Below are 46,808 nucleotides of genomic sequence, written 5' to 3'. Positions count from 1 at the left end.
AAATATCGGCTTCGCCCGCCAGGAACAGCCGCATGCCCGCAAGAGGATCGTCGACCGGTTTCCAGATCACGCTGCCGATCGGGGCGCGGCCGCCATGCCAGTTCGGATTGCGCTCGAGCACCAGCCGGTCGTTCAACCGCCAATCGCGGGTGCGATAGGGGCCGGAGGTGACCAGCGGACGCTCGGCGGTCCAGTCCGCCGCGCCCTGTCCCGCGCGATGCAGCGGCAGCGCCGCCATCGCCGTGTGTGCGAGCAAAGCGGGTAGCTGCGGGAAGGGGGCGGCGAGTGTCACGACCACTGTGGCATCACCCTCGGCCTCGACCGACCGGATCGCCGCGAACAGCGCGGTGTGCGGCGAGCCGGTGGCCTTGTCGTTCAGCCGTTGCCAGCCGCGCGCGAACACCGCCGCGGTGATCGGCGTGCCATCGGAGAAGCGCAGGCCGGGGCGCAGCGTGAAGCGCCAGACCAGGCCATCGGGCGAGACCTGCCAGCTGCTCGCGAGTCCCGGAACCGCTTGCGCCGCGCCGTCGAACCGGGTCAGCCCCTCGAACTGGTCTGCCGCGATGCGCAGCGAGGCGAGGTCCGAATAGACCTGCGGGTCGAGCCCGCGAATGTCGGCATCGGCGAGCCGGACCAGGCGGTCCGGCCCGGGTGCGGCGGCCTGCGGAGCCCTGGCATCCGAACAGGCGGCGAGCAGGGCAGACAGCAGCAGGATGAGGAGCACGCGCATTCCCGCCTGTTTGCCGCCTAAGCGCGCCAGGGGGAAGCGCGAATGCACTGGATCATGCGCTGGCGTCCGCTCGGCTCGCCGCATGGGCGGGAACGGATCGCTGCCCTGAGGCGTCCCCTGTTCATTCACGTCACAAGGGAAATCATGACCATGCTGAACAGGAAGAGCCTGTCGCTGGGCGCCGCGCTGATCGCGGCGACCGTGGTGAGCGGCTGTGCCGGGACCGGCTATAATGATCGCGGCTTTGGATCGTATCGTCAGTACGACTGGAACCGGCCCGATCCGAGCTACGGTGGCTATGACGCGGGACGCTATTATCGCGACGACCGCCGCTATCGCGAGCGCCGCCTCGGGCGCAACGATCGCATCTATCGCGGGCAGGATGGACGCTATTATTGCCGCCGACCGGACGGGACGACCGGATTGATCGTCGGCGGCATCGCGGGCGGCATTCTCGGCAACATCATCGCACCGGGCGATTCGCGCACGCTGGGAACGATCCTGGGCGCGGCGGGCGGTGCTGCCGCTGGCCGGGCGATCGACCGCAACGGCGCGCGCTGCCGCTGATTGCAGTAAAGCAAAAGGCGCCCCGGGTGATCCCGGAGCGCCTTTCGTGGCTCTGACAGCTACGCGAACTTAGTAGCTGTAATACATGTCGAATTCGACCGGGCTGGGGGTCGTTTCCCAGCGGATCACATCGTCCCACTTCAGCTCGATATAGGCTTCGATCTGGTCCTTCAGGAACACGTCGCCCTTGAGCAGGAAGTCGTGATCGGCGGCCAGCGCGTCGAGTGCTTCGCGCAAGCTTCCGCAGACGGTCGGCACTTCCTTCAGCTCTTCGGGCGGCAGGTCGTACAGGTTCTTGTCCATGGCTTCGCCCGGATGGATCTTGTTCTGGATGCCGTCCAGACCCGCCATCAGCAGCGCCGAATAGCACAGATAGGGGTTTGCCATCGCGTCGGGGAAGCGGAATTCCACGCGCTTGGCCTTTTCGCCTGTGCCGTACGGAATGCGGCACGAGGCCGAGCGGTTGCGGCTCGAATAGGCGAGCAGCACCGGTGCTTCGAAGCCCGGCACCAGGCGCTTGTAGCTGTTGGTGGTCGGGTTGGTGAAGGCGTTCAGTGCCTTGGCGTGCTTGATAACGCCGCCGATGAAGTACAGGCACATTTCCGACAGGCCGGCATAGCCATTGCCCGCGAACAGCGGCTTGCCTTCCTTCCAGATCGAGATGTGCGTGTGCATGCCCGATCCGTTGTCGTTCTTGATCGGCTTGGGCATGAAGGTCGCGGTCTTGCCATAGGCCTGCGCGACCATGTGCACGACGTACTTGTAGATCTGCATGCGGTCGGCGGTCTGGGTCAGCGTGCCGAAGGTCAGGCCCAGTTCGTGCTGCGCGGCGGCCACTTCATGGTGGTGCTTGTCGCAGGGCAGGCCCATTTCGAGCATGGTGCTGACCATCTCGGCGCGCACATCGGTCATGCTGTCGACCGGCGCGACCGGGAAATAGCCGCCCTTGGCGCGTGGACGGTGGCCCAGATTGCCGCTGTCATAGCTGCGGCCGGTGTTGGTCGGCAGTTCGATATCGTCAATCGCGAACATCGAGCCGTTATAGCCGTCCGAGAAGCGCACATCGTCGAACATGAAGAATTCGGCTTCGGGACCGACATAGACGGTGTCGCCGATGCCGGTGGACTTGAGATACGCCTCGGCGCGCTTGGCGGTGCTGCGCGGGTCGCGCGAATACAGTTCGCCCGTGCCCGGCTCGACAATGTCGCAGAACAGGATCAGCATCGGGTCGGCCGAGAACGGATCGATATAGGCGGCGTCCAGATCGGGACGCAGGATCATGTCGGATTCGTTGATCGCCTTCCAGCCCTCGATCGACGAGCCGTCGAACATCAGGCCGTCTTCCAGCTCGTCCTCACCGATGACGCCGGCGCACATCGTCAGGTGCTGCCACTTGCCCTTCGGATCGGTGAAGCGGACATCGACCCACTCGATCTCGTTTTCCTTGATCATTGCCAGAATATCTGCGGCGGTTTTTGCCATTGTTGCTTTCCCTCTTCGTCTATCTGCGATCCGGGCCTTGCGACCCCCCTCGGGTGGAACTGATCTGATTGTTGCGGCCTTGCCGGGGCAGGCCTCTCCTGGAGTTGCGCGCGTTCTGTTGATCAGACCGCGTCGTTATCCCGTTCACCCGTGCGGATGCGCAGTGCGGTTTCCACAGGGATCACGAAAATCTTGCCGTCGCCGATCCGGCCGGTCTGCGCGGCGGCGGCGATCGCCTCGACCACGCGCTCGGCCAGCGCATCGTCGACCACGACCTCAAGCTTCACCTTGGGGAGGAAATCGACGATATATTCGGCGCCCCGGTAAAGCTCGGTATGGCCTTTCTGGCGGCCGAAGCCCTTGGCCTCGGTCACGGTGATGCCCGAAACGCCGACTTCGTGCAGCGCCTCCTTCACCTCATCGAGCTTGAACGGTTTGATGATCGCCTCGATCTTCTTCATAAGTCCCTGATCATCCTGTCGTCTTCCGCCTGACCCGCAAGGGCAGGGCGGTTGTGGGAAGCAACACAGCGGCGAACCGCTGCATCATGATATGGCTGTATGAGGCTTTGAGAACCTGCACGCGGCGCGGTCCCCCGAGTCCCCCATTGACTGCTACCAAACAATTAACGTGCCAAGACGCATTCCGCCACAAAAGCTTGTGTGCGGTGCAATATTATTGCGGACCGTGATGGAATTGCGGGCAGGCGGGCTTGGCGATGCCCAAATTTTGGGCATGCGCTTGGGAATGAGTGTGGCTTGCCTCCGGCCGCGCTGGTAGGATATAATCGTACCAAAGCGAAAGGACTGTCATGGAAAAGGCCAGTATCACCCTGACCGATGCGCATCACAAGCTGCTGCATGCAGCGGTCGAAGCAGGCGAATACGCGAGTATCAGCGAAGCGATCCGCGATGCCCTGCGCGGCTGGGAACTCGCACGCCAGATGCAGCAGGCCGAGCTGGAGCATCTGCGCCGCGAAATCCAGAAGGGTATCGACGATATTGAGGCGGGGCGTGTCCTCGAGTGGGACCCTGAGGCCGTGAAAGCGCGGGGGCGTGCTCGCCTGGAAGCCAAGAGGAGCGAGCTATCCCAACGCGCCTGAACATCGTCATTTCCGAAGCAGCCAGCCAGGATATCGACGACGCCTACGACTAAGTGGCGGAGTTCAATCCTGACGCGGCGGACCGGCAAACAGACCGCTTTCAATCGTTGTTCGCCAAGCTAGCAGAAATGCCCGGGATTGGAGCGCCACGCTATGATCTGGTCGAAGGCATGCGTAGTCGGGGAGTTGGTAGGTATCTGATCTATTACCAAGTCAGTGCCGACGACCTGATTATCGTTCGCGTTGCGCATGGCGCGCGCGATCAAGCATCCCTATTTGCCGAGCCGGACACGATCCCCGATCAATAAGGCGGCCGGTCCAGCCCCTTCGCGCTCTTGGTGAAGATCTCGCAGCCGGTCTCGGTGATGCCGATCGAATGTTCGAACTGCGCCGAGAGCGAGCGATCGCGGGTGACGGCGGTCCAACCGTCTTCCAGCATCTTCACCGCGTGCTTGCCGATATTGATCATCGGCTCGATGGTGAAGAACATGCCGGGCTTGAGCTCGGGCCCGGTGCCGGGACGGCCCACATGCACCACTTCGGGCGCATCGTGGAACAGCTTGCCCAGGCCATGGCCGCAGAAATCGCGGACCACGCCATAACGGTGCTTTTCGGCATAGGACTGGATCGCGTGCGCGACATCGCCCATCGTGTTGCCGGGGCGCGCCTGCTCAATGCCCAGCATCAGGCACTCATAGGTCACATCGACCAGCCGCCGCGCCTTCACGCCGACATCGCCGATCAGGAACATGCGGCTGGTATCGCCATGCCAGCCATCGACGATCGGGGTGACGTCGATATTGACGATATCGCCTTCCTTGAGCTTGCGGTCACCCGGAATGCCGTGACACACGACATGGTTGATTGAGGTGCAGCAGCTGTGGGTGAAACCGCGATAGCCGAGTGTCGCCGGAATGCCGCCACCGGCGAGCATCAGCTCGCGTGCCTTGGCGTCGATCTCTTCGGTCGTCACTCCTTCGGTGACGAAGCTCGTCAGCTCGTCGAGCACATGCGCGGCGAGCTGGCCCGCCTTGCGCATCCCCTCGAAGCCCTTGGGGCCGTGCAGCTTGATCGTGCCATCGCGCATCGGCGTGTCGGCATTGGTAACGTGGACATACTGGTTCATGGTGGTTCCATATAGGGCAGGGGCGGCGATTTGGCGACCCCTTGCGCGTTCCTGCGGGTTGGGCCTGGGCTTAGTCCATTGACTTAGTCCGGTCAATGGACTAACCGTCTGTCATGACCAGCATCGTCAACGTCCATGACGCGAAAACGCATTTCTCCAAGCTGCTCGACCGTGCACATGCCGGCGAGGAGATCATCCTTGCCAAGGCGGGCAAACCCTATGCCCGGCTGGTGCCGCTCGAAAAGGTGAAGGTGGAGCGGCGGCCGGGGCGGCTGAAGCTGTCACAGCCGATCCCGGACAGCTTTTTCTTCGATCCTCTGCCCGAAGAAGAGCTCCGGGCTTGGGAATGACCGATTATCTGTTCGACACCCATGCTCTGGTCTGGTGGTGGGTTGGGGATAAGGCGTTGCCACACCCGGTGGCCGAGGAAATCGGGGACGAACGCAACACCATTTTCGTGAGCGCTGTGTCTGCTTGGGAAGTTGCGACCAAATGCCGCATCGGCAAATGGGATGCCGCCATTCCGGTATACGAGAAATTCGAGTATCTGGCGCGAGCAGACGGCTTTCTTGAACTTGGCGTCAGCGTGTCGAATGGCCTGCTCGCCGGATCGCTTCCGGGCGAACATCGCGATCCGTTCGACCGGATGATCGCGGCGCAGGCGATCCACGATGATCTGACCGTCATCACCCGCGATCCGGCGCTCGCGGCGCTCGGCTGCCGCACCTTCTGGAGCGAATGACGGCGCCGCGCACGAACCGCTTGCGCCGGTTTGCGCACGCGCTAAACACCGGCGCATGACAGCTGACGCCACCGCTACCACCCCCCGCATCTGGACCGCCGCGCTGATCGTGATCGGCGATGAAATCCTTTCCGGCCGCACCCAGGACAAGAATGTCGCGCAGGTCGCGACCTGGCTGAACGTGCAGGGCATAAGGCTGAAGGAGGTGCGCGTCGTCGCCGACGACATGGAGGCGATCATCGAGGCGGTGAACATCCTGCGCAGCCGCAACGACTATCTGTTCACCACCGGCGGCATCGGCCCCACGCATGACGACATCACCGTCGATGCCATCGCCCGGGCGCTGGGCGTCGAGGTGGTGATCCATCCGGTCGCGCGGGCGGTGCTGGAGCGCTATTACGAAACCCGCGGCGGTCTTACCGAAGGTCGTCTGCGCATGGCGCGCGTGCCCGATGGCGCCGAGCTGATCGAGAACCGCATGTCGGGCGCGCCGGGTATCCGCATCGGCAATCTGTTCCTGATGGCAGGCGTGCCGCACATCACCGCCGGCATGCTCGATGCGCTCACCGGCACGCTCGAAGGCGGTCTGCCGGTGCTGTCGGCGACATTGGGCTGCTGGGTCGCCGAAAGCGAGGTCGCGGACATGCTGGGCGCGACCGAACGCGCGCACGATCAGTGCCAGATCGGCAGCTATCCGTTCTTCCGCGAAGGCCGGGTCGGCGCGAACTTCGTCATCCGCTCGGTCGATCAGGCGGCGCTCGATGCCTGCGCGGCGGAGCTGACCGCCTCACTGGAAGCGGCCGGGCGCGAGGTCACGCCCGGCGGCATCTGATCAATTCGCCCGGATCAATCTTCCGGAGCGATCGCGACCTTCAGGCCGTCGAGCGCGTCGGTCAGCTGGATCTGGCACGACAGGCGCGAGGTCTCGTTGCGGTGGTCCGAGCTGTCGAGCAGGTCGTCCTCGTCGGCGCTGATCGCGGGCAGCTTGTCGACCCAGGCGGCATCGACATGGACATGGCAGGTCGCGCACGAGCAGCAGCCGCCGCACAGCGCCAGAAGTTCGTCAAAGCCGTTGTCGCGGATCGCTTCCATCACCGACAGGCCGGTATCGGCATCGATGGTGCTCTCTTCGCCCGCGCGATTGATGACGGTCAGCTTTGGCATGGAAACTCCCCAATAGAGTGAAAACGGGCATTGGCCCCCCGAACGCGGTTGCTATGATCAACGCCAAGCGCGATTGCAAGCGGCAGAATGGATGAGGATGCAGTTATGGGATTGACCGCAGAGCAGCTGACCGGAGGGTTGGATGCCGTTGCCGCGCGCGAACCGGCGATCGCCCGCGCGCTCCAAATCGCCGGCTATCCTGAAACCCGCATCCGCGATCGCGGCTATGCGACGCTGCTGCGTACCATCGTCGGCCAGCAGGTCAGCGTCGCGGCGGCGGCCTCGGTGTGGAACAAGCTCGAAGCCGCGCTGGGTGCCGGCTGCGCGCCCGATGCGCTGATCGCGGCGGATTTCGAGTCCTTACGCGCCTGCGGCCTGTCGCGGCAGAAACAGGGCTATGCCCGCTCGCTTGCCGAGCTGGTGGTGAGCGGCGGGCTCGATCTCGACAACCTGCCGGAGGACGACGAGGCGGCGATTGCCGATCTGGTGAAGATCAAGGGCATCGGCCGCTGGTCGGCGGAAATCTATCTGCTGTTCGCCGAAGGCCGCCCCGATATCTGGCCCGCAGGCGATCTGGCGGTGCAGGCGGGCATCGGCCGCATCCTGGGTCTGGAAACGCGCCCGTCCGAAAAGGAAACCCGGCTGCTCGCCGACCCCTGGTCACCGCATCGCGGGGCGGTCGCGATCCTCACCTGGCATTGCTACAACAACGCCGCGCTGTAGCGCTCACCCCTTGTAAAGGATGCGTCCGCTCGCCAGGCGGCCACGGCTGAGCGCGGTCACCTCCTTGAGGAAGCTGGTCGGCTTCTTGAAGAACTTGCTGCTCGGATTGATCTTGAGGCCCGCCGCCGTGGCGATCTCGCCGATGAAATGTACGCAATTGGCCTTGTTGAGATTGTAGTTCTTCTGCGGCTTCTTGCGCCATTTGTCGGCAACGGCCATCACCGCGCGATATTCGGCATCGGTGAGCTCATAGCTGAAATGCGGCGCGCTGCTCTCGATATATTTGGGCTTCACCACGCTCACCCGGCCCTCGACCCAGCCGAACAGGATGCTGGGGCCGGTGCTGGTCGCGGTAAAGCCGACATTGGTGTCGACCACCTCTCCGGTCGAATCCACCTTGCCCTTGAGCGTCGCAAAGGCGTGCGGGAACTGGCTGCCCAGTTCGTGGCTGTAGAAGGTGATGGTCACCGCAGCATGCGCCGCATTCGCGCACATCAGCATCGGCGCGATGAAAAGAGTCAGCAGCAGGCGCTTGATCATCATGGATTTTGGTCCTCGGTCTTCGCGGAAATGGCTCGGTCGAGCCAGGCAGCCGAATCGGCGGGGCTTTGCTTGTTCTTGTCCCTGTCGACGCGATAATTGGCCTCACGCATTTTTTCCACCGGGATTGCGCCGACCAGAGGCCGGAGCGCCGCGATGAGGCGCGGATCGGCAGCGGCGGAGCGGCTGGCGAGCAGGATCGCGTCATAGCTCGGCACCGCGCCCTTGGGGTCCTTGAGGATCAAGAAGCCGTTCGCGGCGATGCGCCCGTCCGAGCTGAACGCCGAGATGATGTCCGCCTCGCCGAGCGAGAGCGCGCGGTACATGAAGGTGGGCTCGAACGCGCGGCGGCCCTTGAAGCGCAGCGGATAGGCTCTTTGCACCATCTGCCATTCGGGGCGTTCGAGAAACTCGACATCGGTGCCGAAAACGAAATCGGGCGCGACGCGGACGACATCGTCGAGGCTTTCCAGATTCAGGCGCTTTGCATCCTCGGGGCGAACCGCAAACGCATAAGTATTCTCGAAACCCAGCGGCCCGACCAGTTGCACGCCGTGCTGGGCCTTCGCCCAGCGCGCGATCTCGGCGATCATCGCTGCGCGCGGCTCGGGGTCCTGGCGCTGCATCTCGTTGGTCCAGATCGTGCCGGCATAATCGACATAGACTTGCACCTCGTCGCTCGCCAGCGCCCGGTAGACCACTGCGCTGCCCAGCCCCTCGCGGTACCGCACGTCATACCCGGCCGCCTCGAGCCGCCGCCCGATCAGCCGCGCGAGAATATACTGCTCCGAGAAGCGCTTGGCGCCGATAGTTACCACCGGCTTGTCGCTTTGCGGCGCGGGCCAGAGCGCGAGCGCCAGGCCGAGCGCGAGCGCGATACCGGCGCCCCAGATGCGCGCATGGCGGCGGTGCGCGATGCCGCTCTCGATCAGCCCGAGCAGCAGGTCGACTGCGATCGCGAGCCCCGCAGCGGCGAGGCATCCTTCGAGCACCAGCGACCAGTTCTGCGTCTGCAACCCGGCAAAGATCAGGTCGCCCAGGCTCGGCTGGCCGACCGTGGTGGAGAGCGTCGCCGCGCCGATCGTCCACACCGCGGCGGTGCGCACCCCCGCCATGATCGTGGTCGAGGCGAGCGGAGCCTCGACCAGCCACAACTTCTGCAGGCTCGTCATGCCCACGCCATCGGCGGCCTCGATCATCGCGGGATCGACCGAGCGCAGCCCGGTCACCGCATTGCGCAGGATCGGCAACAGCGCATAGAGGGTGAGCGCGAGCAGCGAGGGCAGAAAACCGAGCGGCGAGACCGCATCGCCGAACAATGTGGAGAGCGCGAGCAGCAGCGGAAAGAACAGCGCCAGCAGGGCCAGCGCGGGGATGGTCTGGACGAGGCTGGCAAAACCCAGGGTGATGCTCGCGACCGTGCGGTTGCGCACCGACCAGATGGCGAGGGGGAGAGCGATCAGCAGCGCAAGGCCCAGCGCGGCAAAGCTGAGCTGCACGTGCTGCGCCAGCAGGTCGATCAGGCGGGGCCAGTCTAGCGGCATGGGATCAGCTCGCTACCGTGTGGCGCATAGGTCCCTCGACCTTGGTCCACCCTGAGCGGCTGGCTTGCCAGCCAGCCGAAGGGCTCGGGAACTCGGAAAAGTTTGTGCGCCAGCTTTGAAAGCAAGGCCGATCTACCTCTCTCCGTTTGTCCCGAGCGAAGTCGAGGGACGTGATCGCTAACCCGAGCCCCACGCTCAAACCCCGTCCCGCATCGCGGTGATCCGCTCCGCCTGCAGGCGCGGCACCGCGACCAGCGCTTCGGCCTCCGCGCCGCACCCGCCCGCGATCAGCTGCGCCGGGCTCGCATCCGCCACGATCCGGCCGCTCGCCATCACCCACACCCGATCGGCGAACAGCAGCGCCTCGGCCATGTCGTGGGTGACCATGATCGTTGTGAGCCCCAGCCGGTCGTGCAGCGCGCGATATTGTTCGCCCAGCGCCTCGCGCGTCACCGGGTCGAGCGCGCCGAACGGTTCGTCCATCAGCATCAGCCCCGGCTCGCCTGCCAGCGCCCGGGCGACGCCGACGCGCTGCTTCTGCCCGCCGGAAAGCTGCTCGGGCAGGCGCGAGGCGAAATCGCGGGGCAGGTCGACCAGATCGAGCAGTTCGGCGACACGCGCGGCTGGGAGCCGTCTTCGTGTCGCCAGCCGCGATCCGATGCCGATATTCTGCGCAACGGTCATGTGCGGGAACAGGCCGATATTCTGGAAGACATAGCCGATCGAGCGGCGCAGCTGGTGCGGCTCGTGCGTCCCGACGTCCAGGCCATCGATACACACCTTGCCCGAATCGGGTTCGATCAGCCGGTTGACGGTTTTCAGCAGTGTCGACTTGCCCGATCCGGAGCTTCCGACGATCGCCACGAACGTGCCGGAAGAAATGCTAGCATCGACAGTGTCGATGGCGATCGTGGCGCCATAAGCCTTGCCTACCCCCTCGAACGCTACGGCAGGGCCGCGCGCGCCTTGCGGCCGGGAGGGGAGGGGTGAGGTCGCCATGCGGAAACGCTTATAGGCGGGCACGAACAGCGCTGGCTAGCCACTTGCGCGGGGTTGGCCGCGCGCTTAGCGTCTCGTCCAATCTACCCACCGTTTGTCCCGAGCGAAGTCGAGGGACGCATGCGCCAACGGTCGCGCATACGTCCCTCGACTTCGCTCGGGAACTCGGAAAAGTGGGAGCGAGGGGAGCCTGAATTACATGACCGACACCAAGTACATCTTCATCACCGGCGGAGCTTCGGGCATCGGGCGCGAGGTGGCGCGGTATTTTGCGGCGCGTGGCTGGTTCGTCGGGCTGGCCGATGTCAACGTGAAGGGCATGGAAGAGACTGCGGCGATGCTGCCTGCGGGCATGGCGTCGATCCACAGCCTCGACGTGCGCAGCCGCGAGCAATGGACCCAGGCGCTCGAGGCGTTCACCGAGAAGGGCGGCGGCAAGCTGCACGTGCTGTTCAACAATGCCGGGGTGGGCATTGGCGGGCTGCTCGAGGAGCATAGCGAGGATGACATCGAGAAGCTGGTCGACATCAACTTCAAGGGCGTCGTCTATGGCGCGCATATCGGGCACAAGTACCTGAAAGCGACGCCCGGATCGTGCCTGCTCAACACCTCTTCGGCGTCCGGCATCTACGGCTCGGCGGGGCTTTCGGTCTATTCGGCGACCAAGTTCGCGGTGCGCGGGCTTTCCGAAGCGCTCGACATCGAATGGGGGCCGGACAATATCCGCGTCCGCGCGCTGCTGCCGAGCTTCATCGACACGCCGCTACTCGATGGGCCGGTCGCGCGCACCAACCAGTCGAGCCGTGACAGCGTGACGGCGGCAGGGCTGGAGATCGCGCCGGTCTCGATCGTCGCCGAAGCCGCGTGGAACGCGGTGCACGATCCCAAGCACGTGCACAGCTATGTCGGCCCGACCGCCAAGCGCCTGGCCTTTGCCGCGAAATGGATGCCCGGATCGATCCGCAAGCGCGGCGGCATCATGACCCGTCAGCGCCGCGGCGAATGAGAGGAGCGCCGTCGCTGCTAGGCGTTCGGCCTTGACCCGCACCGCCCCGGTGTAGCAAAGGCGCGCACATCACCTTTTTCCCGGGACGGAAGCAAGAAAATGGCCGCACGAATCTATCAGCGCCCCAAGAATGCCATGCAATCGGGCCGCGCGCTGACCGATCTTTGGGTGCTCGAATTCGAGCCCGCCGAAGCCAAGAAGCCCGATCCGCTGACCGGATGGGCGGGCTCTGGCGATACGCAGCAGCAGGTCGTGCTGAAATTTCCCGATCTGGAGGCGGCGAAAGCCTATGCCGACAAATACGGCATCACCGCGCGGATCGAGCCGACGCCGCCACGCCGCCTGAAGATCCAGGCCTATGCCGACAATTTCCGCTGATCGTGGCTGACCGACGCGTGGCCGCGTTCAGCCGGCCATCGCGTCGATCGCACCCTGCAGAATGAACGCGGCCGCAGCGCTGTCAACGCGCTCGGCGCGCTTGGCGCGGCTCATGTCCGCATCGATCATTGCGCGCTCGACGGCTTGCGTCGACCAGCGCTCGTCCCAGAGCAGCACCGGCAGTCCCAGCACCGCGATGTTGCGGGCAAAGGCGCGGGTGCTCTGGGTGCGCGGACTGTCGGTCCCATCCATGTTGAGCGGCAGGCCGATAACGATCCCGCGAATTTCCTGCTCGCGCACCAGTTGCTCGATCGCCGCCTTGTCCGCGCCGAACTTGGTGCGCTTGATCGTCTTGGCAGCGGTGGCAAAGCTCCAACCGGCATCGCAGAACGCGGTGCCGATGGTCTTGGTGCCGACATCGAGCCCGATCAGCCGTCCGCCTGCGGGCAGAGCGGCGCGGAAATCCGCCGCGTGCGTGGTGATCACTTGGCCAGAAATGCGGCTACCCTCCGTTCCGCGTCGGCGCGAAGGTTCGCCCAGAACAGCGGATAATCATAGACGTGATAGTTGTTACCCGGCAGCACATAGGGGCCAAGCTGCGGTTCGCCGCCGAGCAGCAGCAGCCCGCGATCGTCGCATTTCGCGCCGACCAGTGCAGGGGTGATGACGCCGTCGGTCAGTTCCTCGTTGGGCACCAGCGTGCCGAGGTTGCGGTCGGCCGGGGCCTCGTCGCCGAGCACCCCGGTGATCGGATTGACGCACAGCATCGGGCTCTGGCCACGCAGCTCTCCGTCGAAGCCGACGCTTGCGGCATAGGCATCGAGCAGCAGCTGCGGCTCGGCGGGTTCGCCGAAGCTCTGGAAGCCGATCATGCAGTTCGCCTGGTCGGGGTCGGTGCAGGGCGGCAGGCCCAGCGCGAGCAGATCCGTGGTCAGCGAGACGGGCCAGCCGATGACATAAGCCGCGACGATCCGGTCGGCGAGCGGCCGGGTGACGACGCGCTGGCGCATCAGCGTGGTCAGGTGCAGCCCGCCCTGGCTGTGCCCGGCGATGATGATCGGCATGTCCTTGGGGATTTCGGCGACGAACTCGTCGAACGCGGCGAGAATGTCCGAATAGGCGGCGTCGAATGCCATTTGCGCTTCGGGCCGGGTGGTCAGGAACGCGCCGATTGCGGCCTGGCGATAGCGCGGCGCCCAGATTTCGCCAACGCCATTGAACACGCTCGCCTGGCTGCGCAGGAAGATGCGCGCGCGATCCTGTGATTCCTTGTCGTTCAGCGGTGCGTTCCACAGCGCGCGCTTCATGTACGATGTCGGGTGGATGTAGAAGATCGCGACCTTGGGTGTCTTGGTTGCCTCGACGCCTTCCGGGGTCCAGAGCGCCGGATTGGCATCGCCGGTGATGCCAGGGCGCGAGAACCACATCTTCGGATCGGCATAGGCGCTGGTCTCGACCGCCTCGGGCTTCACGAACTCAGCCGAGGGCACGAAGGCTGCGGCAAAAATCTGCTGCGGAAACAGGCGGTAGGCAGCGAAAGCTGCGACAATCAGGAAGATGATCGTCGCGATCAGGTACAGGAACTTGCGGGCCAAGACAGTCTCCGGGGCGGGGCAGGCGCGCGGGCACACGCGGGCCTTCGGGGCGCATATAGAAACCGATTACGGTTACTGCCAGCAAAGTGTTGCCCGCGCCCGGATTGCGCAAATGCAGCATTTGCCCGCTTGATGGCCGCGCGGGCCGGTGCTAGCCGCTGGGGCATGTCTGTAGATAGCAAAACCGTCAAGAAGATCGCCAGCCTGGCGCGGATCGCGATGACCGATGCCGAGGTCGAAGCCATGGTGCCGGAATTCAACGGCATATTGGGCTGGGTAGAGCAATTGGGCGAAGTCGATGTCACCGGCGTCGAGCCGATGACCGCCGTCATTCCCAACACCCTGCGCCTGCGCGAGGATGTCGTCACCGACGGCAACATCCGCGACAAGGTGCTGGCCAATGCGCCTGCAGCCGAACACGGCTTTTTCGGCGTTCCGAAGGTGATCGAATAACCATGACCGACCTTACCGATCTCGGCGTTGCCGATATCCGCAACGGCGTGCGCGCCGGCACCTTCAGCGCGCGCGAAGTCGCGACCGCGTTCAATGCCAATGTCGCCGAGGCCAAGGCGCTCAACGCCTTTCTGATCGACACGCCCGAACATGCGCTCGCGGCCGCCGACGCGATCGACGCGAAGCGCGCGGCAGGCGAGGAACTGCCGATCATGGCCGGCGTGCCGATCGGCATGAAGGACCTTTTCTGCACCGTCGGCGTCGAGGCGCGCGCGGCGAGCGAGATCCTGAACGGGTTCAAGCCGACTTATGAATCGACCGTCAGCCAGAAGCTGTGGGACGCGGGCGCGGGCATGCTGGGCAAGCTCAACATGGACCAGTTCGCGATGGGATCGTCGAACGAGACGAGCGCGTTCGGCAATGTCATCTCGCCCTGGCGGCGCAACGATGGCGGCAATGCACCGCTGGCTCCCGGTGGTTCATCCGGCGGCAGCTCTGCGGCGATTTCCGCGCGGCTGTGCCCGGCGGCGACCGGAACCGATACCGGTGGCTCGATCCGCCAGCCCGCTGCATTCACCGGCATCAGTGGCATCAAGCCGACTTACGGCCGCTGCTCGCGCTGGGGCGTGATCGCCTTTGCCTCGTCGCTCGACCAGGCCGGCCCGATGGCGCGCGACGTGCGCGACTGCGCGATCATGCTCGAGGCGATGAGCGGCTTCGATCCCAAGGATTCGACCTCGCTCGACCTGCCGGTGCCGCAATGGGAAGCCGCATTGTCGAGCAATCTCAAGGGCAAGCGCGTCGGTATTCCGAGGGAATATCGCATGGACGGCATGAATGCCGAGATCGCCGCCATCTGGGATCAGGGCGCCGAATGGCTGCGCGACGCCGGGGCGGAGATCGTCGAAGTGTCGCTGCCGCATACGCGCTATGCGCTGCCCGCTTATTATATCATCGCCCCGGCCGAAGCCTCGTCCAACCTCGCGCGCTATGACGGCGTGCGCTACGGCCAGCGCAACCTGCCCGATGGCGCAGGCCTGCAGGACATGTATGCCGCGACCCGCGCCGCCGGTTTCGGCCCCGAGGTCAAGCGCCGCATCATGATTGGCACCTATGTGCTGTCGGCCGGTTTCTATGACGCCTATTATACCCAGGCGCAAAAGGTGCGCGCGCTGATCGCCCGCGATTTCGCGCAGGTCTGGGAGCATTGCGACGTGCTGCTCGCGCCGACCGCGCCGAGCGCCGCGTTCGGCCTGGGCGAAAACAGCGACGATCCGATCGCCATGTACCTGAACGATGTGTTTGCGGTGCCGGCCTCGCTGGCGGGGCTGCCCGCGATGTCGGTGCCCGGCGGTCTCGACAGCCAGGGACTGCCGCTGGGCCTTCAGATCATCGGCAAGCCGCTCGACGAGCAGGGCGTGCTCAATGCCGGGCTGGCGATCGAGGAACGCGCCGGGTTCACCGCGCGGCCCGAGCGCTGGTGGTGATGACCCGGCAGGATTGATGATGGTCATGCGAGGTGTTACCTTGGTAACACTGGAGGCAGGCGATGAACGCACAGACCAAGATTGAAACGGGCACGATGACCAGCAAGGGGCAGGTCCTGATTCCCAAGGCAATGCGCGACGCTGTGGGACTCGTCCCCGGTCAGCCCTATAAAGTTGCCATGAACGAGGCAGGTCAGGTCATCGTCTCGCCACTTGGTTTTGGCCCCGAGGACGCTGCAGAACGGCGTCGCCGGATGCGCGAAGGCTTGCGAGCGATTGCAGGCAAATACCCCAATCCGGACGGATTGAGTACAGACGAGTATATGCGCGAGCTGCGAGGTGACTACGAGCCGTGATCCTGATCGACTCCAATGTTCTGATCGATATCCTGGATCATGATCCCCACTGGTTCGACTGGTCTTTTGCCCAACTTGAGCGAGCAGCCAGCGTTGGAAAGGTGGTCGTCAATCCGGTAGTGGTAGCCGAGGTGGCTCCGCAATTCGGTTCACTGGAGGCGTTTCTGGAAGCGCTGATTGCGATGGTGGTTGGAGTGGAAATGCTGGACGCACAAGCCGCCTTCATCGCCGGACAAGCGTTCCAGGCCCATCGCAGGGCTCGCCCGGCGGATATGCCCAAGGCCATCGTCGCCGATTTCCTTATCGGTGGTCACGCGCAAGCCATCGGCGCGACCATCCTGACGCGTGACCCGCGCTTCTATCGCAGCTATTTCCCTACAGTTCCTCTCATTACGCCTGAAACGGACACAGAATGACTGAATCAACCTATCGTATCCAGGGTGCCACCGGTGAATGGGAGGTCGTGATCGGCCTTGAGGTGCACGCGCAGGTCACCAGCAATGCCAAGCTCTTTTCGGGCGCAGCGACCGCATTCGGCGCCGAGCCCAATGCGCAGGTCAGCCTTGTAGATGCCGCAATGCCCGGCATGCTGCCCGTCCCCAACAAGGAGTGCATCCGCCAGGCGGTGCGCACCGGCATGGCGATCGGCGCGCAGATCAACCGCTGGTCGCGCTTCGACCGCAAGAACTATTTCTATGCCGATCTGCCGCAGGGCTATCAGATCAGCCAGCTCTATCACCCGCTGGTGGGCGAGGGCGCGGTCGAGATCAGCCTCGACGAGAAGAACCCCGATGCCGCGACCAAGACGATCGGCATCGAGCGCATCCATGTCGAGCAGGATGCGGGCAAGCTGATGCACGATCAGCACCCGACCATGTCTTATGTCGACCTCAACCGTTCGGGCGTCGCGCTGATGGAAATCGTCTCGCGCCCCGACATGCGTTCGCCGGCAGAGGCAGGTGCGTATCTCAAGAAGCTGCGCACGATCCTGCGCTATGTCGGCAGCTGCGACGGCAATATGGAAGAAGGCTCGATGCGCGCCGACGTCAACGTCTCGGTGCGCAAGCCCGGCGACGAATTCGGCACGCGGACCGAGACCAAGAACGTCAACTCGGTGCGCTATGTGATGGCGGCGATCGAGCATGAGGCGAATCGCCAGGTCGACGTGCTCGAAAGCGGAGGGACGATCGTGCAGGAAACCCGGCTCTACGATCCGGACAAGAACGAGACCCGCTCGATGCGATCGAAGGAAGACGCGCACGACTATCGCTATTTCCCCGATCCCGATCTGCTACCGCTCGAACTCGACGATGCGTTTCTCGACGAGTGCAAGGCTTCGCTACCCGAGCTGCCCGACGCCAAGCGCAAGCGTTACGAGAGCGAACTTGGCCTCTCGGCCTATAACGCTGCGGTGCTGACTGCCGAGGCGGAGACCGCGCGCTGGTTCGAAGGGCTGCTCGCCGAATGCGCCAAGGCGCAGGGCAAGCCCGAGGCAGACGTCGCCAAGGCAGCGGCGAACTGGCTGCTGTCCGAACTGTACGGCGCGCTCAACCGGCTGGGCAAGACGATCGAGGACAGTCCGGTCAGCCAGGCGGCGGGGGCAGAACTGCTCGCGCTGGTCGCCAGCGGCACGATATCGGGCACCATCGCCAAGCAGGTGTTCGAGATCATGCTCGAGACCGGCGATCCGGCGGGCAAGATCGTCGAGGAGCGCGGGCTCAAGCAGACCTCGGATACCGGCGCGATCGATGCTGCGATTGCCAAGGTGCTCGCCGACAATGCCGACAAGGTCGATCAGTACAAGGGCGGCAAGGAAGCGCTGTTCGGCTTCTTCGTCGGCCAGACGATGAAGGCGATGCAGGGCAAGGGCAACCCGCAGCTGGTCAACGAGCAGCTGAAAAAGGCACTGGGCGCGTGACGCGCTGGCTGGCGCTGATCGCGGCGGCGCTAGCGCTGTTGGCGCCTGCGTTCGCGCAGGATGCGCCCGCCGCCGATGCCGCGCCGCAGCCTCCGCTGCCACTGGTCGAGATCGCCACCGATGTCGGTACGCTGACGGTGGAGGTGGACACGCGCCGCGCGCCGATCACGGGCAGGAACTTCCTCGCCTATGTCGACAAGAAGATGCTCGACGGCGTGGTCTTCTATCGCGTGGTCAAGGCGGCTGACGATTTCGGCTTCGTCCAGTTCGGCGGTCTTGGCGATCCCAAGCGCATGCTGCCGCCGATCGCGCACGAGCCGACCAGCCAGACCGGGCTGAGCCATACCGATGGCGTCCTGTCGGTCGCGCGGTTTGAGCCAGGATCGGCGCGCGGCGAGTTCACGATCATGCTGGGCGCCCAGACCGGACTCGATGCCAATCCGTCCGCGACGGGCGACAATCTCGGCTATGCAGCCTTTGCCAAGGTGGTGAAGGGGCGCGAGGTGCTGACGCGCATTCTCGATACGCCGATCGATCCGGCCAAGACGGTCGGCGGCGTGTTCGCCGGCGAGATGCCGGGCAACCCAGTACGCATCTCCAGCGCCCGCCGCATCACCGCTCCATAATGGAACACCCCAAAAACCGGGGAGTGTAAAATCACGCCGAGCTGTCCGCCTATTACTCTCGGTTAATGTTTTTCCGCCAAGACACCTGATGAAATCTTTGCAACTCGGCTTGCCCGGCCTGTTGCACGGGGGGCTGTCACAGGGGCGGATGGGCGGATGCTTCAGCATATCAAGCCAGATCGGGTAGAATTGGGAATGTTCGTCCACGGCTTTGTCGGCTCGTGGTTCGATCACCCGTTCTGGCGCAAGAAGTTCCTGCTCGAAGACGAGGACGACCTGCTCAAGATCCGTCAGAGCAAGGTCGAGGCCGTGATCGTCGACGACGAGCGTGGCGCGGCCCCGAAGATCGATCGCCCCAGCCTGACACCGGTGGAACCCGAGCCGGTCCGTCGTCTGGCGACCCAGCCCAATCCCATGACCGCGCGGTACACCCCGCCTTCGGTCGCGGCCAAGAGCACCGGCTTCAAGCAGGAGGCCAAGCGCGCTGCCAGGATCGTCGAGAAGTCGAAGAAGCAGGTCGGCGCGATGTTCGAGGCCGCGCGCATGGGGCAGGCGATCAAGATCAAGGATGTCGCGCCGCTGATCGACGAGATCCGCGAGTCGGTGGAACGCAACAACAAGGCGTTGACCAATCTCGTCCGGCTGAAGTCGAAGGACGAATATACCTATATGCATTCGGTCGCGGTATGCGCGCTGATGATCAACATGGCGCGGAAGCTGGACCTGGACGACACCACGATCCGCCATATGGGCATGTCGGGGCTGCTCCACGATCTGGGCAAGATGGCGGTGCCGCAGATGATCCTCGACAAGACGGGGCGGCTGACCGACGAGGAATTCTCGACCATCCGCACGCATCCCGAACGCGGCCATGCGCTGATCGGCGACAATCCCGAAGTGCCCGACATGGCGCGCGACGTGTGCCTGCATCATCACGAAAAGATCGATGGTACCGGCTATCCGTTCGGGCTGGCGGGCGACGAGATCAGCATGGCCGCGCGCATGGGCGCGATCTGCGATGTCTATGATGCGGTGACCTCTAACCGCCCCTACAAGGACCCGTGGACCCCGGCGATGGCGCTGGGCCGGATGGGCCAGTGGCAGGGCCATTTCGACGAGCGGCTGATGGGCGTGTTCATCAATTCGCTGGGGCTCTATCCCGCTGGCGGGCTGGTCAGGCTCAACGACCATCGCCTGGCGCTGATCGTCGACAATTGCCCCGAGGAACTGATGGCGATCCGCGTGCTGCCCTTCTATTGCACGTCGAGGCTGCAGGAGATCAAGCCGCAGGAGCTGATCGTCCGGCCCGACCAGGGGCCGCAGATTCTGGGCATCGAACGCCCCGATTTCTGGCATTTCGAGGATTGGGCAGCCTTGCGCTCCTCGGTGCTCGCCAAGGCGCAGGGCCTTTCCGCAGCGGCTTGACCGCGCGGCCAAACACCGCTAAGGGCCGCGCTTCGATCGCCGGGGCCTTCAGGGCCGCATCGACCGAAACCAAGCAGAACACTGGCGCAAGGTGCGGGTGGGCAACAGGCGGAGCCTCCACCATATCGGCGTGCGACACCATCGCATGACGGTCACGTATCGGGCGGCAGAGTAACCTCATACTCTACCAACCAGGTGAAGAGAAACATGCCAACGATCAACCAGCTGGTCCGCAAGGGCCGGGTGCCCCAGAAGGCGAAGTCCAAGGTGCCCGCAATGGATGCAAACCCGCAGAAGCGTGGCGTTTGCACCCGCGTCTACACGACGACCCCGAAAAAGCCGAACTCGGCACTGCGCAAGGTGGCCAAGGTCCGTCTGACCAACAGCCGCGAAGTCATCACCTACATTCCGGGTGAAGGCCACAACCTGCAGGAGCACTCGGTTGTGCTCATCCGCGGCGGCCGCGTGCGCGACCTTCCCGGTGTGCGCTATCACGTGCTGCGCGGCGTCCTCGATACCCAGGGTGTCAAGGACCGCAAGCAGAGCCGTTCGAAGTACGGCGCCAAGCGTCCCAAGTGATCCTCACGGGGTGAGGATCATCCCGGAAAAATCGCCAAAAGCGATTTTGTCCGGGATCCATTTCTCCCCCGCTTGAAGCTCAGGCTTTTTTCAGGAGTTACCTATGTCTCGTCGTCGTCGCCCGGAAAAGCGCGTCATCCTTCCCGATCCCAAGTTCGGGGATCTGACGCTCTCGAAGTTCATGAACAACCTGATGCTGGACGGCAAGAAGTCCGTCGCCGAACGCATCGTCTATGGTGCGCTGGAAACCATGCAGACCAAGGCCAAGGCCGACCCGCTGCCGATGTTCCACGATGCGCTGAACAACGTGAAGCCCGGCATCGAAGTGCGCAGCCGCCGCGTCGGTGGTGCGACCTACCAGGTCCCCGTCGAAGTGCGTCCCGATCGCGCCCAGGCTCTCGCCATCCGCTGGCTCATCGCCGCTGCGCGCAACCGCAGCGAAACCACGATGGCTGCGCGTCTGTCGGGCGAACTGCTCGATGCCGCCAACAATCGCGGCAATGCGGTCAAGAAGCGTGAAGACACGCACCGCATGGCCGAAGCGAACCGTGCCTTCTCGCACTATCGCTGGTAATATGTGCCCTCTCCCCTGACGGGGGGGAGGTCGCAGCAACCGTGTGTTGCCGAAAAGGGGAGGGCGCACCATATCGGTGTCGTCACCCCCTTTTGACTAAGGAGCAGGTTCGTGTCCGGGCCTGTTCGAGATGCCCTCTTCCGTTGGTGGAGAGGGGAGTGAGCTGCATCCCGTCATGAGCCAATTCGCGCTGGTCAAAGCGCCGGGGCTTCATTATAGGGCGCGGCAAATTACGCCCCCAAATCTTGGAGTTTGAGATCATGGCACGCAGCCATCCCCTGGAGAAGTACCGCAATATCGGCATCATGGCCCATATCGATGCGGGCAAGACCACCACGACCGAGCGGATTCTCTATTATACCGGCAAGTCGTACAAGATCGGTGAAGTGCACGACGGCGCTGCGACCATGGACTGGATGGAGCAGGAGCAGGAGCGCGGCATCACGATCACGTCGGCTGCGACGACCTGTTTCTGGAACGATCACCGCATCAACATCATCGACACCCCGGGCCACGTGGACTTCACCATCGAAGTCGAACGTTCGCTGCGCGTGCTCGACGGTGCGGTCGCCTGTTTCGACGGCGTGGCCGGCGTTGAGCCGCAGTCGGAAACCGTGTGGCGCCAGGCGGAAAAGTACCGCGTGCCGCGCATGTGCTTCGTCAACAAGCTGGACCGCACCGGCGCGAGCTTCGAGCGCTGCGTCGACATGATCCGCGACCGTCTGGGCGCGCGTCCGCTGGTGCTGTATCTCCCGATCGGCATCGAAAGCTCGTTCATCGGCCTGGTCGATCTGGTGCACAACCGCGCGATCATCTGGCAGAACGAAGCGCTGGGCGCGAAGTTTGACTATACCGACATCCCCGATGATCTGAAGGATGCCGCCGAAGCCGCGCGCGCCGAGCTGATCGAGACCGTCGTCGAACAGGACGATGCGGTGATGGAACAGTATCTCGAAGGCAACGAGCCCGACGCCGACACCATCAAGAAGCTGATCCGCAAGGGTACGCTGAACTTCTCGTTCGTGCCCGTGCTGTGCGGTTCGGCGTTCAAGAACAAGGGCGTGCAGCCGCTGCTCGACGCCGTGGTCGACTATCTGCCTTCGCCGCTCGACATTCCCGATGTGGAAGGTGTCAAGCTCGACGGCGAGACCAAGGACACCCGTCCGCCGGCTGACGATGCGCCGTTCAGCGCGCTGGCGTTCAAGATCATGAACGACCCGTTCGTCGGAACCCTGACCTTCGCCCGCATCTATTCGGGCAAGCTGGAAGCCGGTACCTCGGTGACCAACTCGGTCAAGGACAAGAAGGAAAAGGTTGGCCGCATGCTGCTGATGCATGCCAACAGCCGCGAAGACATTTCGGAAGCCTATGCCGGCGACATCGTCGCTCTGGCGGGCCTGAAGGAAACCACCACCGGGGACACGCTGTGCGCTTCGAACGCGCCGATCATCCTCGAGCGGATGGAATTCCCCGAGCCGGTGATCGAACTCTCGGTCGAGCCCAAGACCAAGGCCGACCAGGAGAAGATGGGCGTGGCGCTCAACCGCCTTGCCCGCGAAGACCCGTCGTTCCGCGTGTCGTCGGATGCCGAAAGCGGCCAGACGATCATCAAGGGCATGGGTGAACTTCACCTGGAAATCCTGGTCGACCGCATGAAGCGCGAATTCAAGGTGGAAGCGAACGTGGGTGCGCCGCAGGTGGCGTATCGCGAATATCTCGCCAAGCCCGTGGACATCGACTATACCCACAAGAAGCAGTCGGGTGGTTCGGGTCAGTTCGGCCGCGTCAAGTTCAAGCTGACGCCGGGCGAGCGCGGATCGGGCATTACGTTCGTCGACTCGGTCAAGGGCGGTAACATTCCGAAGGAATATATCCCCGCGGTCGAGAAGGGCATGCGCGAGACGGCGGCTTCGGGCTCGCTGGTCGGCTTCCCGATCATCGACTTCGAGATCGACCTGTATGACGGTGCGTATCATGACGTCGACTCCTCGGCGCTGGCGTTCGAAATCGCAGGCCGTGCCGCCATGCGCGAAGCTGCGCAGAAGGCCGGCATTAAGCTGCTCGAGCCGATCATGAAGGTCGAGGTGGTGACGCCGGAAGATTATCTGGGCGACGTCATCGGCGACTTGAACAGCCGTCGCGGCCAGATCCAGGGCACCGACACGCGTGGCAACGCGCAGGCGGTGGAAGCGATCGTGCCGCTCGCAAACATGTTCGGATACGTGAACCAGCTGCGTTCCTTCACCCAGGGACGTGCGCAGTACACGATGCAGTTCTCTCACTATGACGAGGTCCCGGCGAATGTCGCGGCCGAGGTCAAGGAGAAGCTGGCATAAGCCGGGCATAATCGCTATAGGCGCTCGACCTTAGCCCGCCGAATCGCGCTGACCGGCGCGTCGGGCTTTCATTAGGGTGTTGACAGTTTTGGGCAGTCCGGCCAGAGCGCGGCCCGGACTATCCCACAGATAGTAAAGAACGAAGGTAGGAAAAAATGGCCAAGGCTAAATTTGAGCGGACCAAGCCGCACTGCAATATCGGTACCATCGGTCACGTCGACCATGGCAAGACCACGCTGACCGCAGCCATCACCAAGGTGCTCGCTGAAACCGGCGGCGCAACCTTCACCGATTATGCGAACATCGACAAGGCTCCCGAAGAGCGCGAGCGCGGCATCACCATTTCGACCGCACACGTCGAATATGAAACCGAAGCCCGTCACTATGCGCACGTCGACTGCCCGGGTCACGCTGACTATGTGAAGAACATGATCACCGGTGCCGCCCAGATGGACGGCGCGATCCTGGTGGTGAACGCTGCTGACGGCCCGATGCCGCAGACCCGCGAGCACATCCTGCTTGCCCGTCAGGTCGGCGTGCCCGCTCTGGTCGTGTACATGAACAAGGTCGACCAGGTCGACGACGAGGAAATCCTCGAGCTCGTCGAACTCGAAGTTCGCGAACTGCTCAGCTCGTACGACTTCCCCGGCGACGATATTCCGATCGTCAAGGGTTCGGCTCTGGCCGCTCTGGAAGGTCGCGACGACAATATCGGCAAGGACTCGATCAACGCGCTGATGGCCGCTGTTGACTCGTACATCCCCCAGCCGGCTCGTCCCGTCGACAAGCCGTTCCTGATGCCCGTGGAAGACGTGTTCTCGATCTCGGGTCGTGGTACCGTTGTGACCGGCCGCGTCGAAACCGGCATCGTCAAGGTTGGCGAAGAAGTCGAAATCGTCGGTCTGAAGGACACCCGCAAGACCGTCGTGACCGGCGTCGAAATGTTCCGCAAGCTGCTCGACCAGGGTGAAGCCGGCGACAACATCGGCGCTCTCGTCCGCGGCGTTGCCCGTGAGGAAGTCGAGCGTGGTCAGGTTCTCTGCAAGCCCGGTTCGGTTACGCCGCACACCGAGTTCAACGCAGAAGTCTACGTGCTGTCGAAGGACGAAGGTGGCCGTCATACGCCGTTCTTCGCCAACTATCGTCCGCAGTTCTACTTCCGCACGACCGACGTGACCGGTGAAGTGATCCTGCCCGAGGGCACCGAGATGGTGATGCCCGGCGACAACGTGACGATCGGCGTGAAGCTGATCGCTCCGATCGCGATGGATCCGGGTCTGCGCTTCGCTATCCGCGAAGGTGGCCGTACCGTCGGTTCGGGGGTTGTCAGCACGATCACCAAGTAATATAGGGCCATCTCGCGGACGGAACTGATTCGTCCGGGAGATGGAATTTTTATAGGCCGCCCCGGCGTTCGGTCCCACCAGGGATCAACGGGTTTCTGGGGCGGTTTGTTTTTCGCTCTTTCGCATCGGTAAAGTGGTAATGGAAACGCAGAATATCCGTATTCGCCTCAAGGCATTTGATCATCGCGTGCTCGATCAGGCGACCGGCGACATCGCCGACACCGCCCGCCGCACCGGCGCTCTCATTCGTGGCCCCATTCCGCTGCCGACGCGCATCGAGAAGTTCACCGTGAACCGCGGCCCGCATGTCGACAAGAAGTCGCGCGAGCAGTTCGAGGTGCGCACCTACAAGCGTCTGCTGGATATCGTCCAGCCGACCCCGGCCACTGTCGATGCTCTGATGAAGCTCGAACTGGCCGCTGGCGTCAACGTCGAGATCAAGCTGGCCTGAGGCCAGTCCGCCCGGGCCCAGGTCCGGGCATCTCTGCCCGAAAGGGCAGGGGCCTAAGGGATACCGCGCAGCCATTGCTGCGGCTCTGGTCCCCCGTCTTTTCCCTCCCGCGGCTCGCAGGAGGGGAAAAGCCAACCCGGACGGGGTGATCATCAAAATTCGGGTTGGCCCTCAAGGTTCACGCCTTGGGGGTTTTTCGTTGGATACGCCCGCGAGCAATCACGCAGACGGGCCTCTATTGGGAGAATGATCATGCGCACTGGCGTGATCGCGAAAAAAGTCGGGATGACCCGCCTGTTTCAGGAAGATGGCCGGCACGTGCCCGTCACCGTCCTGTCGCTGGAAGATTGCCAGGTGGTTTCGGTGAAGAACCAGGAGCGTGACGGTTACGTCGCGGTCCAGCTGGGTGCCGGAGCTGCCAAGCCCAAGAACGTCAACAAGCCGCAGCGCGAGCATTTTGCCAAGGCAGAAGTCGCTCCCAAGATGCTGATGGCCGAGTTCCGCGTCGCCGACGATGCGATCCTCGACGTGGGTGCCACCATTTCTGCCAACCACTTCATCCCCGGTCAGCTGGTCGACATTACCGGCCACACCCAGGGTAAGGGCTTTGCCGGCGCCATGAAGCGCTGGGGCTTCGGGGGTATGCGCGCCTCGCACGGCGTGTCGATCTCGCACCGTGCCCATGGTTCGACCGGTCAGCGTCAGGATCCGGGCAAGGTCTTCAAGAACAAGAAGATGGCCGGCCACATGGGCGACCGTCAGCGCACCCAGCAGAACCTGGAAGTCGTCCGCACCGACGAAGCGCGCGGCCTGATCTTCGTCAAGGGTTCGGTCCCCGGTTCGAAGGGCGGCTGGCTGATGGTTCGCGATGCCGTCAAGGTTCCGCGCCACGCCGACGCTCCGTACCCCGCCGCGATCCGCTCTGCTGCGGGCAATAACGACAATGCTCCCGCCGACACGCCTGCTGAAGACGTGGCCGCTGTGGAAGCAACCGACGGCCAGGAGGGTTAATCGGTCATGAAGCTCAAGGTTCAAACCCTCGACGCCACTGCCAAGGGCGACATCGAACTCAACGATGACGTGTTCGGCGTGACCCCGCGTGCAGACATTCTGCACCGCGTGATCACCTGGCAGCTCGAAAACCGTCGCGGCACTGCCCGTGCGGCCCGCGAGCGCAGCGATGTTGCGCGCACCGGCAAGAAGTTCGGTCGTCAGAAGGGCGGCGGTACCGCTCGTCACGGCGATCGTCGTGCTCCGATCTTCGTCGGCGGTGGTAAGGCTCACGGTCCCCGCGTCCGTGACTTCAACCCGTCGCTCAACAAGAAGGTCCGCGCGCTCGGCCTGAAGATGGCTCTGTCCTCGAAGGTCGCCAGCGAGAGCCTGATCGTCGTGGAATCGCTGGATCTCGGCGAAGCCAAGACGAAGGCGCTGGCCGCTCAGCTCGGCAAGCTCGGCCTGGGCAAGAAGGCGCTGTTCATCGATGGCGATGCCGTGAACGACAATTTCAAGAAGGCTTCGGCCAACCTGATCGGTCTGAACGTGCTGCCCGCCGTCGGTGCCAATGTCTATGACATCCTGAAACACGATACGCTGGTGCTGACCCGCGCCGCTGTTGAAAAGCTGGAGGCCCGGTTCAATGGCTAAGAAATCCGACACCATCGATACCCGTCATTACGACGTGATCGTGGCCCCGCACATCACCGAAAAGTCGACGCTGCTCAGCGAAAGCAACTCGGTGGTCTTCAAGGTCAGCCAGGACGCCACCAAGCCGCAGATCAAGGCTGCGGTCGAAGCGCTGTTCGATGTCAAGGTCGTGGGTGTCAACACCCTCGTCCAGAAGGGCAAGACCAAGCGCTGGAAGGGTCGTCCCTATACCCGCACCGACATCAAGAAAGCCGTTGTTCGTTTGGCCGAAGGCCAGTCGATCGACGTCACCACCGGCGTCTGAGCGCGGTCGGCAAGCTGACAGGATACAGATATGGCACTCAAATCCTATAATCCGACAAGCCCGGGCCGTCGCGGCCTGATCCTTGTCGACCGCAGCGACCTGTACAAGGGTGGCCCGGTCAAGGCGCTGACCGAAGGCAAGCGCAAGACCGGTGGCCGCAACAACAAGGGTCACGTGACTTCGCGCGGCATCGCTGGCGGTCACAAGCAGCGTTACCGCATCGTCGACTTCAAGCGTCGCAAGCTTGACGTCCCCGGCACTGTGGAGCGGATCGAATATGATCCCAACCGCACCGCGTTCATCGCGCTGATCAAGTACGAAGACGGCGAACTGGCCTATATCCTGGCGCCGCAGCGTCTGGCTGTGGGCGATACCGTGATCGCCGGCGAAAAGACCGACGTGAAGCCGGGCAACGCCATGAAGCTGGCGCAGATGCCGGTCGGCACCATCATCCACAATGTGGAAATGAAGCCGGGCAAGGGCGGTCAGATCGCACGTTCGGCAGGCACCTATGCACAGGTCGTAGGGCGCGACCGCGGCATGGTGATGGTCCGTCTGAACTCGGGCGAACAGCGTTACATCCCCGGCGCCTGCATGGGCACCGTTGGCGCGGTTTCGAACCCCGACAACAGCAACCAGAACTTCGCCAAGGCCGGTCGCAAGCGCTGGATGGGCAAGCGCCCGCTGACGCGCGGTGTTGCCAAGAACCCGGTCGATCACCCGCATGGTGGTGGTGAAGGCCGCACCTCGGGTGGCCGTCATCCGGTGACCCCGTGGGGCAAGCCGACCAAGGGTATGCGCACTCGTAAGAACAAGTCGACCGACAAGATGATCATCCGGTCGCGTCACGCGAAGAAGAAGAGGTAAGTCATGGCTCGCTCCATCAAAAAAGGGCCGTTCTTCGACCTGTATCTGCTGAAGAAGGCAGAGGCGGCGCAGGACGCTGGCGGCCGTGCTCCGATCAAGACCTGGTCGCGTCGTTCGACGATCCTGCCGCAATTCGTCGGCCTGACGTTCAACGTGTACAACGGCCACAAATTCATTCCCGTGGCGGTCAACGAAGACATGGTGGGTCACAAGCTGGGCGAATTCGCTCCGACCCGCACCTTCCCTGGCCACGCTGCTGACAAGAAGGGCAAGCGCTAATGGGCAAGGCAAAATCTCCGCGCCGCGTGGGCGAAAATGAGGCACTGGCCGTCGGTACCACCATCCGTGGTTCGGCGCAGAAGCTCAACCTCGTGGCCGCCCTGATCCGTGGCAAGAAGGCCGAAGAGGCGATGAACATCCTGTCCTTCTCGAAGAAGGCCATGGCTGTCGACGCCAAGAAGGTCCTCGCGTCGGCTATCGCCAACGCGGAAAACAACCACAACCTCGATGTCGACGCGCTGGTCGTCGCTGAAGCGAGCGTTGGCAAGGCGATCACGATGAAGCGGTTCATGACCCGCGCACGTGGCCGTTCCAGCCGCATCGTGAAGCCGTTCAGCCGCCTGCGCATCGTCGTGCGCGAACAAGAGGAAGCGTAAGCCATGGGTCACAAGAGCAATCCGATTGGCCTGCGTCTGCAGATCAACCGTACCTGGGACAGCCGCTGGTTCGCCGAAGGTCGCGACTATGCGCGTCTGCTCAAGGAAGACATCGAGCTGCGCAAGTACATCATGAAGACGCTGCCCCAGGCCGCGATCTCCAAGGTGGTCATCGAGCGCCCGGCCAAGCTGTGCCGCGTCTCGATCTACGCTGCCCGTCCCGGTGTCATCATCGGCAAGAAGGGCGCGGACATCGAGAAGCTGCGCAAGACGCTGGAAGGTCTGATCGAAGGTGGTGAGGTCAAGCTCAACATCGTCGAGATCCGCAAGCCCGAAATCGACGCCAAGCTCGTCGCGCAGGGCATTGCCGACCAGCTGATCCGCCGCGTTGCCTTCCGTCGTGCGATGAAGCGCGCGATGCAGTCGGCGATGCGTCTGGGCGCAGAAGGCATCAAGGTGATGTGCGGCGGCCGTCTCGGCGGCGCCGAAATCGCCCGCACCGAGCAGTATCGCGAAGGCCGCGTTCCGCTGCACACGCTGCGTGCCAATGTCGACTATGCCGAAGCCGAAGCGCTCACCGCGTACGGCATCATCGGCATCAAGTGCTGGATCTTCAAGGGCGAAATCCTTGGACACGATCCGATGGCGCAGGACCGGCTGATGATGGAAGCGCAGACTTCCGGCGTCCGCCCGGCCCGCTGAGCCCAGAACAGACAGACAAGGTAGAGCATCATGCTGCAACCGAAGAAAATGAAGTTCCGCAAGGCTTTCAAGGGCCGGATCAGCGGCAATGCGCCGGGCGGAACGAGCCTCAATTTCGGGTCGTACGGCCTGAAGGCGCTGGAGCCCGAGCGGATCACCGCACGCCAGATCGAAGCCGCCCGTCGTGCGATCACGCGTCACATCAAGCGTCAGGGACGTTTGTGGATCCGCGTGTTCCCGGACGTGCCGGTGACCAAGAAGCCCGCCGAAGTCCGTCAGGGCAAGGGCAAGGGTTCGGTCGAATATTGGGCCGCCCGCGTGAAGCCGGGTCGCATCCTGTTCGAACTGGATGGTGTTCCTGGTCCGATCGCCGCGGTGGCGTTCGAGCGTGCTGCGATGAAGCTGCCGATCAAGACCAAGGTCGTGGCGCGCCTGGGCGATACGTCGCACCTGGGAGGTGAGTGATGAGCAAGATTTACGAAGACCTTCAGCAGAAGACCGACGATCAGCTGACCGCTGAGCTGGGTGCGCTGAAGAAGGAAGCGTTCAACCTGCGCTTCCAGGCCGCGACCAACCAGCTGGAGCGCCCCGCGCGCGTCCGCGAAGTGCGTCGCACGATTGCCCGCATCAAGACCCTGCAGAGCGAGCGCGCTCGCACTGCAGCAAAGTAAGGAGGCCGATATGCCGAAACGAGTTCTGACCGGAACGGTGGTCTCCGACAAGGGCGACAAGACCGTGGTGGTGAATGTCGAGCGCAAGGTGAAGCACCCGCTGTACGGGAAGATCATCCGTCGTTCGAAGAAGTATCACGCGCATGACGAGAACAACAGCTTCAAGGAAGGCGAAACCGTCCGCATCGAGGAGACGGCTCCGATTTCCAAGCTGAAGACCTGGAAGGTGCTGGATCGGGTGAACACCCACAAGGCGCCCGAAGCTTCGAGCGAAGCGTAAGCCATTAGGAACTGCCGGACCGGTTCCGGCAAGCCAGACAAGAAGGAAACGGATCCATGATCCAGATGCAATCCAATCTTGATGTCGCTGACAACAGTGGCGCGAAGCGCGTCCAGTGCATCAAGGTTCTCGGCGGATCGAAGCGTCGCTTCGCCGGCGTGGGCGACATCATCGTCGTCTCCGTCAAGGAAGCCGCGCCGCGCGGCCGCGTGAAGAAGGGTGACGTGCACCGCGCCGTCATCGTGCGCACCGCCAAGGACGTGCGCCGCGCCGACGGCAGCGTCATCCGCTTCGACAGCAACGCTGCCGTGCTCATCAACAAGAACGATGAGCCCATCGGCACCCGTATTTTTGGCCCGGTGGTCCGTGAGCTGCGCGCGCGCAAGCACATGAAGATCATCTCGCTGGCTCCGGAGGTGCTGTAATCATGGCGAGCGCTAAGATCAAAAAGGGTGACAAGGTCGTCGTCCTGTCCGGCAAGGACAAGGGCCGCAACGGCACCGTTACCAAGGTGATGCCGAAGGACGACAAGGTCGTCGTTTCGGGCCTGAACGTGATGGTTCGCCATCGCAAGCCGAGCCAGGCAAACCCCCAGGGTGGCCTGGACCGCGTCGAGGCTCCGCTGCACATTTCCAAGGTCGCTGTTGCCGACCCGAAGACCGGTGCGCCCACGCGCGTTCGCTTCGAGACGGTCGACGGCAAGAAGGTCCGCGTGGCCGTGAAGTCCGGGGAGAAGATCGATGGCTGATAAGTACGTGCCCCGCCTGCGTCAGCGCTATGACGACGTCATCGCCAAGGCGATGCAGGAAAAGTTCGGCTACAAGAACCCCATGCAGGTTCCCAAGCTGGAAAAGATCACCATCAACATGGGTGTCGGCGAAGGCAGCCAGGACAAGAAGAAGGTGACCACCGCCGCTGCCGAAATGGAGCTGATTGCCGGCCAGAAGCCCGTGATCACCAAGGCGCGCAAGTCGATCGCCCAGTTCAAGCTGCGCGAAGGCATGCCGATCGGCTGCAAGGTGACCCTGCGCAAGGAGCGCATGTACGAGTTTCTCGATCGTCTGGTGACGATCGCGATGCCGCGCATCCGCGACTTCCGTGGCCTGAACCCCAAGAGCTTCGACGGTCGTGGCAACTATGCCATGGGCCTGAAGGAGCAGATCATTTTCCCCGAAATCAGCTACGACCAGATCGACGCTGTGCGTGGAATGGACATCATCGTGACCACGACCGCCAAGACGGACGATGAAGCGCGCGAACTGCTGCGCCTCTTCGGCTTCCCGTTCCCGGTTGAGGAAACCCAGGAAAAGGCGGCGGCTTGATTGCCCTCCGTCTCGCATTTTAGAAAGGCGAGAACTTAAGTCATGGCGAAACTGAGTTCCATCAACAAGAACGAGCGTCGCAAGAAGATGGTCAAGCAGTATGCTGGCCGTTATGCGCGTCTCCGTGCGAAGGCAGAAGACACCAGCCTGGATGAGACCGAGCGTCTGATCGCCCGGCTGAAGATGGCCGAGCTGCCCCGCAACGCGAACCCCACGCGCGTGCGCAACCGTTGCAACACCACCGGTCGTCCGCGCGCTTATTACCGCAAGTTCGGGCTCTGCCGTATCGAGCTGCGTGATCTGGCCAACAAGGGCCTGATCCCGGGCGTTACGAAGTCCAGCTGGTAAGGATTTGATGATATGGCAATGACCGATCCTCTGGGCGATATGCTCACCCGCATCCGCAATGGCCAGCAGGCCAGGAAGGACAGCGTGATGTCGCCGGCGTCGAACCTGCGCGCCCGCGTTCTCGATGTGCTGCAGCGCGAAGGCTATATCCGCGGATATAGCGAAGAGCTGCTGGGCCGTCACAAGGGCCTGCGCATCGAGCTGAAGTATTTCGAGGGCCAGCCCGCGATCAAGCATGTCGCGCGCGTGTCCAAGCCTGGCCGCCGCGTCTATTCGGGTTCCAAGGAACTGCCGATTGTGCGCAACGGCCTTGGCATCACCATCGTATCCACCCCCCGCGGTGTTCTGTCCGACGCTGAAGCGCGCGAACAGAATGTCGGCGGCGAGGTGCTGGCGGAGGTATTCTGATATGAGCCGCATTGGTAAAAAGCCTGTGGCAATTCCCGCAGGCGTCACCGCCACCATGGGCGATGGTGTCATCACCATGAAGGGTCCCAAGGGCGAACTGTCGATGCCGACCGTTCCGGACATCACCTACGACCTCACCGATGGTGAGCTGTCGGTGAAGCCCGCAAACGGCACCCGTCGCGCTCGCGCGTTCTGGGGCATGCAGCGCACGCTGGTGCAGAACCTGGTGGTCGGCGTGACCGAAGGTTTCACCAAGACGCTGAACATCACCGGCGTCGGCTATCGTGCCAACGTGCAGGGCAGCAACCTCAAGCTGCAGCTCGGCTACAGCCATGACGTCGATTTCGCCATCCCCGATGGCATCGACATCAAGACCCCGGACCAGACCACCATCCACATTTCGGGCAGCGATCGCCAGAAGGTGGGCCAGGTGGCTGCCGAGATCCGTCGCTGGCGCAAGCCGGAGCCCTACAAGGGCAAGGGTATCAAATATGCGGGCGAGTTTATCTTCCGCAAGGAAGGGAAGAAGAAGTAAGCCATGGCGAAGCTCTCTTTGTTCGATCGTCGCCGTCAGCGCGTGCGCACTTCGCTGCGCAAGCGGGCAGGCGGACGTCCCCGTCTTTCGGTGCACCGCACCGGCAAGCACATCTATGCGCAGATCATCGATGATGAGGCTGGCAAGACTCTGGCAGCCGCTTCGACGCTGACCAAGGGCAGCAAGGGCACCGGCGCGACCGTTGCCGATGCGATCGCCGTTGGCAAGAAGATCGCGGAAGCCGGCAAGCAGGCTGGTGTCACCACCGTTGTGTTCGACCGTGGCGGTTTCATTTTTCATGGCCGGGTCAAGGCCCTGGCCGATGCCGCTCGCGAAGGCGGTCTGGAGTTTTAAGCGATGGCAGATGAACTGAACAACGCAGAAGGCGGCACCGACGGCTTCCCCCAGGGTGAGCAGCGTCAGGGCCGTGGTGGTCGCGGTCGTGGCCGTGGTGGCAATGATCGTGGCGGTGAGCGCGGCGGCCGTGGCCGTCGTGACGATCGCAACAAGCGCGATGAAGAGCAGGGCGAAGAGCTGATCGAGAAGCTCGTCCACATCAACCGCGTGTCGAAGACCGTGAAGGGCGGCAAGCGCTTCGGTTTCGCGGCACTGGTCGTGGTCGGTGACGGTCAGGGTCGTGCGGGCTTCGGCCATGGCAAGGCGCGCGAAGTGCCTGAGGCCATCAGCAAGGCGACCGCCGCTGCCAAAAAGAAGATGATCCGCGTTCCGCTCAAGGAAGGCCGCACGCTGCACCATGACGGCAAGGGCCATTTCGGTGCGGGCAAGGTGACGCTGCGCAGCGCGCCCCAGGGTACTGGCATCATCGCCGGTGGTCCGATGCGCGCCGTGTTCGAAAGCCTGGGCGTGGCCGACGTTGTGACCAAGTCCAATGGCACCTCGAACCCCTATAACATGATCCGCGCGACCTTCGAGGCGCTCGGCGAACAGACCAGCCCCAAGTCGGTGGCAGCGCGTCGTGGCAAGAAGGTTGCCGACCTGCTGGGCCGTGGCGGAGCATCGGCTGCTGTCGCCGAGGTCGAAGCCGCCGCGATCACGGAGTAATCGACATGGCAACCATCAAGGTAAAGCAGACCGGATCGCCGATCCGTCGCCCGGAATCGCAGCGCAAGGTGCTGGCTGGCCTGGGCCTCGGCAAGATGAATCGCGTGGTGGAACACACGGACACGCCCGAAATTCGCGGCATGATCCAGAAGGTCCGTCACATGGTGACGATCGTCGATTGACCTTCTTCTCCCTCTCCCTTCACGGGAGAGGGACAGCTTCACGCAGTGAAGCTTAGGGGAGGGGCTTGCGCTACGGCCAGCCCCTCTCTACTGCGCCTAGCCAGCAGGTTGGCAAGGCTGCTTATCTCTCCCCTGAAGGGGAGAGAATTTTTATCAGCGCGAACAAAGCGAAAGCGAGTGCACCCATGAAACTGAACGAAATCAACGACAACAAGGGCGCCCGCAAGGGCCGTATGCGCGTCGGACGCGGTATTGGCTCGGGCAAGGGGAAGACCAGCGGTCGCGGCCAGAAGGGCCAGACCAGCCGCTCGGGCGTGTCGATCGCCGGATTTGAAGGCGGCCAGATGCCGCTCCACATGCGCATCCCGAAGCGCGGTTTCAACAATCCGTTCGGCAAGGACTATGACATCGTCAACCTGGGCATGATCCAGAAGTTCATCGATGCCGGCAAGCTCGCCACCGATGCGACCGTCGATCAGGCTGCGCTCCGCGCTGCCGGTCTGTCGCGCGGCGGCAAGGACGGCGTGCGTCTGCTCGCCAAGGGTGAACTGACCGCCAAGGTGACCTTCGCGGTCGCCGGTGCGTCGAAGTCGGCAGTCGAAGCCATCGAAAAGGCTGGCGGCAAGGTCGAGATCATCGCTCCGCGCGAACCGTACCGCAAGCCGGAACGCGAAAAGAAAGCCTGACCTCGAAGGTCGGCTTGTCAAGCACGCCCCGCCTCCCGATATGGTGAGCGCGGGGCGTCTTGCTTGAAGCGCCCCAAGGCGGTATCGCTGCGCTCTGTTGTCGCTGGGGCGGACAGGCGCGGGGGCTTAGGCGCTTCGGACAGAATTTTCGGCCACGCGCCAGCATGGGCGCTCAATGGGCCGCTTTTTGGGATACAGGTTTCATGGCATCACGGGCCGACAATCTGGCTAGCAATTTCAGCCTGGCGAAATTCAGCCAGGCGACCGATCTGAAGAACCGCATCTGGTTCACGATCGGCGCTCTCATCATCTTTCGCCTGCTGAGCTATGTTCCGCTCCCCGGCGTCGATCCCACCGCTCTGGCCGCGCTGTACCAGCAGACCAAGGGCGGCGTTCTAGACATCTTCAACACCTTTTCGGGTGGTTCGCTCGAGCGCATGAGCCTGATCGCGCTGGGCGTGATGCCCTACATCACCGCCTCGATCGTCGTGCAGCTCGCCGCCTCGCTTTCGCCGCAGCTCGCCGCGATCAAGAAGGAAGGCGAGTCGGGCCGTAAGAAGCTGAACCAGTATACGCGCTATGGCACTGTGTTCCTCACCGCCATGCAGGGCTATTTCATCGCCGTGGGTCTCGAATCCTATGCCGGCGCCAGCGGCATCCAGGCCGTGATCGATCCGGGCATCATGTTCCGCGTTGGCGCGGTGATCAGCCTTGTCGGCGGCACCATGTTCCTGATGTGGCTGGGCGAACAGATCACCGCGCGCGGCATCGGCAACGGCATTTCGCTGATCATCATGGCGGGCATCGTCGCGCAGATGCCGGTGTTCGGCGCGCAGCTGTTCGAAGGCGGCCGTACCGGCTCGATCTCGCCCTTTGCCATCGTCACCATGATCGCGATGATCGTCGGCCTGGTGCTGTTGATCAGCTTCATGGAGCGCGCGCAGCGCCGCGTGCTGATCCAGTATCCCAAGCGCGCGACGCAGCGCGGCGTGATGCAAGCTGATCGCAGCCATCTTCCGCTCAAGATCAACACCGCCGGCGTGATCCCGCCGATCTTCGCCTCGTCGCTGCTGCTCATGCCGCTGACGATCACGCAGTTCGCGGGCAATTCGGTCGATCCCGCCTCGACCGCCGGTGGCGTGCTGCAGACGCTCAACCAGTATCTGGCGCATGGCCAGCCGCTGTACATGACGCTCTATGCGCTCGGCATCATCTTCTTCTGCTTCTTCTACACCGCCGTGGTCTTCAACCCGGAAGAGACGTCGGAGAACCTGAAGAAGAATGGCGGCTTCATCCCCGGCATCCGTCCGGGCAAGAACACGGCGACCTATCTGGATTATGTGCTCACCCGCATCACCGTGGTCGGCGCGGCGTACCTGACCTTTGTCTGCGTGCTGCCCGAATATGTGATTGCGCAAACCGGCATTCCGCTGTTCTTCCTGGGCGGCACCAGCCTGCTGATCGTCGTCAACGTCACTGTCGATACGATCACCCAGATCCAGAGCCATCTGCTGGCGCATCAATATGCCGACCTGATCAAGAAGGCGAAGCTGAAGGGACGCTTGCGCTAAGCGCAGCGTTTGAGGATAGTCGGGGCCGGGCACAACCGGCCCGTTGGGGGATGGATTACCCATGAATATCATTCTTTTGGGCCCTCCGGGCGCGGGCAAGGGCACCCAGGCCCAGCGTCTGGTCGACGAACGCGGCATGAAGCAGCTGTCGACCGGCGACATGCTGCGCGCGGCGGTCAAGGCGGGCACGCCGATCGGGCTCAAGGCCAAGGCGGTGATGGAGGCGGGCGAGCTCGTCTCCGACGAGATCGTCTCCGGGATCATCGGCGATGCGCTCGACGAGCTGTCGCCCGAGACCGGCATCATCTTCGACGGCTATCCGCGCACTGCGGCCCAGGCCGAATCGCTCGACGAGATTCTGGAAGCGCGTGGCCGCAGCCTGCACCATGTCATCGAGCTCGAGGTGAACGAGGACGCGCTGGTCGATCGCATCACCGGCCGCTTCACCTGCGCCAATTGCGGCGAGGGCTATCACGACCGCTACAAGCTGCCCGCCAAGGAAGGCGTGTGCGACAAGTGCGGCTCGACCGAGTTCAAGCGTCGCCCGGACGATAATGAGGAAACCGTGCGCACGCGCATGGCCGAATATCGCGCCAAGACCGCACCGATCCTGCCGATCTACGAAGCGCGCAGCATCGTCAGCCGCGTCGATGGCATGGCGAGCATGGATGCTGTCGCTGGCCAGATCGCGGACGTCTTGAACGGTTAAATTTGCCCTGATTGCGGTATCGCTCCCTAAGCCCTCCCCCTCGATGGGGGAGGGTTGGGTGGGGGTGATCGCTCCGGATTGTACCCCGCTGTCATCGCCGCGCGGTTGCGCTCCGCGGCACCAACACCCTCACTGCTGCGACTAGCCAGCAAGCTGGCAAGTCTCGCTACCTCTCCCATCGAGGGAGAGGTGGGGAGTGCATGCGTCTGTCTCGTGCCGCCATCCTTCGCGCGCAGCTGGGGCTGTGCAAGCCTGTGAACTGCCAGTATAATTTGGGCTCGCGGGGGCAGGAGATCGAACGATGAACATCACGACTGCGCACAATGCCCGATTCACGCCGCGCCAGATTGCGTGGTCCGCGGCGGCCGCGTTGCTCGTGGCGCCTGCCATCGCGATGCTGTTCACGCGTGAGGTGAACTGGGGCGCCGAGGATTTTGTGGCGTTTGCACTTCTGATTGGTGTTGGTGGTCTTGCGGGTGAGCTGGCGGTGCGATTTGCTCGCAAGCCGGTGAACCGGGCGATACTGATCGCGGCAATTGCACTTGCCTTCCTGCTCGTCTGGGCCGAACTGGCGGTGGGCATCCTGCCCGGTTGAGGGAGCATTTCTTGATGAAAAGGTTGACCGTGGTTCTCCCGCTGGCGCTGCTTGCAGCGTGCAGCAGCGAGCCTGCCAAGCAGGATGAGCTGGTGACGCTCGACGGTGGCGCTACCGCCGCGGAAGGCACCGTGTCGGCCTCGGCGGGCGGCGCGACGCCTGCTCCGGTGACGGGCGTGCAGGCGGTCGATGCCGAGGGATCGAAGCTCGAGCCGCTGCTGTCGAGCGCGATCGGCGAGGCAGGGCTGGAGACCGGCGCGTGCCGCTTCAGCCCGGCCCAGGGCGCGCTGCCGGTGCTGGTGGCCAGCAAGACCGGCGGCAAGGCGATGGTCTCGGTCGCGGGCAGGACGGTGCAGGTTGCGGCATCGGGTCCCGTTCAGCAGACCGGGGGCAGCTTTGCGGGCGAGGGCGTGACGCTGATGGTCTCGGCCTCGGGCAAGGAGGCTGCGGGCAGCGCGGCGAGCATGCAGGTCAGCGACAGCGACGGACCGGCCTTCGCCTACAAGGACGGGTTCTGGGCCTGCAACTGAGCCCCGGCGCGCTCAGTCCTCGATCGGCGCTTCGGGATTGCGCACCTTGATCAGGCCGTTGCTGCGCAGCGTCATCACCGGCTCGTCATTCTGGTTGAAGATGACGAGATCGGACTTGAACAGGCCCATGTCCGGACGGTTCTTCGACCGGCGCTTCTCGATGATCGTGGTCTCGATGCGCAGCGTGTCGCCCGGATAGACGGGCTTCACCCAGCGCAGATTGTCCATGCCAGGCGATCCCAGACCCGCCTGGCGCGTGGTCTTCATGTTTTCGACCAGCATCGCCATCATCATCGCGCAGGTATGCCAGCCGCTCGCCGACAGCCGCCCGAAATGCGTCTGCGCCGCGGCCTCGTCGTCGAGGTGGAAGGGCTGCGGATCGTATTTCCGGGCAAATTCCATCACCTCCTCGCGGGTGACGTCATAATGGCCGAATTTCGAAGTCGTGCCGACTTCCAGGTCTTCATAATGGATCATGGGCTTAAGTCTTGATCCGCAACCTTGTATTTGCAAGCAAAATCAGCGCGCCAGCAGCGGAGCGAGCGTCGCAGGATTGCCATCCGAGGGCAGGGGCGCGATCCCGGTCAGCGCCGCGAGCAGCGGATAGACATCGACATTGTCGAACAGCGGCAGCGTCTCGGTTGGGCGGATCGAGGGGCCGAAGGCCATGAACAGCGCGTGCATATCGGCATGGGCGGGATCATAGCCATGCGCGCCCCCTTTGACCGGATAGGGCGGGGTACCGGACAGGATTGTCCAGCCGATCTCGGCAACGCAGATGATCGCGGCGACGCGCGGGTTCCTGCCATAATGCAGATGCTCAGGGAGCTGCTCCTTGCGATGGCAGGCCATATGGTCGTGCGGCTTCAGCAGCGCCTGATAGACGCGGTCGTCAGTGCCCGCTGCCGGTTCGATCGCGGCATAGGGCCCGGCCTCGACCGCGATATAGCTGGCGCGGTCGATCAGCTCGTCGAGCTGGATCACGCGGGTCTCGGCGGTTTCGGCCATGCCATGGTCGGCGGTGATGACGAAATTGGCGCGCACGCCGAGGGCCTCGACCCCGCGCACCAGATCGCCGATCCGCGCATCGACCTCTGCAATCGCGGCGTCGAGCTCGGGCGAGCGGCCCGGGCCGAACCGGTGCCCGGCGGTGTCGACGGTATCGAAATACATGGTGACGAGGCGCGGACGGATCGCAGCCGGTCGGCGCATCCAGTCGAGTACGGTGTTCACGCGCTGCGCATTGCCGATATTCTGGTCGAAGCGCAGCCAGTCGCTCGGACGGCGGCCGTCATGCGCAACCTCGCTGCCTGGCCAGAACATCGTCGCAGTGCGCACGCCCGCCTTTTCGGCGGTGATCCAGACCGGCTCGGCCTCAGCCCACCAGAACGGATCGAGCGCCTGGCGCGCATCGCCCATGCTGAACATCTGGTCGGGGCGGACGGGGTCGATCATCATGTTACCGACAATGCCGTTGCGGTCGGGGCGCTTGCCGGTGACGATGGTGTAGTGATTGGGGAAGGTCTTGCTGGGGAAGCTCGGCCGCATCGCCGCCGCGACGCCGCGCTGGCGGAATTCGGCAAGGTTCGGCGTCAGCCCGCGCTCGAGATAGTCGGGACGCATCCCGTCGATCGAGATCAGGATCGTGACCGGCGGGTCGGCATCCTCAGCCTGGGCAGAGGCAGGGGCCGCGAGCGCCAGCGCGAGCAGCGCTGCGACCAGCCGCGCGATCATGCCGACAGCCCGGTCATCCGCGCGCCGGGCGTGCCGTGCGCCACCTCTGCCGTCGCGCGGCGCTTGATGCTGTTCTGCCGCACCGATACCTTGTCCACGACCTGGAAATGGCTCAGCCAGGCCTCGGGCGTGACCTCGCAGACCACATAGCCGCGCTGGTCGTTGAGGAACTTGAGCTCGGGATTGTTCTTCATCATCTGCTCGCTGCCATAGCGCAGATCCGATCCGTCGCCGCCGCTGCTGATCGAGGTGGCGACGATCTCGGTGCCCACGACCTTGTCCTGATGGACCAGATCTCCGACGAAATTCTGATGCTCGTCGCCGGTCAGCACCACGACATTGCCCAGCCCCGCCATCCGGGCGAGCATCCGCTGGCGCGGCACTTCATAGCTGGCCCAGCTGTCCATGTTGGCGATGCGCGTGTCCTCGTTCGCGGCCCGCCTGCGGTCGAGGCTCATCATCATGATCTGTTGCGCCAGGCAGTTCCAGCGCGCGGTGTTGCGCTTGAGGTTGCGCGCGAGCCATTCTTCCTGCTCTGCGCCCAGCACCTGCGCGGTTTTGTCGCCCACGCCCTCGCAGATCGGCTTGAAGCCGTCGTCGCACGCCTGATCGCTGCGATAGGACCGGGTGTCGAGCAGCTGCAGTTCGGCGAGGTTGCCGAAGCGCGCAGTGCGGTGGAAGATGCCGGTGCCGAAGCGCGGCATGTTGGCGCGGCGGATCGGCATATGCTCGTACCATGCCTGGAGTGCGGCGGCGCGGCGCAGCGCGAAATACTCTGCCGGCACGTCGTTGCCGCCGCTGATCCCGGCGACCCAGTTGTTCTCGATCTCGTGATCGTCGAAGGTCGGGAAAAAGCTGTGCGCGGCATGCGCGCGCTGCAGGTCGGTATCGGTCTTGGTCTGCGCATAGCGCTGGCGGTAATCGGCCAGGTCGTAGAGATTCTGGCCGACATGCAGACGCACCGGCACCTGCAGGCTGCCGCTGAAATAATTGGCGCGGGTCGGGCTGCCGCCATATTCGTAGATATAGTCGCCGTAGTGGAACACGAAATCGAGGTCCTCGCGCGCGAGGTGATTGTACGCGCCGTAATAGCCGTCCTCGAAATTCTGGCAGCCGACCACGCCGAACTTGAGCCGCTCGACCGCCGCCTGCGCAAGCGGCAGCGTGCGCGCGCGCCCGGCAAAGCTGCGCTCGCCGCCCGCGGTGAAGCGATACCAATAGGGGCGATGCGGCTGCAGCCCGCTGACCTCGACATGCACGCTGTGCGCGGTCTCGGGACGGGCGATAACCTGGCCCTTGGCGACGATCGTGGCGAAACGGTCGTCGCTCGCCACCTCCCAGTCGACCGCCATGGGCGACATCGGCATGCCGCCATGCGCTTCGAGCGGATCGGGCGCGAGCCGGGTCCAGATCACGAAACCGTCGGGCGAGGGATCGCCCGAGGCGATGCCCAGTGCGAACGGGAAGGTGCGGAACACGCTCTGCGCCCTGAGGATGCCGGGCGCGGCGAGAGCAAGCGGCGCGGCAGCGATGAACAGGCGGCGTGAGAGCATCGGTCGTGGTCCTTCGAGGGGTGGCGGCGCAACACCGCCATGCCCGGATTATCTGACAGGCCGGTGACGGATCAGACGTTGAACTTGAAGTGCAGCACGTCGCCGTCCTGCACGACATATTCCTTGCCTTCCTGGCGCAGCTTGCCGGCATCGCGGGCACCGGCCTCGCCGTTCAGCGCGATGTAATCGTCATAGGCGATGGTCTCGGCGCGGATGAAGCCGCGTTCGAAATCGCTGTGGATCTCGCCTGCCGCCTGCGGGGCCTTGGAACCCACCTCGACCGTCCAAGCGCGCGCTTCCTTGGGGCCGACGGTGAAGAAGGTGATGAGGTGGAGCAGGTCATAGCCGGCGCGGATGACGCGGGCGAGGCCGGTCTCCTCGAGCCCCAAGTCCGAGAGGAATTCCATCCGCCCCTCATGGTCCATGCCGACCAGCTCGGATTCGATCGCGGCGGAGACCACGACGGCCTCTGCACCTTCGGCTTTCGCCTTTTCGAACACCCGCGCGCTGAACGCGTTGCCGTCCGCCGCGCTGCCCTCGTCGACGTTGCAGACATAGAGCACCGGCTTGGAGGTGAGCAGCTGCGCCTGCGCGAGCACGCGCGCTTCCTCGTCATCGGCAGGCTCGGTCAGCCGCGCGGGCTTGCCTTCGCGCAGCAGTTCGAGCGCCTTGCCGAGCACCGATGCGCCGATCTTCGATTCCTTGTCGCCCTGCTGGCCGCGCTTGACCAGGCCGGGGACGCGCTTTTCGAGGCTTTCGAGATCGGCGAGCAGCAATTCGGTCTCGACCGTCTCGGCGTCCGAGATTGGATCGACCTTGTTCTCGACATGCTGGATGTCGTCATCCTCGAAACAGCGCAGCACGTGCACGATGGCATCGACCTCGCGAATGTTGCCGAGAAACTGGTTGCCCAGGCCTTCGCCCTTCGAGGCACCGCGCACCAGACCTGCAATGTCGACGAACGCAAGCTGGGTGGGGATGATCTTCTGGCTGCCCGCGATGGCGGCCAGCTTGTCGAGCCGCGGATCGGGCACTGCGACATTGCCGACATTGGGCTCGATCGTGCAGAACGGATAGTTCGCCGCCTGCGCCGCCTGCGTCTCGGTCAGCGCGTTGAACAGCGTGGACTTGCCGACATTCGGCAGCCCGACGATACCGCATTTGAAACCCATGATTATCCCAGCCTGAAAGTGATTGTCGGCGCCTGCGCCGACCCTGGCTGCGCCCTAGCGCCATTGCCGGGGCAATTCCAGTCTCTCCGCTCAACCGATATCATGCACCGCCTTGACCCAGGGGCCATAGGGGGAGCTGCCCAACATCTGCACCTGCACCCTGGCTGAAACCTCGTTGATCGCTTCTTGCGGTTTGGGGCCGGGATGCACGGCACGGCGCAGGGGACGCTGGCCGGCGGGCAGCGCGATGATCTCGGCGATCGCGCGGGGGACGTCCATCGGGTCGGCCGAGCGACCGCTGCCGTCCTCCGTGCCCATGCGCGCCACCACCGCCGGATAGGCCGTCGCGCGCTCGGCATCGAGCCGCGCCTTGAGCGCGCCGGTATAGCGGTTGCGGTTGCGCCAGACATCGGTGGGATAGCCGCCCGGTTCGATGATCGTCACGTCTATGCCATGTGGCACCAGTTCATAGGCCATCTGCTCGCTCAAGGCTTCGAGCGCGAACTTGGTCGCGGAATAATGCCCGCCATTGGGGACGATCACCCGGCCGAGCTGCGAGGAGATGTTGACGATCAGGCCGCGCTTGGCCTTGCGCATCGCGGGCAGAGCCGCGCGGGCGACGCGCTGGGCACCGAAGACATTCGTGTCGAAGATGAGCTTCGTCGCTTCCATGTCCTGCAATTCGACCGGGCCGGTAATGCCGATCCCGGCATTGTTGACGACGACATCGAGCGCGCCACCGGCTTGCGCCTCTGCTTCGCGCACTGCCTTGGCGACCATGGCATCCGACAGGACATCGAGCTCGAGCACCGAGATGTCCAGCTTTTCGGTCTCTGCCGCGTTGAGCAGTTCGCTGGCCTGGGGACGTGGCAGGTTGCGCATGGTCGCGAAGACCTTTGCACCGGCGCGCGCATAATGCAGTGCACCGAGAAAGCCGAAGCCGGTCGCGGCGCCGGTGATGAGAACGGACTTGCCCTTGAGATCGGGGGTTGCCGCCGACTGCGCTGCGGCACCGGGCGCGAACGCGGCAATACCGGCCAGCGCTGCGCCGCCAAGCACGTCGCGGCGATGGGGAAATTCGGCCATGGCTGTCACTCCTGAAAGACTGCGGCCGCCAGCATCGCAAAACCTGCTGGCGGCCGCAAATGTTTCAGGGACTTGGGCGTGCTTGTTACGGTTAACCCTCAGCCCGCAGCGCAAGATTGCGGTACGATCAGTTGCCGACCGGCTGCTTGTCGGTCCGCGTCACCACGATGGTCGACGAGCGCGGCTTTTCGCCGGCGATCGGCCAGTTGCCCGTCGGGTGCTGGATGTTGACGAAGAAGTCGGTGAGGCTGGGCGTATAGGCGATGCCCGTGATCTCGCAGCCGAGCGGACCGACCAGGAACCGCTTGGACTGCTTGGTGCGCTGATCGACATGGAACATCGCGTTATGACCGAACGCCTGGTCGATGGTGACGCCGCTGACGCCCGAATTGCCCGGGACTGAGTGGTCGGTCTGCACCCAAAGGCGGCCCTGCGGGTCGATGCGGATGCCGTCGGGGCTGGAGAAGGTATCGCCGTTGATATTGCCGACAAGATTGTCGCCGCCCGGACGCAGCGCCGGATCGCCCGCGAGCAGGAACAGCTCCCAGGTGAAGGTGGTGGCGAGCGGCGAATCGCCCGATTCGCGCATCTTGAGGATGTGGCCGTGGCGGTTGGTGACGCGCGGGTTGGTGGCATCGGTGACGCGGCGGCCCGAATTGTTGGTCAGCGCGACGAAGATCGCAGTGTTGTCGGGCGCCACCGTGATCCATTCGGGGCGGTCCATCACCGTGCCCCCGGCGACGCGCGCGGCCGACTTGGTGTTGATCAGTACATCGGCCTGATTGCGGAAATCGACGGTGCGTGCGGCAGGCGGCGTGGTCGACTGGCTGACATCGCCCGGATCGCGCGCGCCGACGACCAGGCCGTTCTGGCCCTGTTGCAGCAGGCGCCATTCGCCGGTGCCGTCCGCGTTGAAGCGCGCGACGAACAGCTGGCCGAAATCGAGCATGTCGATATTGGCGGCGCGGTTGGTGGCGCTGAAAGCGCGTTCGCACACGAACTTGTAGATGCAGCCCGGGGTCGCATCGTCACCCATGTAGAAGGCGACGCGGCGGTCGGCATTGGCCATGAACGCGGTGTTCTCATGGTCGAACCGGCCCATTGCGGTGCGCTTGGTCGGCTGGGCGAGCTCCTGGAACGGGTCGATCTCGACCACCCAGCCATAATCGTTGGCGGGCTGGCTCGGGTCGAAATAATTGTCCGTGGTTTCCTCGCAGGTGAGATAGGTATTCCACGGCGTGCGGCCGCTGGCACAGTTGTTGAGCGTGCCCTTGATCGGGTTGCTGAGCAGACCCGCCGCCGGACCGCCGACGCGATAGGCCGAGTTGCCGGTATAGCGCTTGTTGTAGCGCGAATTGGGAACGACCGACCATTTGCCGTCCGCGCCCTTGGTGATCTCGACCACGCCGACGCCGACTGCCGAGAGCGCGAGCTGGCGCTGCGCGGCGGTGGCCGAAGCGGGATTGCTGGTGACCGCCGCCGCATCGGCATCGCTCATTAGGATGTTGAAATCGGGATATTCGAAGTTCACCGCGAGCACGCCCGACGTGTTGGCGTCGGTGTTCGGGATTGCGAACAGCTCCATGCCGTCATGGTTGCCGCCGGCCCATTTCTCGGCCTGGCCGGGAGTGGGGAAGGCGCCCGAGAAGCCGGCGACGCCGGGCTCGATCAGATCGCCCGCCTTGAGCAGCACGGCGGTCTCATATCCGGTCGGCACGGTGACGCGGTCGTTCTGATTGGCCGGGACCGAGTTGAACGTGACCGAGAAGCTGGGGGCAGGGGCCGGGGTCGGTGTCGGCGTCGGCGCGGTGCCGGTATTGGGGGGCAGCGTGACATTGTTGCCCGCGCCATTGCCGTCACCGCCGCAGCTTGCGACCATCGGCGCCAGCGCCAGCCCGAACAGGCCGTTCACCAGGATCTTGCGGCGCGACGGATTGGCCGCGACGATCGCTTCCAGGCTGTTGGGATCGTCATGATCGGCATTTTCGATGCGATAGGGCGCGCGCGCAGCGTCGGTCAGGTGAGACAAGGTGATTCCCCCGAAAAATCATGGTGTTGGTGCCGCATTCAGCCCCGCGCTGGAACGGCGTGCGCGTGTGTTGCCCGAGTTGCGCGCGATCGTGATGGCGGCGCGATGACAGGTCGAAGAAAACTGTGCGTCAGCAACAAGACATCGTTTCGGGGGCAATTTGCTGGTCAAGACATCTTGGCATCGCGGGCAGCGCGCATCACATCGCCGCCATGACCCGTTTCTGGACCATCGACGATCTCGCGCGCGATCTGGCGGCGCTGGGGCTGGGGAAGGGCGATATCGTGCTGGGCCATGCTGGCCTGCGCAGCATCGGTCCGATGATCGCCGGGCCCGATACACTGATCGCGGCGCTGCGCCAGGTGGTGGGGGCGGACGGCACGGTCATGGCCTATGCCGACTGGCAGGGCGCCCCCGAAGCGGCTTGCGACGAGGAAGGGCATATCCTGCGCGAATGGCGCGACCATGTGTTGCCCTTCGATCCCGCCGCATCGCGCGCGATCCGCGACAATGGCGCATTTCCTGAATTCCTGCGCACCACGCCCGGCGCGCTGCGGAGCCTCAGCCCCGGCCCCTCGATGGTGGCGCTGGGGGCGAAGGCCGCTTGGCTGATCGATCCGCACCCGCTCGATTACGGCTATGGCCCCGGCACTCCTCTGGCGCGGCTGGTGGAGGCGGGCGGCAAGGTCGTGATGATCGGCGCGCCGTGGGAGACGATGACGCTGCTCCACCATGCCGAACATCTTGCCGACATCCCGGGCAAGCGCGTCGTCCGCTGGGACGTGCCGTTTCTCGAGGACGGGCAGACGGTGTGGCGCACGGTCGAGGAATATGACACCGGCAATCCGGTGGTCGATGGGCTCGACGACGACTATTTCGATCGGGTCGTGCGCGATTTCTTCGCGGCGGGCGG

General features: G+C 63.9%; 62 protein-coding genes. 46 read left to right on the top strand and 16 right to left on the bottom strand.

Annotated features, from left to right (window positions below):
* Positions 1–730, bottom strand: a 730-nt coding sequence (locus AX735_RS06275) for an ABC transporter substrate-binding protein (RefSeq protein ID WP_231750036.1), incomplete at its 3' end; no start/stop codon positions are given.
* Positions 731–874: 144 nt separating this feature from the next.
* Between AX735_RS06275 and AX735_RS06270 the strand changes: the two genes are divergently transcribed.
* Positions 875–1,297, top strand: coding sequence for a glycine zipper 2TM domain-containing protein (locus AX735_RS06270; RefSeq protein WP_082750961.1), 423 nt, complete (start codon positions 875–877; stop codon positions 1,295–1,297).
* Positions 1,298–1,366: 69 nt separating this feature from the next.
* Here AX735_RS06270 and glnA read toward each other — a convergent pair whose 3' ends face one another.
* Both glnA and AX735_RS06260 read right to left on the bottom strand, forming a co-directional pair.
* A complete protein-coding gene (gene glnA / locus AX735_RS06265; RefSeq protein WP_066277304.1) occupies positions 1,367–2,779 on the bottom strand; it encodes a type I glutamate--ammonia ligase in 1,413 nt (470 codons plus the stop codon).
* A 122-nt stretch (positions 2,780–2,901) separates the two neighbouring features.
* A complete protein-coding gene (locus AX735_RS06260) occupies positions 2,902–3,240 on the bottom strand; it encodes a P-II family nitrogen regulator (protein WP_060977474.1) in 339 nt (112 codons plus the stop codon).
* A gap of 350 nt (positions 3,241–3,590) precedes the next feature.
* Here AX735_RS06260 and AX735_RS06255 point away from each other — a divergent pair, with 350 nt between their 5' ends.
* The gene (locus tag AX735_RS06255; protein WP_066277299.1) at positions 3,591–3,881 is read left to right on the top strand and encodes a type II toxin-antitoxin system ParD family antitoxin; all 291 of its coding nucleotides are present in this window, start codon (positions 3,591–3,593) and stop codon (positions 3,879–3,881) included.
* 53 nt (positions 3,882–3,934) lie between these two features.
* A complete protein-coding gene (locus AX735_RS24125; protein WP_082750960.1) occupies positions 3,935–4,189 on the top strand; it encodes a type II toxin-antitoxin system RelE/ParE family toxin in 255 nt (84 codons plus the stop codon).
* On the opposite strand, the gene map is transcribed toward AX735_RS24125, so the two are convergent.
* Entirely contained in the window at positions 4,183–5,007 is an 825-nt protein-coding gene (gene map / locus AX735_RS06250; protein WP_066277296.1) for a type I methionyl aminopeptidase, read from the bottom strand. The genes AX735_RS24125 and map overlap by 7 nt on opposite strands.
* A gap of 113 nt (positions 5,008–5,120) precedes the next feature.
* On the opposite strand from map, the gene AX735_RS06245 reads away from it, so the two are divergent.
* From AX735_RS06245 to AX735_RS06235, 3 genes are read left to right on the top strand one after another with little or no spacing between them, the layout of a single operon-like run.
* Positions 5,121–5,357, top strand: a complete 237-nt coding sequence (locus tag AX735_RS06245) for a type II toxin-antitoxin system Phd/YefM family antitoxin (protein WP_066277290.1) — start codon at positions 5,121–5,123, stop codon at positions 5,355–5,357.
* A complete protein-coding gene (locus AX735_RS06240) occupies positions 5,354–5,749 on the top strand; it encodes a type II toxin-antitoxin system VapC family toxin (protein ID WP_066277288.1) in 396 nt (131 codons plus the stop codon). The genes AX735_RS06245 and AX735_RS06240 overlap by 4 nt, the downstream gene beginning before the upstream one ends.
* A 55-nt stretch (positions 5,750–5,804) precedes the next feature.
* Positions 5,805–6,581 (top strand): competence/damage-inducible protein A, encoded by a 777-nt coding sequence (locus tag AX735_RS06235; protein WP_066277287.1) that lies wholly within the window; start codon positions 5,805–5,807, stop codon positions 6,579–6,581.
* 14 nt (positions 6,582–6,595) lie between these two features.
* Here the strand turns inward: AX735_RS06235 and AX735_RS06230 are convergent, their stop codons facing one another.
* Positions 6,596–6,913: a 2Fe-2S iron-sulfur cluster-binding protein gene (locus AX735_RS06230; protein ID WP_023837808.1), complete on the bottom strand. Its 318-nt coding sequence runs from the start codon at positions 6,911–6,913 to the stop codon at positions 6,596–6,598.
* A 105-nt stretch (positions 6,914–7,018) separates the two neighbouring features.
* Between AX735_RS06230 and AX735_RS06225 the strand changes: the two genes are divergently transcribed.
* Complete coding sequence (locus AX735_RS06225) at positions 7,019–7,636, top strand: DNA-3-methyladenine glycosylase family protein (protein ID WP_066277283.1); 618 nt, start codon at positions 7,019–7,021, stop codon at positions 7,634–7,636.
* 3 nt (positions 7,637–7,639) lie between these two features.
* Here AX735_RS06225 and AX735_RS06220 read toward each other — a convergent pair whose 3' ends face one another.
* From AX735_RS06220 to AX735_RS06210, 3 genes are all read right to left on the bottom strand, one after another.
* Entirely contained in the window at positions 7,640–8,179 is a 540-nt protein-coding gene (locus AX735_RS06220) for a hypothetical protein (RefSeq protein ID WP_066277281.1), read from the bottom strand.
* Entirely contained in the window at positions 8,176–9,720 is a 1,545-nt protein-coding gene (locus AX735_RS06215; RefSeq protein WP_066277277.1) for an ABC transporter permease/substrate-binding protein, read from the bottom strand. Before AX735_RS06215 ends, AX735_RS06220 begins: the two co-directional genes overlap by 4 nt.
* Positions 9,721–9,915: 195 nt before the next feature.
* Complete coding sequence (locus AX735_RS06210; protein WP_066277273.1) at positions 9,916–10,719, bottom strand: ATP-binding cassette domain-containing protein; 804 nt, start codon at positions 10,717–10,719, stop codon at positions 9,916–9,918.
* Positions 10,720–10,918: 199 nt separating this feature from the next.
* Here AX735_RS06210 and AX735_RS06205 point away from each other — a divergent pair, with 199 nt between their 5' ends.
* Positions 10,919–11,725: an SDR family oxidoreductase gene (locus AX735_RS06205; RefSeq protein ID WP_066277271.1), complete on the top strand. Its 807-nt coding sequence runs from the start codon at positions 10,919–10,921 to the stop codon at positions 11,723–11,725.
* A gap of 99 nt (positions 11,726–11,824) precedes the next feature.
* A complete protein-coding gene (locus AX735_RS06200) occupies positions 11,825–12,103 on the top strand; it encodes an ETC complex I subunit (RefSeq protein WP_066277269.1) in 279 nt (92 codons plus the stop codon).
* Positions 12,104–12,130: 27 nt separating this feature from the next.
* Here AX735_RS06200 and ruvX read toward each other — a convergent pair whose 3' ends face one another.
* Together ruvX and AX735_RS06190 are read right to left on the bottom strand one after the other, a co-directional pair.
* Positions 12,131–12,589, bottom strand: a complete 459-nt coding sequence (gene ruvX / locus AX735_RS06195; RefSeq protein ID WP_066277264.1) for a Holliday junction resolvase RuvX — start codon at positions 12,587–12,589, stop codon at positions 12,131–12,133.
* The gene (locus AX735_RS06190; RefSeq protein WP_066277262.1) at positions 12,586–13,698 is read right to left on the bottom strand and encodes a DUF3089 domain-containing protein; all 1,113 of its coding nucleotides are present in this window, start codon (positions 13,696–13,698) and stop codon (positions 12,586–12,588) included. Before AX735_RS06190 ends, ruvX begins: the two co-directional genes overlap by 4 nt.
* A 165-nt stretch (positions 13,699–13,863) precedes the next feature.
* On the opposite strand from AX735_RS06190, the gene gatC reads away from it, so the two are divergent.
* From gatC to AX735_RS06010, 36 genes are all read left to right on the top strand, one after another.
* Positions 13,864–14,151, top strand: coding sequence for an Asp-tRNA(Asn)/Glu-tRNA(Gln) amidotransferase subunit GatC (gene gatC / locus AX735_RS06185; protein ID WP_066277326.1), 288 nt, complete (start codon positions 13,864–13,866; stop codon positions 14,149–14,151).
* A gap of 2 nt (positions 14,152–14,153) precedes the next feature.
* The gene (gene gatA / locus AX735_RS06180; protein WP_066277257.1) at positions 14,154–15,638 is read left to right on the top strand and encodes an Asp-tRNA(Asn)/Glu-tRNA(Gln) amidotransferase subunit GatA; all 1,485 of its coding nucleotides are present in this window, start codon (positions 14,154–14,156) and stop codon (positions 15,636–15,638) included.
* A gap of 62 nt (positions 15,639–15,700) precedes the next feature.
* The gene (locus AX735_RS06175; protein ID WP_066277247.1) at positions 15,701–15,994 is read left to right on the top strand and encodes an AbrB/MazE/SpoVT family DNA-binding domain-containing protein; all 294 of its coding nucleotides are present in this window, start codon (positions 15,701–15,703) and stop codon (positions 15,992–15,994) included.
* Entirely contained in the window at positions 15,991–16,410 is a 420-nt protein-coding gene (locus AX735_RS06170) for a type II toxin-antitoxin system VapC family toxin (RefSeq protein ID WP_066277244.1), read from the top strand. The genes AX735_RS06175 and AX735_RS06170 overlap by 4 nt, the downstream gene beginning before the upstream one ends.
* Positions 16,407–17,912, top strand: a complete 1,506-nt coding sequence (gene gatB, locus AX735_RS06165) for an Asp-tRNA(Asn)/Glu-tRNA(Gln) amidotransferase subunit GatB (protein WP_066277239.1) — start codon at positions 16,407–16,409, stop codon at positions 17,910–17,912. Before AX735_RS06170 ends, gatB begins: the two co-directional genes overlap by 4 nt.
* Positions 17,909–18,538, top strand: coding sequence for a peptidylprolyl isomerase (locus AX735_RS06160; protein ID WP_082750959.1), 630 nt, complete (start codon positions 17,909–17,911; stop codon positions 18,536–18,538). The genes gatB and AX735_RS06160 overlap by 4 nt, the downstream gene beginning before the upstream one ends.
* Positions 18,539–18,694: 156 nt before the next feature.
* Positions 18,695–19,963 (top strand): HD-GYP domain-containing protein, encoded by a 1,269-nt coding sequence (locus tag AX735_RS06155; RefSeq protein ID WP_082750958.1) that lies wholly within the window; start codon positions 18,695–18,697, stop codon positions 19,961–19,963.
* 207 nt (positions 19,964–20,170) lie between these two features.
* The gene (rpsL, locus tag AX735_RS06150; protein ID WP_017670439.1) at positions 20,171–20,542 is read left to right on the top strand and encodes a 30S ribosomal protein S12; all 372 of its coding nucleotides are present in this window, start codon (positions 20,171–20,173) and stop codon (positions 20,540–20,542) included.
* A gap of 103 nt (positions 20,543–20,645) precedes the next feature.
* Complete coding sequence (gene rpsG, locus AX735_RS06145) at positions 20,646–21,116, top strand: 30S ribosomal protein S7 (RefSeq protein WP_066277234.1); 471 nt, start codon at positions 20,646–20,648, stop codon at positions 21,114–21,116.
* Positions 21,117–21,376: 260 nt separating this feature from the next.
* Complete coding sequence (gene fusA, locus AX735_RS06140; protein WP_066277315.1) at positions 21,377–23,452, top strand: elongation factor G; 2,076 nt, start codon at positions 21,377–21,379, stop codon at positions 23,450–23,452.
* A 155-nt stretch (positions 23,453–23,607) separates the two neighbouring features.
* The gene (gene tuf / locus AX735_RS06135; RefSeq protein ID WP_060979870.1) at positions 23,608–24,798 is read left to right on the top strand and encodes an elongation factor Tu; all 1,191 of its coding nucleotides are present in this window, start codon (positions 23,608–23,610) and stop codon (positions 24,796–24,798) included.
* Positions 24,799–24,937: 139 nt separating this feature from the next.
* Positions 24,938–25,249 carry a 30S ribosomal protein S10 gene (gene rpsJ / locus AX735_RS06130; RefSeq protein ID WP_017670443.1) on the top strand — a complete coding sequence of 104 codons (312 nt, stop codon included), beginning with the start codon at positions 24,938–24,940 and terminating at the stop codon, positions 25,247–25,249.
* Positions 25,250–25,501: 252 nt separating this feature from the next.
* The gene (gene rplC / locus AX735_RS06125) at positions 25,502–26,260 is read left to right on the top strand and encodes a 50S ribosomal protein L3 (protein WP_066277313.1); all 759 of its coding nucleotides are present in this window, start codon (positions 25,502–25,504) and stop codon (positions 26,258–26,260) included.
* Positions 26,261–26,266: 6 nt separating this feature from the next.
* Positions 26,267–26,893 (top strand): 50S ribosomal protein L4, encoded by a 627-nt coding sequence (rplD, locus tag AX735_RS06120; RefSeq protein WP_066277227.1) that lies wholly within the window; start codon positions 26,267–26,269, stop codon positions 26,891–26,893.
* Positions 26,886–27,197, top strand: a complete 312-nt coding sequence (locus tag AX735_RS06115; protein ID WP_060979872.1) for a 50S ribosomal protein L23 — start codon at positions 26,886–26,888, stop codon at positions 27,195–27,197. The genes rplD and AX735_RS06115 overlap by 8 nt, the downstream gene beginning before the upstream one ends.
* 30 nt (positions 27,198–27,227) lie before the next feature.
* Positions 27,228–28,064 (top strand): 50S ribosomal protein L2, encoded by an 837-nt coding sequence (gene rplB / locus AX735_RS06110; RefSeq protein WP_060979873.1) that lies wholly within the window; start codon positions 27,228–27,230, stop codon positions 28,062–28,064.
* A gap of 3 nt (positions 28,065–28,067) precedes the next feature.
* A complete protein-coding gene (gene rpsS, locus AX735_RS06105) occupies positions 28,068–28,343 on the top strand; it encodes a 30S ribosomal protein S19 (protein WP_023837785.1) in 276 nt (91 codons plus the stop codon).
* Positions 28,343–28,720: a 50S ribosomal protein L22 gene (rplV, locus tag AX735_RS06100; RefSeq protein ID WP_060979874.1), complete on the top strand. Its 378-nt coding sequence runs from the start codon at positions 28,343–28,345 to the stop codon at positions 28,718–28,720. The genes rpsS and rplV overlap by 1 nt, the downstream gene beginning before the upstream one ends.
* A gap of 3 nt (positions 28,721–28,723) precedes the next feature.
* Positions 28,724–29,422: a 30S ribosomal protein S3 gene (gene rpsC, locus AX735_RS06095; RefSeq protein WP_023837783.1), complete on the top strand. Its 699-nt coding sequence runs from the start codon at positions 28,724–28,726 to the stop codon at positions 29,420–29,422.
* Positions 29,423–29,452: 30 nt separating this feature from the next.
* The gene (gene rplP / locus AX735_RS06090) at positions 29,453–29,887 is read left to right on the top strand and encodes a 50S ribosomal protein L16 (protein ID WP_031318020.1); all 435 of its coding nucleotides are present in this window, start codon (positions 29,453–29,455) and stop codon (positions 29,885–29,887) included.
* Entirely contained in the window at positions 29,887–30,093 is a 207-nt protein-coding gene (gene rpmC, locus AX735_RS06085; RefSeq protein WP_023837781.1) for a 50S ribosomal protein L29, read from the top strand. Before rplP ends, rpmC begins: the two co-directional genes overlap by 1 nt.
* A gap of 10 nt (positions 30,094–30,103) precedes the next feature.
* Positions 30,104–30,373, top strand: coding sequence for a 30S ribosomal protein S17 (gene rpsQ, locus AX735_RS06080; RefSeq protein ID WP_023837780.1), 270 nt, complete (start codon positions 30,104–30,106; stop codon positions 30,371–30,373).
* 56 nt (positions 30,374–30,429) lie between these two features.
* Positions 30,430–30,798: a 50S ribosomal protein L14 gene (rplN, locus tag AX735_RS06075; protein ID WP_023837779.1), complete on the top strand. Its 369-nt coding sequence runs from the start codon at positions 30,430–30,432 to the stop codon at positions 30,796–30,798.
* A gap of 2 nt (positions 30,799–30,800) precedes the next feature.
* The gene (gene rplX / locus AX735_RS06070) at positions 30,801–31,121 is read left to right on the top strand and encodes a 50S ribosomal protein L24 (RefSeq protein WP_023837778.1); all 321 of its coding nucleotides are present in this window, start codon (positions 30,801–30,803) and stop codon (positions 31,119–31,121) included.
* Positions 31,114–31,695 carry a 50S ribosomal protein L5 gene (gene rplE, locus AX735_RS06065; RefSeq protein WP_034515879.1) on the top strand — a complete coding sequence of 194 codons (582 nt, stop codon included), beginning with the start codon at positions 31,114–31,116 and terminating at the stop codon, positions 31,693–31,695. Before rplX ends, rplE begins: the two co-directional genes overlap by 8 nt.
* 42 nt (positions 31,696–31,737) lie before the next feature.
* Positions 31,738–32,043 carry a 30S ribosomal protein S14 gene (rpsN, locus tag AX735_RS06060; RefSeq protein ID WP_023837776.1) on the top strand — a complete coding sequence of 102 codons (306 nt, stop codon included), beginning with the start codon at positions 31,738–31,740 and terminating at the stop codon, positions 32,041–32,043.
* A 12-nt stretch (positions 32,044–32,055) separates the two neighbouring features.
* Complete coding sequence (rpsH, locus tag AX735_RS06055) at positions 32,056–32,451, top strand: 30S ribosomal protein S8 (RefSeq protein WP_060979876.1); 396 nt, start codon at positions 32,056–32,058, stop codon at positions 32,449–32,451.
* Position 32,452: 1 nt separating this feature from the next.
* Positions 32,453–32,986, top strand: coding sequence for a 50S ribosomal protein L6 (gene rplF / locus AX735_RS06050; protein ID WP_031318019.1), 534 nt, complete (start codon positions 32,453–32,455; stop codon positions 32,984–32,986).
* Positions 32,987–32,989: 3 nt separating this feature from the next.
* Complete coding sequence (gene rplR / locus AX735_RS06045) at positions 32,990–33,340, top strand: 50S ribosomal protein L18 (RefSeq protein ID WP_066277225.1); 351 nt, start codon at positions 32,990–32,992, stop codon at positions 33,338–33,340.
* 3 nt (positions 33,341–33,343) lie between these two features.
* The gene (gene rpsE / locus AX735_RS06040; protein WP_060979878.1) at positions 33,344–34,048 is read left to right on the top strand and encodes a 30S ribosomal protein S5; all 705 of its coding nucleotides are present in this window, start codon (positions 33,344–33,346) and stop codon (positions 34,046–34,048) included.
* Positions 34,049–34,053: 5 nt separating this feature from the next.
* On the top strand, positions 34,054–34,230 hold the full coding sequence (rpmD, locus tag AX735_RS06035; RefSeq protein ID WP_023837771.1) for a 50S ribosomal protein L30: 177 nt from the start codon (positions 34,054–34,056) through the stop codon (positions 34,228–34,230).
* 185 nt (positions 34,231–34,415) lie between these two features.
* Positions 34,416–34,916 (top strand): 50S ribosomal protein L15, encoded by a 501-nt coding sequence (gene rplO / locus AX735_RS06030; RefSeq protein WP_066277223.1) that lies wholly within the window; start codon positions 34,416–34,418, stop codon positions 34,914–34,916.
* Between the two features lie 203 nt (positions 34,917–35,119).
* The gene (gene secY, locus AX735_RS06025) at positions 35,120–36,487 is read left to right on the top strand and encodes a preprotein translocase subunit SecY (protein WP_066277220.1); all 1,368 of its coding nucleotides are present in this window, start codon (positions 35,120–35,122) and stop codon (positions 36,485–36,487) included.
* 61 nt (positions 36,488–36,548) lie between these two features.
* Complete coding sequence (locus tag AX735_RS06020) at positions 36,549–37,196, top strand: adenylate kinase (RefSeq protein ID WP_066277215.1); 648 nt, start codon at positions 36,549–36,551, stop codon at positions 37,194–37,196.
* A 301-nt stretch (positions 37,197–37,497) separates the two neighbouring features.
* Positions 37,498–37,791 carry a hypothetical protein gene (locus AX735_RS06015; RefSeq protein ID WP_082750957.1) on the top strand — a complete coding sequence of 98 codons (294 nt, stop codon included), beginning with the start codon at positions 37,498–37,500 and terminating at the stop codon, positions 37,789–37,791.
* A 14-nt stretch (positions 37,792–37,805) separates the two neighbouring features.
* Positions 37,806–38,321 (top strand): hypothetical protein, encoded by a 516-nt coding sequence (locus AX735_RS06010; RefSeq protein ID WP_066277206.1) that lies wholly within the window; start codon positions 37,806–37,808, stop codon positions 38,319–38,321.
* Between the two features lie 12 nt (positions 38,322–38,333).
* Here the strand turns inward: AX735_RS06010 and AX735_RS06005 are convergent, their stop codons facing one another.
* From AX735_RS06005 to AX735_RS05980, 6 genes are all read right to left on the bottom strand, one after another.
* Entirely contained in the window at positions 38,334–38,798 is a 465-nt protein-coding gene (locus AX735_RS06005; protein WP_066277202.1) for a MaoC family dehydratase, read from the bottom strand.
* A gap of 42 nt (positions 38,799–38,840) precedes the next feature.
* Positions 38,841–40,055 carry an alkaline phosphatase family protein gene (locus tag AX735_RS06000; RefSeq protein ID WP_066277199.1) on the bottom strand — a complete coding sequence of 405 codons (1,215 nt, stop codon included), beginning with the start codon at positions 40,053–40,055 and terminating at the stop codon, positions 38,841–38,843.
* Complete coding sequence (locus tag AX735_RS05995; protein WP_066277196.1) at positions 40,052–41,608, bottom strand: alkaline phosphatase D family protein; 1,557 nt, start codon at positions 41,606–41,608, stop codon at positions 40,052–40,054. Before AX735_RS05995 ends, AX735_RS06000 begins: the two co-directional genes overlap by 4 nt.
* 71 nt (positions 41,609–41,679) lie before the next feature.
* The gene (ychF, locus tag AX735_RS05990) at positions 41,680–42,780 is read right to left on the bottom strand and encodes a redox-regulated ATPase YchF (protein WP_066277192.1); all 1,101 of its coding nucleotides are present in this window, start codon (positions 42,778–42,780) and stop codon (positions 41,680–41,682) included.
* Between the two features lie 90 nt (positions 42,781–42,870).
* Positions 42,871–43,866, bottom strand: coding sequence for an SDR family oxidoreductase (locus AX735_RS05985; RefSeq protein ID WP_066277189.1), 996 nt, complete (start codon positions 43,864–43,866; stop codon positions 42,871–42,873).
* Between the two features lie 127 nt (positions 43,867–43,993).
* Positions 43,994–45,895 carry a PhoX family protein gene (locus tag AX735_RS05980; protein WP_066277187.1) on the bottom strand — a complete coding sequence of 634 codons (1,902 nt, stop codon included), beginning with the start codon at positions 45,893–45,895 and terminating at the stop codon, positions 43,994–43,996.
* A gap of 212 nt (positions 45,896–46,107) precedes the next feature.
* Here AX735_RS05980 and aac(3) point away from each other — a divergent pair.
* On the top strand, positions 46,108–46,808 hold a 701-nt coding region (gene aac(3), locus AX735_RS05975; RefSeq protein ID WP_066277184.1), incomplete at its 3' end, for an aminoglycoside 3-N-acetyltransferase.

This window comes from Blastomonas sp. CCH1-A6 (genome assembly GCF_001556365.1).
Lineage (GTDB): Bacteria > Pseudomonadota > Alphaproteobacteria > Sphingomonadales > Sphingomonadaceae > Blastomonas > Blastomonas ursincola.
This window is presented reverse-complemented; position numbering and strand designations above follow the sequence as displayed.

Excerpts from the sequence above, each read along its gene's own strand:
- AX735_RS06225 (WP_066277283.1), top strand. The coding sequence starts at position 7,019 with ATGGGATTGACCGCAGAGCAGCTGACCGGAGGGTTGGATGCCGTTGCC.
- AX735_RS06210 (WP_066277273.1), bottom strand. The coding sequence starts at position 10,719 with ATGGCGACCTCACCCCTCCCCTCCCGGCCGCAAGGCGCGCGCGGCCCT.
- rpsJ (WP_017670443.1), top strand. The coding sequence starts at position 24,938 with ATGGAAACGCAGAATATCCGTATTCGCCTCAAGGCATTTGATCATCGC.
- rpsG (WP_066277234.1), top strand. The coding sequence starts at position 20,646 with ATGTCTCGTCGTCGTCGCCCGGAAAAGCGCGTCATCCTTCCCGATCCC.
- ychF (WP_066277192.1), bottom strand. The coding sequence starts at position 42,780 with ATGGGTTTCAAATGCGGTATCGTCGGGCTGCCGAATGTCGGCAAGTCC.
- rplX (WP_023837778.1), top strand. The coding sequence starts at position 30,801 with ATGGCGAGCGCTAAGATCAAAAAGGGTGACAAGGTCGTCGTCCTGTCC.
- AX735_RS06200 (WP_066277269.1), top strand. The coding sequence starts at position 11,825 with ATGGCCGCACGAATCTATCAGCGCCCCAAGAATGCCATGCAATCGGGC.
- rplN (WP_023837779.1), top strand. The coding sequence starts at position 30,430 with ATGATCCAGATGCAATCCAATCTTGATGTCGCTGACAACAGTGGCGCG.
- rplV (WP_060979874.1), top strand. The coding sequence starts at position 28,343 with ATGGGCAAGGCAAAATCTCCGCGCCGCGTGGGCGAAAATGAGGCACTG.
- AX735_RS06215 (WP_066277277.1), bottom strand. The coding sequence starts at position 9,720 with ATGCCGCTAGACTGGCCCCGCCTGATCGACCTGCTGGCGCAGCACGTG.
- rpsH (WP_060979876.1), top strand. The coding sequence starts at position 32,056 with ATGGCAATGACCGATCCTCTGGGCGATATGCTCACCCGCATCCGCAAT.
- AX735_RS06260 (WP_060977474.1), bottom strand. The coding sequence starts at position 3,240 with ATGAAGAAGATCGAGGCGATCATCAAACCGTTCAAGCTCGATGAGGTG.
- rpmC (WP_023837781.1), top strand. The coding sequence starts at position 29,887 with ATGAGCAAGATTTACGAAGACCTTCAGCAGAAGACCGACGATCAGCTG.
- AX735_RS06220 (WP_066277281.1), bottom strand. The coding sequence starts at position 8,179 with ATGATGATCAAGCGCCTGCTGCTGACTCTTTTCATCGCGCCGATGCTG.
- rplC (WP_066277313.1), top strand. The coding sequence starts at position 25,502 with ATGCGCACTGGCGTGATCGCGAAAAAAGTCGGGATGACCCGCCTGTTT.
- rplD (WP_066277227.1), top strand. The coding sequence starts at position 26,267 with ATGAAGCTCAAGGTTCAAACCCTCGACGCCACTGCCAAGGGCGACATC.
- AX735_RS06015 (WP_082750957.1), top strand. The coding sequence starts at position 37,498 with ATGAACATCACGACTGCGCACAATGCCCGATTCACGCCGCGCCAGATT.
- rpsL (WP_017670439.1), top strand. The coding sequence starts at position 20,171 with ATGCCAACGATCAACCAGCTGGTCCGCAAGGGCCGGGTGCCCCAGAAG.
- fusA (WP_066277315.1), top strand. The coding sequence starts at position 21,377 with ATGGCACGCAGCCATCCCCTGGAGAAGTACCGCAATATCGGCATCATG.
- gatB (WP_066277239.1), top strand. The coding sequence starts at position 16,407 with ATGACTGAATCAACCTATCGTATCCAGGGTGCCACCGGTGAATGGGAG.
- rpsN (WP_023837776.1), top strand. The coding sequence starts at position 31,738 with ATGGCGAAACTGAGTTCCATCAACAAGAACGAGCGTCGCAAGAAGATG.
- rplB (WP_060979873.1), top strand. The coding sequence starts at position 27,228 with ATGGCACTCAAATCCTATAATCCGACAAGCCCGGGCCGTCGCGGCCTG.
- AX735_RS06010 (WP_066277206.1), top strand. The coding sequence starts at position 37,806 with ATGAAAAGGTTGACCGTGGTTCTCCCGCTGGCGCTGCTTGCAGCGTGC.
- rplP (WP_031318020.1), top strand. The coding sequence starts at position 29,453 with ATGCTGCAACCGAAGAAAATGAAGTTCCGCAAGGCTTTCAAGGGCCGG.
- rpsC (WP_023837783.1), top strand. The coding sequence starts at position 28,724 with ATGGGTCACAAGAGCAATCCGATTGGCCTGCGTCTGCAGATCAACCGT.
- rplO (WP_066277223.1), top strand. The coding sequence starts at position 34,416 with ATGAAACTGAACGAAATCAACGACAACAAGGGCGCCCGCAAGGGCCGT.
- map (WP_066277296.1), bottom strand. The coding sequence starts at position 5,007 with ATGAACCAGTATGTCCACGTTACCAATGCCGACACGCCGATGCGCGAT.
- rplE (WP_034515879.1), top strand. The coding sequence starts at position 31,114 with ATGGCTGATAAGTACGTGCCCCGCCTGCGTCAGCGCTATGACGACGTC.
- rpmD (WP_023837771.1), top strand. The coding sequence starts at position 34,054 with ATGGCAACCATCAAGGTAAAGCAGACCGGATCGCCGATCCGTCGCCCG.
- rpsQ (WP_023837780.1), top strand. The coding sequence starts at position 30,104 with ATGCCGAAACGAGTTCTGACCGGAACGGTGGTCTCCGACAAGGGCGAC.
- AX735_RS06205 (WP_066277271.1), top strand. The coding sequence starts at position 10,919 with ATGACCGACACCAAGTACATCTTCATCACCGGCGGAGCTTCGGGCATC.
- AX735_RS06020 (WP_066277215.1), top strand. The coding sequence starts at position 36,549 with ATGAATATCATTCTTTTGGGCCCTCCGGGCGCGGGCAAGGGCACCCAG.
- AX735_RS06245 (WP_066277290.1), top strand. The coding sequence starts at position 5,121 with ATGACCAGCATCGTCAACGTCCATGACGCGAAAACGCATTTCTCCAAG.
- rpsE (WP_060979878.1), top strand. The coding sequence starts at position 33,344 with ATGGCAGATGAACTGAACAACGCAGAAGGCGGCACCGACGGCTTCCCC.
- AX735_RS06115 (WP_060979872.1), top strand. The coding sequence starts at position 26,886 with ATGGCTAAGAAATCCGACACCATCGATACCCGTCATTACGACGTGATC.
- AX735_RS06000 (WP_066277199.1), bottom strand. The coding sequence starts at position 40,055 with ATGATCGCGCGGCTGGTCGCAGCGCTGCTCGCGCTGGCGCTCGCGGCC.
- AX735_RS06240 (WP_066277288.1), top strand. The coding sequence starts at position 5,354 with ATGACCGATTATCTGTTCGACACCCATGCTCTGGTCTGGTGGTGGGTT.
- AX735_RS06155 (WP_082750958.1), top strand. The coding sequence starts at position 18,695 with ATGCTTCAGCATATCAAGCCAGATCGGGTAGAATTGGGAATGTTCGTC.
- gatC (WP_066277326.1), top strand. The coding sequence starts at position 13,864 with ATGTCTGTAGATAGCAAAACCGTCAAGAAGATCGCCAGCCTGGCGCGG.
- tuf (WP_060979870.1), top strand. The coding sequence starts at position 23,608 with ATGGCCAAGGCTAAATTTGAGCGGACCAAGCCGCACTGCAATATCGGT.
- AX735_RS06175 (WP_066277247.1), top strand. The coding sequence starts at position 15,701 with ATGAACGCACAGACCAAGATTGAAACGGGCACGATGACCAGCAAGGGG.
- AX735_RS06230 (WP_023837808.1), bottom strand. The coding sequence starts at position 6,913 with ATGCCAAAGCTGACCGTCATCAATCGCGCGGGCGAAGAGAGCACCATC.
- AX735_RS06255 (WP_066277299.1), top strand. The coding sequence starts at position 3,591 with ATGGAAAAGGCCAGTATCACCCTGACCGATGCGCATCACAAGCTGCTG.
- secY (WP_066277220.1), top strand. The coding sequence starts at position 35,120 with ATGGCATCACGGGCCGACAATCTGGCTAGCAATTTCAGCCTGGCGAAA.
- gatA (WP_066277257.1), top strand. The coding sequence starts at position 14,154 with ATGACCGACCTTACCGATCTCGGCGTTGCCGATATCCGCAACGGCGTG.
- glnA (WP_066277304.1), bottom strand. The coding sequence starts at position 2,779 with ATGGCAAAAACCGCCGCAGATATTCTGGCAATGATCAAGGAAAACGAG.
- AX735_RS05985 (WP_066277189.1), bottom strand. The coding sequence starts at position 43,866 with ATGGCCGAATTTCCCCATCGCCGCGACGTGCTTGGCGGCGCAGCGCTG.
- rplF (WP_031318019.1), top strand. The coding sequence starts at position 32,453 with ATGAGCCGCATTGGTAAAAAGCCTGTGGCAATTCCCGCAGGCGTCACC.
- AX735_RS05995 (WP_066277196.1), bottom strand. The coding sequence starts at position 41,608 with ATGCTCTCACGCCGCCTGTTCATCGCTGCCGCGCCGCTTGCTCTCGCC.
- rplR (WP_066277225.1), top strand. The coding sequence starts at position 32,990 with ATGGCGAAGCTCTCTTTGTTCGATCGTCGCCGTCAGCGCGTGCGCACT.
- rpsS (WP_023837785.1), top strand. The coding sequence starts at position 28,068 with ATGGCTCGCTCCATCAAAAAAGGGCCGTTCTTCGACCTGTATCTGCTG.
- AX735_RS06235 (WP_066277287.1), top strand. The coding sequence starts at position 5,805 with ATGACAGCTGACGCCACCGCTACCACCCCCCGCATCTGGACCGCCGCG.
- AX735_RS06005 (WP_066277202.1), bottom strand. The coding sequence starts at position 38,798 with ATGATCCATTATGAAGACCTGGAAGTCGGCACGACTTCGAAATTCGGC.
- AX735_RS06270 (WP_082750961.1), top strand. The coding sequence starts at position 875 with ATGACCATGCTGAACAGGAAGAGCCTGTCGCTGGGCGCCGCGCTGATC.